The following is a 56,345-nucleotide window of genomic DNA, read 5'->3' on the forward strand; positions in this document are numbered from 1 at the left end:
GTCTTTTGCTTCCGGCTGTGCAGCCTTGGCGGTTCTTGTCTTCGTGGCCGTCGGTGCCGGTGCTTCAGCCTTTTCGGCTTCAGTCGCGGCAGGCTCGCGGGCCATGTCTTCCAGCGTGCGGTGCAGACGCTGGCTGGCGTCCATAGCGTTCTGCATCATGCCGAACATCGCGGTCGCGAACTGAGTCTGCAACTCGATGCCGATCTGCGTCATTGCCGCCATGGCAGCCGCCGGATTGGCCATCATCGGGTTCAGCGTCAGCGAAGCCGGATCGAAACCGGGCCAGGACGAGCCGAACGCCGGCTTTGCCGTCGATGCCCCCTGCCCCGCGTGTTTCTCCTCCGGCGACGTCATCACCTTACTCCGCAGCTTCCAGCACGGCGCCTTCCGACGTCGAGCGGTATGTGTATTGATCGATGCGTGCTTCGATTTCCGGGCGGAAATGGCGGATGAGGCCCTGAACCGGCCAGGCGGCAGCGTCGCCGAGCGCACAAATCGTATGCCCTTCGATCTGTTTGGTCACCTGGAACAGCATGTCGATCTCGCGCTTCTGGGCATTGCCCTTGACCATGCGTTCGAGCACGCGCCACATCCAGCCGGTGCCTTCGCGGCACGGCGTGCACTGGCCGCAGCTCTCGTGCTTGAAGAAGGCCGAGATGCGGGCAATCGCCCTGATCACGTCGGTGGACTTATCCATGACGATGGCACCAGCCGTGCCGAAGGACGAACCGACGGCGCGCAGGCCATCGAAGTCCATCTGGCAATCGATGATGTCCTTGGCAGGAACGATCGGGCAGGATGCGCCGCCGGGAATGACCGCCAGCAGATTGTCCCAGCCGCCGCGAATACCGCCGGCATGCTTGTCGATCAGTTCGCGGAAGGTGATGCCCATTTCCTCTTCGACAGTGCACGGCTTGTTGACGTGACCGGAGATCATGAACAGCTTTGTGCCGACATTGTTCGGGCGACCGAGCGACGAGAACCAGGTGGCGCCACGACGCAGGATGGTCGGGGCAACCGCGATCGACTCGACGTTGTTGACCGTGGTCGGGCAACCATAAAGGCCCATGTTGGCCGGGAACGGCGGCTTGAGGCGCGGCTGGCCCTTCTTGCCTTCAAGACTTTCGAGCAGTGCTGTCTCTTCGCCGCAGATATAGGCACCCGCGCCGTGATGGACGTAGATGTCGTAATCCCAGCCGTTCTTGTTGTTCTTGCCGAGCAGACCGGCGTCGTAACATTCGTCGATCGCGGCCTGAAGGGCTTCGCGTTCGCGCATGTATTCGCCACGAACATAGATGTAAGCGGTGTGCGCGCCCATGGCGCAACCGGCGATCACGCAGCCCTCGATCAGCGTATGCGGATCGTTGCGCATGATTTCACGGTCCTTGCAGGTACCGGGCTCAGATTCGTCGGCATTGACGACGAGGTAATGCGGACGACCGTCCGATTCCTTCGGCATGAAGGACCATTTCAGGCCTGTCGGGAAGCCGGCGCCACCACGACCACGAAGGCCGGATGCCTTCATCTCGTTGATGATCCAGTCACGACCATTGTCGATGATCTGCTTGGTGCCATCCCAATGACCACGGCTCATGGCGCCCTTGAGCGACTTGTCTTTGAGGCCGTAGATGTTCGTAAAGATGCGATCCTGATCTTTAAGCATGATCACGCCTCCCCTTCAGGCTTGGCTTTGCGGGTACGCTTCGGCTTGTCTTCACCGGCAACGGCACCTTCGGGCGCCGGTGCGCCTTCGGCCTTGCTGCCGCGACGCTTGACGTCAGGCTTTTCGGCCGTCGTGGTGGACTCGCCCTTTTCGGCTTCCTTGGCGTTGGCTGCGGCTGCAGCCGGCGCGGTGACCGGGGTCTTCAGCGACTTGTCGGTTTCCGGTGCGGTATCCTTCGGATGACCGGCATCGGCGGGCGGCACAGATGCGCCGTCGGCGGCCGGTTCCGGCTTCGGATCGAGATTGGTGCGAACCGGCTTGATATCGTCGAGCAGCGTCAACGGGCCGCCTTCCGGCGCCGACAGATGACGGTTGATCTGCGGGCCAACCGGCACATCCGCGCCCTTGCCGGCTTCGAATTCGTCGATGATCTGTTCGAGGCGTTCCGGCGTCAGGTCCTCATAGGCATCCTTGAAGATGATGACCATGGGAGCATTGACGCAGGCGCCCTGACATTCGACCTCTTCCCAGGACAGCGTGCCCTCGGCATTGGTATGGAAGGGATCGTGATGGATCTTGTGCTGACAGACCTTGATCAGCTCATCCGAGCCACGCAGCATGCAAGGCGTGGTGCCGCAGACCTGGATATGGGCACGGGTGCCGACCGGCTTCAGCTGGAACTGGGTGTAGAAGGTCGCGACTTCCAGCACGCGGATATACGGCATGGTGAGCTTTTCGGCGACATATTCGATCGTCGCCTTGGTCACCCAGCCGTCCTGTTCCTGCGCACGCATCAGCAGCGGGATGACAGCCGACTGCTGGCGTCCCTCGGGATACTTGGCAATGGTCGCGGCTTCGAACACGGTGTTTTCCGCGTTGAAGGCAAAGGTTGCAGGCTGAAACTGGTCTTCGGCTAGTCGACGAACAGACATTCTACATCACGTCCTATTCAGAATATTGCAATCATGATCGGGAGCGAACGCATCAGCGATCCACCTCCCCGAACACGATATCGAGCGAACCGAGGATTGCCGTGACGTCGGCCAGCTGGTGGCCTGTCGACATGTAATCCATGGCCTGCAGATGCGCGAAACCGGGAGCGCGCAGCTTGCAGCGGTATGGCTTGTTGGAACCATCGGCGACGAGATAGACGCCGAATTCGCCCTTCGGCGCCTCGACGGCCGCATAAACTTCGCCCGGCGGTACGTGGAAACCTTCGGTGTAGAGCTTGAAGTGGTGGATGAGCGCTTCCATCGAACGCTTCATCTCGCCGCGCTTGGGCGGAACCACCTTGCCGTCCGTTGCCGAGATCGGGCCGGTCTTGGCATCACCCAGCAGGCGGGCAACGCACTGCTTCATGATCTTTACCGATTCGCGCATCTCGGCCATGCGGACGAGGTAACGGTCGAAACAGTCGCCGTTCTTGCCGATCGGAATATCGAAATCGAGGTCGGCGTAGCACTCGTAAGGCTGCGACTTGCGCAGGTCCCAGGCAGCGCCCGAACCACGCACCATCACGCCCGACATGCTCCAGTTCCACGCCTCTTCCAGCGAGATCACGCCGATATCGACGTTACGCTGCTTGAAGATGCGGTTGCCGGTAAGCAGGCCTTCGATATCGTCCAAAACCTTGATGAACGGATCGCACCACGCGCCGATATCTTCCACCAGCTGCTGCGGCAGATCCTGATGGACGCCACCGGGGCGGAAATAGGCTGCGTGCATACGGGCGCCACAGGCGCGCTCGTAAAAGATCATCAGCTTTTCGCGCTCTTCAAAACCCCAGACCGGCGGGGTCATGGCACCAACGTCCATGGCCTGGGTCGTGACGTTCATGATGTGCGAGAGGATACGGCCGATTTCCGAATAGAGAACACGGATCAGCTGGCCGCGGATCGGCACCTGAAGGCCGAGCAGCTTTTCGATCGCCAGGCAGTAGGCGTGCTCCTGGTTCATCGGCGCGACATAGTCGAGACGGTCCAGATAAGGCAGCGCCTGCAGATAGGTCTTCGATTCCATCAGCTTTTCGGTGCCGCGATGCAGCAGGCCGATATGCGGATCGACGCGTTCCACGATTTCGCCATCGAGCTCCAGCACAAGACGCAGAACGCCGTGCGCCGAAGGATGCTCCGGGCCAAAGTTGATCGTGAAATTGCGGACGTTATGTTCAGTCATTGTTGCGCTCCGCCCGTAACCATGGCGATGAATTCGGGACCGGTCATGTTCTGTGTCGTGTTCGAGAACGAATAGCTGGACGGCTTTTCATCCACGAAGATCTGCGATGCGAACGTGAAATCGGACGGGTTATCGAAAGACTGCAGCGAAACCGCATTATGCGCACCATCCTTGGAACGCCACATGACAGTCGTGCCGCAGGCACTGCAAAAACAGCGCTCACCCCATTCCGACGAAGAATAGACGCCGAGCGGCGCCCCATCCTGCACTTCTACGCTCTCGCATTCGACCGCGAGAAAAACGCCGCCGGTCCAGCGCCGGCACATGGAACAGTGGCACGCGCCAAATTCGCGCGTCGCGACCACAGCATCAAAACGGACAGCGCCGCAGAGGCACTGTCCCTGTTCCTTGAGCGCTTCGCCACTCATGACTGCGCCTTTTCATCTCCGGGCAGCACATAGTCGGTGCCTTCCCATGGCGATGTGAAGTCGAAATTGCGGAATTCCTGGCGAAGCTCGACCGGCTCATAGACAACCCGCTTGAGCTGGTCGTCGTAACGAACCTCGACGAAACCGGTAACCGGAAAGTCCTTGCGCAGCGGATGCCCCTGGAAACCGTAGTCGGTCACGAGGCGGCGCATGTCCGGATGGCCGGAGAACGGCACGCCGTAGAGATCCCAGATCTCGCGTTCGAACCAGTCGGCGCCCTTGTAGACGCCGGTGACCGAGGGAACCGAAACGTCTTCGGCGACTGCAAGCTTCACACGCAGGCGAAGGTTCCGCTTGGGCGACAGCAGGTGATAGACGACATCGAAACGCTCTGGGCGCTGCGGCCAGTCGACACCGGACACATCGATGAAGCTGACAAAACCGCCCTGCGGATCATCGCGCAGGAAAGTCATAAGCTCGACGATGCTGTCGCGGTCGGTCGTCAGGTTGAGTTCGCCATAGGCGATCTCGGACGCCGACACGAGGTTGCCGGTCGCTTCGCGGATGTAGGTGGAGAGTTGTTCGAGAACTTCGCTCATGACTTATCCCTCAGCGCTCGATCGTGCCGGTGCGGCGGATCTTCTTCTGCAGCAGGAGCACTCCGTAAAGCAGTGCTTCTGCCGTGGGGGGACAGCCCGGCACATAAATGTCTACCGGAACGACACGGTCACAACCGCGCACTACCGAATAGGAATAATGGTAATAACCACCACCATTGGCGCAAGATCCCATCGAAATGACGTAACGCGGCTCCGGCATCTGGTCATAGACCTTGCGGAGCGCCGGCGCCATCTTGTTGGTCAGCGTGCCGGCGACGATCATCACGTCAGACTGGCGCGGTGATGCGCGCGGAGCGACACCAAAGCGCTCCATGTCGTAACGCGGGCCGGACGCCTGCATGAGGCCTTCAACGGCGCAACAGGCCAGACCGAACTGCATCCACATCAGCGAGCCGGTGCGCGCCCAGGTGATCAGTTCGTCGGTCGAGGTAACGAGAAAGCCCTTGTCGGCCAGCTCGTTGTCGACGTCGGTGAAAAACGGATCGGTGGCGCCGACAGGTTTGCCGGTCGCCGGATCGAGAATGCCCTTCGGCTTTTGCGCGACGAGCGTGTTGCCGGTCATTCCCATTCCAGAGCTCCCTTCTTCCATTCGTAGATAAAGCCGATGGTGAGCACACCGAGGAACACCATCATGGACCAGAAGCCGAACCAGCCCATTTCACCGAAGGACACAGCCCAGGGAAACAGGAAGGCGACTTCGAGATCGAAGATGATGAACAGGATCGAGACCAGGTAGAACCGGATATCGAACTTCATACGGGCGTCATCGAAGGCATTGAAACCGCATTCGAAGGCGGAGAGCTTTTCCGGATCGGGAGCCTTGTAGGCCACGGCGAAGGGCGCGATCAGCAGCGCCAGACCGATCACCATGGAAATGCCGATGAAGATCGCGATCGGGAGATAGGAACTGAGGAGTTCAGTCATTGTATTCCATCCCTGCCTGACCGCAAGCGAAGGGCAAACGCCTAACACTTATGCACTGGCCAAGCGAACGTGCATTGCAACAAGGGCTGACTATCGCAGGATAGCCCCCGGCGCAAGAGGTTTGACCCCCAACCCCCACTCCAAAATGATGCGAAAGACGACGAAACGTCGCAGCATGCGAGGGAAAGCCATAAAGCGCCGGGAAAACGCGATTTCAGCCATCGGTGACAATGCACCTAAATTATTAACAGGAGCGAAAAACTCAAGGTTTTCGGGCGTTTCTTGCGTTTTGTCAGGTGATGAACGGCAAATGTTTGAATTTACTAAAAAAAATTTCATGCGACGATAGCGCGCAGCAAAACGCACTCAAAAATCAACTTCAGAGTCAGCGGCAACATAACGAATGCAATCAACAGGTTAGAGACCCAACAGGCTCGAAACCCCGCCTCTCACAGCCCAAATTTTGGGCAAACCATACCCGAATACCGCAGCCAACCGCGACAGCCCTCCCCTACGGCGATCACGCAATTGCGAATGCGCCTATACCGCAGCGCACTCTGCAGGCATGACACGATAGCCGATCCGAGAATCACACGGAGGGAGCAGGGCCGGACAACATACGCCTGCGACAACGCAATGGACTGGCTATTGAATGATTGGAGAAGACCTGAACGCGTCAGGCAAGGCCGAAAAGGTTTCGAAGAAAATGGCGCGAGTGACGGGGCTCGAACCCGCGACCTCCGGCGTGACAGGCCGGCACTCTAACCAACTGAGCTACACCCGCGCATATTTTCTTCGCCTTGCGGCAACTCTCGCATGAGGCGAGAGGTAGACTGAGAAGAGATAGTGGCGCGAGTGACGGGGCTCGAACCCGCGACCTCCGGCGTGACAGGCCGGCACTCTAACCAACTGAGCTACACCCGCACTTATCTCGAAACGAAGCGTTTCTTTTCAGAGAAGCTTCCCTTCATCCGGCGGCCTCAACCGTTCGGATGAGCGCTCACTAAGAGGTTCGCGGACGGGTGTCAACAAGTTTTGACGACAAAAGAATGACGAAATCAACTTTCCCCAGCAAGACAAGGATTTCCCCATATCTGTCGCAAATTTTTCAAAAAAATGGAAAAAGGCTCTTGCGGATTTCTCCGGTTCCGCATATCTCACGGCCACCGACGCGGCGGACATGATCCGGTTGACGCGAAGGGCGATTAGCTCAGTTGGTAGAGCGCCTCGTTTACACCGAGGATGTCGGGAGTTCGAGTCTCTCATCGCCCACCATTATTTCCCCTAATATCATGATTAAATAGGCACAAGATTTCCCAGGCTTTGGCTCGGCGATCTCCGCTCGCTATCAACTTGTGCTTTCGATCGCAGGTCCCTAGGCTTCCGGCTTTTAGGGGATCCAGATGTATCTTGAGGAAACATTGATCCGGGCATCTGGACCGCTCAGCATGTTGATCGGCATTGCTTTAGCGACATTTTTGTTCTGGCTGGAAGCGATGCATTCACGGCGCTCGTGCTGGCCAGCATTTCTGGCCATATACGTCTTCATCGTCACATACTTCATTGCTGCGGCGCGCTGCGTACAGACCTATCTGCGCTGGCGCGTCGATTCTTTTGATCTCAACGGCAACGGCATATTCGAACACACGGAGCCATTCGGCGCCTACGGCTATCTGCAACACCATCTGTTCGCCGATACCGGTCGGGCGATGGCTTTTATCACCGCGTCGGTGCTCGCACCCTTTTTTCTGCTGTTCAGCTACGTGCTTTACCGGGCCCTGCGCTTCGCGGTCGGCCTCATTGCAAAGCCCCAAGGCTGACAAAAAAGCCGGGCGCGCATCACGCACCCGGCCCTCCCCTTCACATCGCGTGAGAGTTCTTAGTTTGTGACCTTGATATCAACCGGCAGGAACAGCGTCTCGCCCGACGAATCATCCACACCGTCATTGTCGGTGACCATGAATGCCTTGCCGGACTTGTCGAAGCCAAAACCTTCCAGCTTGTCGAGGACGTAGCCGTTGGTGGCGGTTTTCAGGCTCGGAAGGAAATCGTGGACTTCTTCCTTGGTGACGACCGGCAGTTCGCCGCCGAGTTTTGCCGGTTTCAGGTCCTTGAGCGAGACGCGATAAAGCTTTTTCAGCTTTGCAGCGTCGCCAATCAGGTTGTCGCGCTCGATGATGTAGAGGAAGTCACCCTTGGCGGTGATTTCGGAAAGACCAACCCAGCCCTTTTCAGCCTTTTCGAGCGGGTAACGGACGGCGGTCCACTCCTTCGATTTCGGCTTGTAGGCGAGAAGCTTGGTCTGGCCCTTCGGGTCGTCCTTCCACTCGCGCTGCATGGCCATCCACAAGGTCAGGTCATCACCCGAACCGGTGGTGGTGATGCCTTCCAGGCCAAAGCGGGTTTCGCCGGCCAGCAGTTCGGACGGCAGACCGATTTCCGTCTTGATCTCGCCCTTGGCGTTGACGTTGTAGATGCCGTGGCCGACGAGTTTTGCGTTGTCGCCTTCCGAAGCAAACCAGAAGCCGCCCTTGCCGTCGAGGGCGATGCCCTCGATGTCGAGTTTCTGGGCCGGCTGTCCGTTGCGGGTGATGCGCACGACGTTGGTGATTTCGGCCGGCTTTTTGGTGGCGTCGATGGTGAAGATCGACGGCTGCATGGCGTAGACCGAATCAGACACCGCGTAGAACGTGCCATCCTTTTCCGCATCACCGACGAGACCGGACAAAGCGCCCCAGCCGATCACCTTGCCATCCAGATCCTTGGAGACGATCGTCGGGTAGGCCTTTTCGCCTTCAGCCAGTTCATAGATCATCACATGCGAGCGTGGGCCACCGTCTTCGCCGAGATCGGCTTCGTTGGCGGTTGCGAGCAGGTTGCGACCGGGAATTGCCACAGCGCCTTCCGGCGAGATGCCCGACGGCAGCAACTGCACGAGTTCAGGCGTGGCTCCGGTATCCTTGTAGACGGCGACCATCGAACCGCGCTCGGAGAGCACGAAGAAATACTGCTGATCGCCGAACTTGGCGGCTTCCATGCCTTCCGGCTCGATGCCCTTGTTCTTGGCGCGCTTTTCCGGGAAATGGCCGTGGCGGGCGATTTCGTGTTCCAGCGTCATGCCGGCATCGTAAAGAACCTTGCCGGAGCGGTCGAAGATGGTGAAGCCGCGCGAACCGCCCTTGTAATCGCCTTCATTGGCGATGACGAGACGATCGGTGCCGAGCCATTTCACGGCATCAGGCTCGCGCGGAACGGCGGCCAGCTTGCCCGAAAAATTGAGCGAACCATCGGTCTTGGCATCGACGCCTTCGAGATCGACCGTGCCGGCCGTGAAGTGGCTGGTGACCTTGGCGGTCTTACTGTCGATGATAATGACGTGGTTGTTTTCCTGCAGCGTCAGGGCAATCTCGCCATTGGCATTGATGTTGACGAATTCCGGCTCCGGATCTTCCGGTGCAACGGTCGCGAGGCCGGTCACGTCGACGCGCTTGATGCTATCGCAGGCCGGGACGCCATTCTTCAGGGAAACGATCAGCAGTTCGCCAGCCTGAAGCTGCGGCAGGGCGCCATCGTTCAGGTCTTCGTCACGCTGGTTTTCGATGGCGATGGCGGCAAAGGTGCCGTCAGGAGACACGACAACCGAATCGGGCTGGCCGCCGAGATCGCAGGTATTTTCGAGCTTCTTCGAGGCGATGTCGATGACGCCGAGCTTGCCGGCCGGTTTCGTCAAGTCTTTGGTGTTGTCGATGGTGATCAGCACCTTCGGGCCGGCAGCGGCCACCGAGTTCGGCTCGCCGTCGATCTTGACCGAACCGCCGGCCTTCGGTGCCTTGGCATCGGTGATATCGATGAAACCGATCGTGCCCCCCGGCGCATCGGAATAGATCAGCGTATTGCCGTCAGCGGTCGCGGTGATGATTTCCGACGATGTCGCCTTGTCCTCGCCCTTGGGCAGGTTCTGGGCGACAGGGAAAGACGCGATGCGGTTGAAGACCTGCTCGGCGCTGGCCGGCATGGCGACCGAGGTGAGCAGAACCGCCAGCAATGCGGCATGTTTCGAGAAAGACATGGACAACCCCTCTGTTAAACCAGAGTGGTTTTTCGGCCGGTGGCATGACAGCAGGATGACGGCTGAATGAGCATTCGGGGCGAACAACAAAAAAGGCCGGGAAAAGCCCGGCCTTCCACATCATCAGCCGGCAAGAGCGACCGAAATCACTTCTTCTTGGCGTTATAGGCCTTGATGGCTTCCGAAACTTCACCTTCGGCATGGGCAGCATTGTCGAAACCGTTCAGCTCGACAGCCTTGCGGCCGGCCGGCAGCTGCTTGTAGACGCGGAAAAAAGCCTCAAGACGTTCCTGCTCAATCTTCGGCAGGTCGGTAATTTCCTTGATGTTGTCGTAGGTGGGGTCGATCTTGCTGGTCGGTACGGCAACGATCTTGTCGTCGACTTCGCCGCCATCGATCATCTTCAGGACACCGATCGGGCGAACCTTGATGATGGCGCCTGGAACGATCGGCTCGCGGGTGTAGACTATTGCGTCGAGCGGATCGTTGTCGCCGCCGAGCGAGCTGGTGATCGAGCCGTAATTGCCCGGATAGATGACCGGCATCGACTGGTAGCGATCAACGATGACATGGCCGGTCTTGGCGTCGATTTCATACTTGGTGAAGCTGCCCTGCGGGATCTCGATGGCAACGTTGAATTCCTTGCCGTCATCCGTCTTCTGCGGAAAGTCGAGATAGGAGACGTATTCGGCAGCGGCGACGCCGGCGGTGACGAACAGAGCGGCGGCGGCAGTCAGAAGCGTTTTCATGGAGTTCCCTTTGATGCGATGAGGCGTTTCACCTAGGGACACGCCATGACAGCCACATGACAATTCGCTGTTGAATTCGACCGGCACCAAAAACAAAAAACCCCGGATACAATCCGGGGTTTCGAGACCAAGGCGGATAACCCGCCAAGTTCAACTTACTTGTTGTTGACGGCGTCCTTCAGGCCCTTGCCGGCCGAGAACTTCGGCACGTTGCGTGCCGGAATGTCAACTTCCGCACCCGTCGACGGGTTGCGGCCCTTGGAGGCTTCGCGGTGCGAAACGGAGAAGCTGCCGAAACCAGCGAGACGGATGTCGCCACCCTTCTGCAGTTCAGCCTGGACGGTGTCAAAAACAGCGTCGACAGCGGATGCGGCGTCGGTTTTCGACAGGCCAGCCTTTTCGGCAACGGCAGCAACCAATTCGGTCTTGTTCATGTTTCCACCCCTTTCAATGGTTTGAAACGTATCAAGTTCAGCTCCGGGGCGACAATGATTTTGAGCGTCCCCTGCGCACCCAAAAGCTCTGGAAACGCCTGAAAAACAAGGGGGGAGCAGTCTTTTTTCACAAAAAAGGCCGGCAAAAAGCCGGCCTTTTCGTCAAAAAATGTAACTCGCCGTCCAAAACCGGGAATAAATACCTAATGCGGCAAGAAAGCCCGGAAAATAAGGCGTTTCGGCGGCATGAGTGATTCTGCCGCCGAATATCCCGAAGGCCGCGAACGACCTTCGGAACAAACGTTTAGTGGGCGATGGTGGTGCCCGATTCTTCCGAACCTTCGACGGTGGCGATCACCGGCGTCTCGATGGAACCGTCCCACTCGATCGGCTCGGGCTGGCGAACCAGCGCGTGCTTGATCACTTCGCCCATGCGCGAAACCGGGATGATTTCCATGCCGTTCTTCACGTTGTCCGGAATATCCGCCAGATCCTTGGCGTTTTCTTCCGGGATCAGCACCTTCTTGATGCCGCCGCGAAGCGCTGCAAGCAGCTTTTCCTTCAGGCCGCCGATCGGAAGCACGCGACCACGCAGGGTGATTTCACCCGTCATGGCGACATCCTTGGACACCGGAATACCGGTCATGATCGACACGATCGCCGTTGCCATGCCGACGCCGGCCGACGGGCCGTCCTTCGGGGTGGCACCTTCCGGCACGTGGACGTGAATGTCCGACTTGTCGAAACGCGGCGGCTCGATGCCGAAATCGACGGCGCGCGAACGGACATAGGATGCCGCTGCCGAAATCGATTCCTTCATGACGTCCTTGAGGTTGCCCGTCACGGTCATGCGACCCTTGCCCGGCATCATCACGCCTTCGATCGTCAGCAGTTCGCCACCGACTTCCGTCCAGGCGAGACCGGTGACGACACCGACCTGATCCTCACCTTCGGCTTCGCCGTGGCGATAGCGCGGCACGCCGAGATAGTCCGAAATGTTTTCAGACGTCACGGCAACCGACTTGGTCTTGCCCTTGATGATCTCGGTCACGGCCTTGCGGGCGAGCTTCATCAGTTCGCGCTCGAAGGAACGAACGCCGGCTTCGCGGGTGTACTGCTGGCTGATGGCCATCAGGGCATCGTCCGAAACCGAGAATTCGTTCGGCTGCAGGGCGTGTTCCTTGATCGCCTTCGGCAAAAGGTGACGCTTGGCGATCTCGCGCTTTTCATCTTCCGTGTAACCGGCGATGCGGATGATCTCCATGCGGTCCATCAGCGGACCCGGAATGTTGAGCGTGTTTGCCGTGGTGATGAACATCACGTCGGACAGATCGTATTCGACTTCCAGGTAGTGGTCCATGAAGGTCGAGTTCTGGGCCGGATCGAGCACTTCGAGCAAAGCCGAAGACGGATCACCACGGAAATCCGAACCCATCTTGTCGATTTCATCGAGCAGGAAGAGCGGGTTGGATTTTTTCGCCTTCTTCATCGACTGGATGACCTTGCCGGGCATCGAACCGATATAGGTGCGGCGGTGACCGCGGATTTCGGCTTCGTCACGGACGCCGCCGAGCGCCATGCGCACATATTCGCGGCCGGTCGCCTTGGCGATCGACTGGGCGAGCGACGTTTTGCCGACGCCCGGAGGGCCGACGAGGCACAGGATCGGTCCCTTGATCTTGGTGGCACGCGCCTGAACAGCAAGATACTCGACGATACGTTCCTTGACCTTTTCGAGACCAAAATGATCCAGTTCGAGGATCTTTTCAGCCGCGTTGAGGTCGGTCTTGATCTTCGACTTCTTGCTCCACGGAATGGTCAGCAGCCAATCGAGATAGTTGCGCACGACGGTGGCTTCCGCCGACATCGGGCTCATCTGCCGCAGCTTTTTCAGCTCGCCATCGGCCTTTTCCTTGGCTTCCTTGGAAAGCTTGGTCTTGGCGATGCGCTCTTCCAGTTCGGCCATCTCGTCGCGGCCATCTTCGCCGTCGCCGAGTTCCTTCTGGATCGCCTTCATCTGTTCGTTGAGGTAGTACTCGCGCTGGGTCTTCTCCATCTGGCGTTTTACACGCGAGCGGATTCTTTTCTCGACCTGCAGAACCGAGATCTCGCCTTCCATGAAACCAAGAGCCTTTTCAAGGCGCGTCTTGATGCTCACCGTTTCCAGCATTTCCTGCTTTTCGGTGATCTTGATGGAAAGGTGCGAGGCAACCGTGTCGGCAAGCTTGGAATAATCCTCGATCTGGCTGGCAGCGCCAACCACTTCCGGAGAAATCTTCTTGTTCAGCTTGACGTAGTTTTCGAACTCGGAAACCACGGAGCGCGACAGCGCTTCGACCTCGACCGGGTCATCCTGCGGTTCGTCCAGCGTTTCGGCATGGGCTTCGTAGAATTCTTCGCGATCCGTATATTCGCTGATCTTGGCGCGGGCGCGGCCTTCGACCAGAACCTTGACGGTGCCGTCGGGCAGCTTCAACAGCTGCAGAACATTGGCCACGGTGCCAATCTTGTAGATCGCCGAGGATTCCGGATCGTCATCACCGGCATTGATCTGGGTGGCAAGCATGATCTGCTTGTCGGAGCCCATGACTTCCTCAAGCGCGCGGATGGATTTCTCACGTCCGACGAACAGGGGAACGATCATATGCGGGAAGACCACGATATCGCGCAGCGGCAGGACCGGATAGGTCGCAGGGCTCTGTGCGTCAGACGTCGTATTCGTCATGTCATTTCCTTTCTCGTCCCGTTTCCGGGAACATGCCTGCAAGCAAACCACCAGGCATTTTGGTCTTGCCCAAAGTGGTAACCTACTAGGCTTTTTTCAAGCCATCCAGCCCGGGCATGACAAAACTGCGACAGTATTAGAACTGTTGCATGCGATGCTTACGTCAGACTGGAAAGGGTCTGGTCAGTTTTTCGAACAGTTCGCAGGCGGGGCCGGATGGCGGTGCGTCCATTCGTTCGACCGCGACTGAGGGAGAACCTGTCGGCGGTCTCGTTTCCTGTCGCCTCCCCTATCCTGAACATGGACAGAAGAACGATCGACCGCAGCGCAAACTCCAGACAAAACGCGCGGGCCTAGAAACGGTTCGGCGGAGAGGCATGGCCTCTCCGCCGTATTTGTCGTCACGCCATCAGGCGGAAACGTTGGCCTTCTCGTCCTGACGATCAGCGTAGATGTAAAGCGGACGGGCACTGCCCTTCACCACATCATCCGAAATCACGACTTCACGAACGCCTTCAAGGGTCGGCAGTTCGAACATCGTGTCGAGCAGGATCTTTTCCATGATCGAACGAAGGCCGCGGGCACCGGTCTTGCGGATGATCGCGCGCTTGGCGATTTCGCGAAGAGCGTCCTCGTGGAAGGTCAGTTCGACATCTTCCATCTCGAACAGGCGCTGGTACTGCTTGACCAGAGCGTTCTTCGGCTCCGACAGGATCTGGATCAGCGCGTCTTCATCGAGATCCTCGAGCGTTGCCAGAACTGGCAGACGACCGATGAATTCCGGGATGAGGCCAAACTTGACCAGATCTTCCGGCTCCAGCTCGCGCAGTACTTCGCCGACGCGACGGTCGTCCGGTGCCTGAACGCTGGCGCCGAAACCGATCGAGGTCTTTTCGCCACGGGCCGAAATGATCTTGTCGAGACCGGCAAAAGCACCGCCGCAGATGAACAGGATGTTCGTCGTATCGACCTGCAGGAATTCCTGCTGCGGATGCTTGCGGCCACCCTGCGGCGGAACCGAGGCAACCGTGCCTTCCATGATCTTCAGCAGAGCCTGCTGCACGCCTTCACCCGATACGTCGCGCGTGATCGACGGGTTGTCGGACTTGCGCGAGATCTTGTCGACTTCGTCGATATAGACGATGCCGCGCTGGGCGCGCTCGACGTTGTAGTCGGCCGACTGAAGCAGCTTCAGGATGATGTTTTCAACGTCTTCACCGACGTAACCGGCTTCGGTCAGCGTCGTGGCGTCTGCCATGGTGAAGGGAACATCGATGATGCGGGCGAGCGTCTGGGCAAGATAGGTCTTGCCGCAGCCTGTTGGGCCGACGAGCATGATGTTCGACTTCGCCAGCTCGATCTCGTTGTTCTTCGAGGCATGCGCGAGACGCTTGTAATGGTTATGCACCGCCACAGAGAGAATCTTCTTCGCCTGTTTCTGGCCGATGACGTATTCGTCGAGAACCTCGATGATGTCCTGGGGCGTGGGAACGCCTTCACGGGACTTGTTCAGCGAGCTCTTGTTCTCTTCGCGAATGATGTCCATGCACAGTTCGACGCATTCATCGCAGATGAATACGGTCGGTCCTGCAATAAGCTTGCGGACCTCGTGCTGGCTCTTTCCGCAGAAGGAGCAGTACAGGGTATTCTTGGAGTCGCTGCCGTTGCCGCCGCTGACCTTGCTCATATCACTTTCCTTCCAGCACCGCCGCCCGAACCGTTTCAACACGCGGGCAGACACTTACATCGCCGGCCGGCTGGCCTCTTTTCACAGAGGCCAAGCCCGCTTGAACCTTCAAGGGGTACTCTACCGAGCCGGACGACAGTCCTGGACCGGTGGCAACGAAACCCCTTCCAGACCGAATGCTATGTCATAAGAATTCAACACAGCCTTAATATGGACTATTAGTTTGTTCCTGACCAGATTAAACCCCTTTTCGGTCACAACGGGGTGAGCCCTGGTCAGGAATTTGGCCGTTTAAGCGGCCGGAGTGCCTTCGATATCCTGACGCGAGGTCAGGATCTTGTCGACCACGCCCCATGCCTGCGCCTCTTCGGCATCCATGAAGTGGTCACGGTCGAGGGTCTTTTCAACTTCCTCGTAGGTGCGGCCGGTGTGCTTCACGTAGACCTCGTTGAGGCGCTTCTTCATCTTCAATATGTCACGAGCATGACGCTCGATATCGGATGCCTGCCCCTGGAAACCGCCCGACGGCTGGTGAACCATGATGCGGGAGTTCGGCATGGCGAAGCGCATGCCCTTTTCGCCGGCGCAGAGCAGCAGCGAGCCCATCGACGCGGCCTGACCGATGCACAGCGTCGAAACGGCCGGCTTGATGAACTGCATCGTGTCGTAGATCGACATGCCGGCAGTGACGACACCACCCGGCGAATTGATGTAGAGCGCGATTTCCTTCTTCGGGTTTTCAGCCTCGAGGAAAAGCAGCTGGGCGCAGACGAGCGACGCCATCTGATCTTCCACCGGACCGGTGACGAAGATGATGCGTTCCTTCAGGAGGCGCGAAAAGATGTCGTAGGAGCGCTCACCGCGGTTGGTCTGCTCGACGACCATAGGCACCAGGGCCATTGCGGTATCAACTGGATTTCTCATGTCCGTCCTTTGTCAAATGCCTTGCCGTAGGCAGCATGCGCCCCGGAATCATTGGAATGGTTAATCCCTACATAGAGTGTCAACGCCTGTCACTTCAAGACGGAGACCCCGATATCCTTAACCTGAAACCGTTGTTAGAGGCCGGTGCTAAACATTTTCCTACATGTGGAAAGGCATGAATGGCTGCGCGCTGGAGCCTGCACAGGTTTTCCGAACAATATGGTAAAGCAAAGATGAACCGGCTATCGGACAAGGTATAGCTTAAGTTTCCGGCATCATGCTCTTTAGCGCGAGGATCGCCTCAATGCGACCGCGGAACGGCCGCATGCAATCTCGGCGAACATCACCCCTTGCCCTCGCTTCCCCAAGACCCAAATCCATTTGAGAGATGGAGGGACGCCATGCGGATTTTCAACAGATTCATTGTTGCCACCTTGATGGCAACCAGCGCTGCAACTGGAGCGCTAGCGCAACAGGCATCCGATACGACCGCTCCCGAACGGGCGACCGGGACGACCACGGCCAAACGTGTCGAGGCGAAAAACTTCATGGTGGCGGCGGCCAATCCGCTGGCGGCGGAAGCCGGGCGCAATGTGATCGCCAAGGGTGGCAATGCTATCGACGCGATGGTGGCGGTGCAGACCGTGCTTGGATTGGTCGAGCCGCAGAGTTCCGGCCTCGGCGGCGGCGCGTTTCTCGTCTATTACGATGCTGCCTCGAAAAAGCTGACGACCTTTGACGGTCGCGAAAAAGCGCCGATGCAGGCGACGCCAAAACTGTTTCTCGATGAGCAGGGTCAGCCGCTGAAATTTATGGATGCCGTGGTGGGTGGCCGTTCCGTCGGCACGCCGGGAACGGTGCGGCTGCTGGAAGACGTTCACAAGCGTTACGGCAAGGCCGAATGGGCAGGACTGTTTGCCTCAGCCGAAAAACTGGCGACCAACGGCTTTGAAGTATCGCCCCGACTGGCCTCGCTGATCGCGACCGAAGGCGACAAGCTGAAGAAGTACGAGGGACCTCGCGATTACTTTTTCGACCGATCCGGCGCACCGCTGAAGGCTGGCACGGTTCTCAAAAACCCGGCCTATGCCGAAACGCTCTCCGCCATCGCCAAAGGCGGCGCGGACGCCTTCTACAAGGGGCCGATCGCCGAAGCCATCGTCAAGACGGTGCGCGAGGCCGCGGATAATCCGGGCGTTCTGTCGCTTGCCGACTTCGAGAACTATGGCATCAAGGAACGCGAGCCTGCCTGCCTCACCTACCGCGCGCTGGACGTCTGCGGCATGGGACCGCCCTCCTCCGGCGGCGTGGCGATCGGCCAGATGCTGGGCATGATGGAGAATTTCGACCTGAAAGGCTTTGGGCCGGACAACGTTCAGAGCTGGCGCATTCTCGGTGATGCACAGCGCCTCGCCTTTGCCGATCGCGAACGGTATGTCGCCGACACGGATTTCGTGCCGCTGCCGATCAAGGGGCTGATGGAAAAGACCTATCTTGGCGAACGCGCAAAACTGCTCGATGGCGACAAGGCGCTGGCAAAGGACGCGGTAAAGGCTGGCGAACCGGAATGGGATCATGCGCTGCTGTTCGGCCGTGATGCGGCATTGGAAATGCCATCCACCAGCCATTTCGTCATCGTCGATAAAGGGGGGAACGTCCTCTCGATGACAACGACGATCGAAAACGGCTTTGGCGCGCGACTGATGACCAACGGATTTCTGCTCAACAACGAGTTGACCGACTTTTCCTTCAAGACACATGACAACGGTCTTCCCGTCGCCAACCGCGTCGAGCCCGGCAAACGCCCGCGCTCGTCCATGGCACCGACTATCGTGATGAAGGATGGCAAGCCGCTGCTCGCCATCGGTTCGCCGGGTGGTAGCCAGATCATCGGTTATGTGGCGCAGGCACTGGTCGCCTATATCGACTGGGGCATGCCGGTGGAACAGATCGTGGCACAGCCGCACCTGATCAACCGCTTTGGCACCTACGACATCGAAGCCGGCACGACGGCGGAAAAATTCGCCGAACCGCTGAAGGCGCTGGGTTACGAGGTGAAGGCAGGCGAGATGAATTCCGGCCTGCATGCCATCGAGATCACCGGCAGCGGACTGGTGGGCAGCGCCGATCCGCGCCGAGAAGGCGTGGCCGTCGGGGAGTGACGCACACTCCCCGACATCGCCGCGAACAAATTACATCCAGCTGCGGCCGTCTCCGCCTTGTGCCTGGCAGCCATAAGGCGGCAAGACGTTGCCGAACGTGGCATGGAGCTTGTCGCAGCCCCATTTACGGATCGGCTGCGGCATCCGGCTGTTGAGCGCAATACCGACTTCATCATACGGGCTGTCGGCATTGCTGACATATGTGTGCCAGCGGAAACCGAAGAAACCGGCAAAAGCGATGACGATGATCAGGAGCATTCTCAGCAGACGCATGACGGGATCCATGTTGTTTTTCGTCAGGCCGGTGTAACCTGCCCTGACGGGAATCGACACCCGCGTCACACGCTTTCCCCATGGAAGAACGGTATGCGCGCTAAACCCTGATCACATAATCCTTGCGAGTCGTTTCAACCACTTCCCACGTTCCCTTGAAGCCAGATCTTAGCACCATGCTGTCGCCGGCACGCAGATGGACGGGTTCGCCGCCCTCTTCCGTGACAATCGAATGGCCGGCGAGAATGTGGAAATATTCCCACTCGTCGTAGAGGATCCGCCATTTGCCCGGCGTCGCTTCCCATACACCCGCATAAAGCCCGCCATCAGCTTCCTCTATGTTCCATGTTCTGAACACGGGATTGCCGGCGATCAGACGATCGGCTGCCGGAGCAACCTCCTCGGGTTCGACGGCAGACAGATCGAAGGTCGTGAATTTTGCGGATGCGGTCATGGCTGTTTCTCCTCGATTTCATCGGCAAGTTCTTGGGCGAGCTGCCCCGACGCAATATCGGCAATGCGCAACAGGCGTTCGCCGGAAAGACCGTTACGTGCGCTTGCCGACAGGCCGGACAGGGTCGCCATCACATAATCCGTTACCATCTCGGCCTGTTCCGGTGCGTGGCGGCTCACACCCGCATGCACCATGTCATGCGTTTGATCCAGCAGACGCCGTGCCTGCCGGCAGGCCTCGGCGTCTACACCGCCGCGCGCGCCTTCGATGACCATGCATCCGGTGCCATTGCCGGCACCATAATTGGTCGCAGCCTGCCGCAGCAAACGCCGCACGCCTTCGGCAAGCGAAACGCCCGCTGCAAACGGCCCTTCGAGATCAATGCCTTCCAGTTCTGCATAGCGCTGCAAAACCTGACCATAAAGCGCCGACTTGCTGCCGAAGGCGGAATAGAAGCTCGGCGGATTGATGCCGATCGCTTCTGTCAGGTCGGCAACGCTGAGCGCATCATATCCCCGCGCGCGAAACAGCGCCTGCGCCTTGGCCAGCGCGTCCTCCATGTCGAATGCACGCGGCCTTCCACGCGCTTTTAATATTTTTGTAGTGCGCATTACAAAATCCATTGACGAAGTCATACCTGCAAATTATGTAGTCATCATTACATTAATTCTCAACCCTGAACACGGAGCAGTGCAATGACTGATTTTAAAGGTAAGGCAGTTCTGGTGATCGGCGGCAGCCGTGGTATCGGCGCGGCGATCGTGCGGCGCTTTGCCGGTGACGGCGCCGATGTGACATTCACCTATGCCGGATCGAAGGAGGCAGCCGACACGCTTGCGTCCGAAATCGGGGCGAAGGCCGTGAAATCGGATGCGGGCAACCGCAACGACACGATCGCGACCGTCAAGGCTGCAGGCGCGCTCGACGTACTGGTGGTCAATGCCGGCACTCTGGTCATGGGCGACCCGCTGGAGACGAATCCGGACGCAGTCGACCGGATGATCGACATCAATGTGCGCGCGCCCTATCACGCCGCGGTGGAGGCCGCCCGGCAGATGAATGACGGCGGGCGCATCATCATCATCGGCTCTGTCAACGGTGATCGCATGCCCTTTGCCGGCGGTGCGGCTTACGCGCTGACCAAATCCGCAGTTCAAGGCATGGCACGCGGCCTCGCCCGTGATTTTGGACCGCGCAACATCACCGTCAACGTTATCCAGCCCGGCCCGATCGATACCGACATGAACCCGGCCGATGGTCCGATGAAGGACACGATGCACGGCTTCATGGCGCTGAAGCGTCACGGCCGGCCGGAGGAAATTGCTGGTCTGGCCGCCTATCTGGCCGGCCCGGAAGGCGGGTTCATGACCGGCGCGCTGCACACGATCGATGGCGGCATGGCTGCCTGACACGGACTGAAAACCTCTCGCCGCCGGACATCTCCGGCGGCGGGAAAAATACCCGAAAAATGGTTCTCACGGAAAATTTTGCCCCGAAGGGATGCAATTCCTGATCGGATCGGTATATTCCTCACCCATGGACACCCGATTGCGTGTGTCCGGTTCGCTGTCTCAACAGGGTTGATATGGTTCCGAACCGGACGTTCCCACTTCACGGTCGAGAGATCACCGCGCCCCGCCAAAAGCCGGGGTCGCTTCGTCACGCCATCATCGCAATCGCTGATCGTTTTTCGCCGTCCCGGTCCTTGGGCGGCGTTTTTTGTTTTCCCTTTCAACCACAGAAGGAACGGCCACCCGCAGGGGCAGGCCTCATATCATCATGATATTTGAATGGATGTCCGATCCGGCCGCATGGGCCGGACTCGCCACCCTGATCGTGCTCGAAATCGTTCTCGGCATCGACAACCTTGTCTTCATCGCGATCCTGGCAGACAAACTGCCGGAGCATCAGCGCGAAAAGGCACGCCTGATCGGCCTCAGCCTGGCGCTGGTCATGCGCCTTGCCCTGCTCGCTTCCGTCGCCTGGATCGTCACGCTGACGGCGCCGCTGTTTACCGTTCTCGGCATCGAGATTTCCGGCCGCGACCTCATCCTCCTGTTCGGCGGTGTATTCCTTCTGTTCAAGGGCACGATGGAACTGCACGAACGCCTCGAAGGCCATTCCGGCAACAAGGAAGGCAAGATCGAACATGCCGTTTTCTGGCAGGTTCTGGTGCAGATCGTCGTGCTCGACGCCGTGTTCTCGCTCGATAGCGTTATCACCGCCGTCGGCATGGTCCAGCATCTGTCCGTCATGATGATCGCCGTCATCGTCGCCGTAGGCGTCATGCTTTTGTGCTCGAGGCCGCTGATGGCCTTCGTGTCGAAACACCCGACCGTGGTCATCCTCTGCCTCGGTTTCCTGATGATGATCGGTTTCTCGCTGATTGTCGAAGGTCTCGGCTTCCACATCCCGAAGGCATATCTTTATGCTGCCATCGGTTTTTCCGTCCTCATCGAGGCGTTCAACCAGATTGCGCGTCGCAACCGCGAGCGGGTGCTGACTACCGGCGACCTGCGTGAACGTACCGCCAATGCCGTGCTTTCGCTGCTCGGCAGCCGCCGCAGTGAAGCTTCGCTGGGCGAGACCAATGATGTGATTGCCGAGCGTGCTTCGGAAGGCGAATTGTTTACGCCGGTCGAACACGAAATGATCGAAAGTGTGCTGACGCTGGCCGATCGCCCGGCAAAATCGGTGATGACACATCGTCTCGAGATCGACTGGCTGGATATTGAGGACAGCGATGAGGAACTTCGCCGCAAGGTGCTGGAATCGGGGCATTCCCGTTTCCCGATCGCCCGCGGCAGCCTTGACGAGTTTTTGGGCGTCGCTCTTGCCAAGGATCTTTTGCGCGACTTCATCGAGACGGGAAAAGTCGATTTCGACCGCTCGCTGCGCCAGCCGCTGGTCGTGCATGAAAGCGTCAATGCGCTGCGCCTGCTCGAACAGCTGCGTCAGTCGCCGCTGCAGGTGGCAATCGTGCTCGATGAATATGGCTCTGTCGAAGGCATGGTCACCGCAACTGACCTGCTGGAAGCCATCGCCGGCGATTTCGCCGATGACGACGAAGAGCAGTTGACTGTAGAGCGCGGCGAAGACGGCTCGCTTCTGGTCGATGGCTGGATCGATATCCGCCACGTCTCGAAACTGCTGGACATCGACCTCGTCGACGATGCCGACCGTTATTCGACGCTGGCCGGCCTGATGCTCTGGCGCCTCGGCCACATGCCCCAGCAGGGCGAAACGGTGTCCTTCGGCGACCTCACCTACGAGGTCGTGGCGCTCGACGGTCGCAACATCGACAAGGTGCGTATCCGCACAACGGCATCAATGGCGTCCGAGCCGGTCGAGATGCGCGCGTAAAACCTTATCAAGCTCGTCGGCGAAAGCTTTCATCGCCGACGAGCGCCCTGCCCTTCAGCATGTTTTCAACGGTGGAAAGCATTTTGGCAGCCGTGCAAGGCTTCGGCAGGCAGTGGGCAGTCGGCGGAATATCCGTCAGCTCTTCACCGCAACGAGCAGACGAAACGATGACGCCGATATGCGGCGCGCATTCGCTGATCATTTTTGCCAGATCGATACCGCTCAACGCACCTGGCATGTCGACATCAGTGACGACAAGATCGATATCCTCGTTCAACCCAAGTTGTCCGATGGCCTCCAGCACGCTGGCGGCCTCCAGCACATCATAACCTGCATCTTCGAGAGCGTCGGCCACCGCAAATCGGATGAGCGCTTCGTCCTCGACCACCAATACCGTGTGACGGATCGTGTTCATGTCCGGTCTCCCCTTGTTGAAGGTGACTAATGAACGCACAAGGATGGGAAATGATTGCGGCACAGCCTGTGCCATTTTGAAACATGGTTAACAGAGGACTAACGGCAAGGTTAGCGCTCTGGAAACCTTGTTAGCCCACAGGGCTCGGCTTTTCCGCGATGGAAAGCAGACTGCCTTGCCCGATGCCGTCTGCGATTATCAGGATGAGTGGTTCGAGACCGTCGCCAGATGCTTCACTCGTAGCGGGGCCAAATGCGGCAGATGACGCAATCGTCTGTAAAAAAGCCGCGAAAGCATGTTGACGCTGGGCCTTCGAACCATCAACTAGGGGCAAACCTCCGAGCATAGGTCGAAAATGGCATCGCGCGCATACAGCATCCCCAATCTCCTGACCTATGCGCGCATCATTGCCGTGCCGCTGATCGTTCTCTGTTTCTTCGTCGAGGGTAAACTCGAAAGTTCGGATTTCGCCCGCTGGGCCGGTTTCTGGATTTTTGTCGTCGCCTCGATCACCGATTATCTCGACGGTTATCTCGCCCGCATCTGGAACCAGACGTCCAATATCGGCCGCATGCTCGATCCGATCGCCGATAAGCTGCTGGTCGCTGCCGTGCTTCTACTTCTGGCTGCCGATCAGACGATTGCCGGCTGGTCGCTGTGGGCAGCGATCACCATCCTGTGCCGCGAGATCCTTGTTTCCGGCCTGCGCGAATATCTGGCAGCGCTGAAAGTGGCCGTGCCGGTGACGCAGATCGCCAAGTGGAAAACTACGATCCAGATGGTATCGATCGCCTTCCTTCTCGCCGGTCCTGCCGGCGAAGCGTACCTGCCCTACACGACCGAAATCGGTCTCACACTTCTCTGGGTGGCGGCAATCCTGACCTTCTACACCGGCTATGACTATTTTCGCGCCGGTCTCAAACATATCGTGGAAGAGTGATGGTCAAGCTCGTCTATTTCGCCTGGGTGCGCGAGCGCATTGACAAGCCGGAAGAAGAGCTTGAGCTGCCGGCGCATGTGGTGACGGCCGGCGATCTTCTCGCCTATCTGAAAACGTTGGGTGACGGTTACGCGGCGGCGCTGGAATATCCGGATGTGATCCGCGTTGCCATCAACCAGGAACATGTCGAGCATGACGAGCCGATTGCCGACGCGCGGGAAATCGGCATCTTTCCACCGATGACGGGTGGGTGAGGCGCGGTCCGGCAAAGCCGGAGAAATCGATCCAGTGAATCGATTTCAGCGCCGAACGCCCTGAGCCAAAGCGAAGGGCCGGGATACGGTGCGGCATACCCGACCCAAGGCCACGGAGACGATGATGACATCCCCTACCCCAACCATCCGTGTCCAATCCCACGACTTCGACCTGCAATCCGAAATCGACGCCCTGACGTCGGGCCGCACGGACATCGGCGCGGTCGTCTCCTTCGTCGGCCTCTGCCGTGGAGAACAGAACACACTCTCGGCGCTGGAACTGGAACATTATCCCGGTATGGCCGAGGCCGAGATGCTCCGCATCGCCGCGCTTGCCATCGAACGTTTTAACCTGATGGGCCTGACCGCCGTGCATCGTTACGGCAAGATCGCACCGGGCGAAAACATCGTGCTGGTCATCGCCGCATCGCCACATCGCCAGGCCGCGTTCGACGGCGCCAATTTTGTCATGGATTTTCTGAAGACGTCCGCGCCGTTCTGGAAAAAGGAACATGGCAAGGATGGCAAGGCACGCGACTGGGTGGCGGCAAAGGACGCCGATGACAGCGCACGGGACAAGTGGGCGTAAGCTTCAGGGCACCACTCTTTCCTTCCGGCTGAAGACCAGAACCACGACCAGAGCCGAAACCACCACAAGATCACGCCACAGGATCGGCCCGTAACCGCTCCACAGCGTTTCCGCCAGACCGATCAGCGCCGCACCGCAGGCCGCGCGCAACGGATGCGCATGTCCGCCGGCCGCCGCGATCAACACCACCTTCAACCCGAACAGCAGGCCCGCGCCAAAATCCATCGTGCCGTAATAGGCGGTGGACAGGATGCCACCGGCACAGGCGTAGAAAGCCGCCGCCACATAAGCAAGAACGAAGGCACGACCGGCATCGACACCCAATAATTCGGCCGCATGTGCATCATCCGACACCGCCCGCCAGATACGGCCGGCGCGGTGTTTCACCAGCACCAAATGACCGAGCGCGATCAGCAGCAGCAGGATGGCGGCATTGATCAGCTGGATCAGCGTCAATGTTATCGTCGCCGTTGCGCCGAGAGGCAATGACAGCGGTTGATTGAGAAACGGCGACAGCCACAGTTCGCGACTGCCGGCGACAAGGCGTGCCGCCTCCATCAAGACCAGCACGATACCGAGCGAAGCGACGATCAGCGCATTCGGGGCGATGTGCTTGAGCGGCAGCTGCACATGCCGGCCGACCAACGCCGCGATAGCCAGCCCGCCCACCAGCGCCAGAAAGGCGCCAAGCGAAAGCGCAGCGGGCAGAACCAGCCAGAGACGGTTCCAGCCAAAATGCGTGCCGAGCAGAAGGAGATGGCCGGAAAAAGCGAAGAGCGCACCATAGGTCAGATCGGCACGGTGGGTAACAGCAAAAGCGATCGCATAACCGAAGGCCAGCGCCGCATAAAGCGAGGCTAGCGGCACGGCATTGGCAATCTGCTGCAACAGGTAGACCATGGCTCCTCCTGTCCATCAGTATAACTGGTAAAACCGCTTTTACCAGTTATACTGCCGATATGGACTTTACATGGACACAACACCGTTTTGCCGGCGGGGCGCTGGCGCTCGACGTCGCCAACAGCGTCATCCTGCGCTTCGACCCGGAACGCAGCGTCGATCGCTTTGCCGATCCCGCCCAGCTCGCGGCATTTCCGGCGGCGGCGCATGCGTTTTCCGCTGAGTGCGCCATGTTCGGAGCGCTGGAGCCGGTAGAGAAGGATGGCCAAGCGCCATTCTTGCGACTGCGCGAGGTCATCGACTCATATTTTCGCGCCAAGACAGAAGGCCGGCAGACGGATGCAATGCTGGCTGATCTTCTCGAAAACATAGCCGGCACATTGCGCGGCCCCAAACCGAAATCCCTCGAGGCCGCAACCGCCCATTCGGCCCTTCGCCTTCTCGACACCACGACCATCGATCGGCTGAAAATCTGTGGCCATTGCGGCTGGCTGTTCATCGACCGCAGCAAGAACCGCAGCCGCATGTGGTGCGACATGGCGGTCTGCGGCAACCGCACCAAGGCAAAACGTTTTTACGAGCGCCACAGGCCGGGAGACCTCTGATGCGTCATACCTTCTCGTTCATGCGGTTCTGCGCGTTCATCTTGGCTTTTGCCGCGATCGGCGGATGCCAGCGGGAGACCGACGAAAAGCTGGTCGAACTGTCCGGGCGGATCTTTGTGTTCAACTACCGGGTTGCGACCGCGAGTTACCTTGTCACGTTGCGCAAGACGGGACGTATCCCCGAGGGCAGCATTGCCGAAGCCGTCTTCGAAAACCCGCACGGCGGCGATGCGCTGGCAATACGGGAAAAAATCTTTTCGATCGATGACAGGATCACCCTCGAAAGCCAGCATCTGCATTGCGTTATGAAAGACCACGCCTATGCGGTGACGATCCGCATTCTCGACGGTTCGGGAAAACTGCTGCAGCAGATCGACACCAGCATCACCTCCGATCTCGACCAGACGGTGCTGCCGTCGAAACCCTTGGTGATCGGCCCCGGTTACGCCCCCAACCCGGAGGTTTTCAAGGCTGACGGAACTGCCGATTTGCGCAACGCCGACGATTGCTCGAAATGAAAAAGCCGGCGCTCACGCACCGGCTTTTCCGTTTAGTTCAAAACCTGAAATCCGGCAATCAGCCGACGATTTCGGTTTCTGCGAACCAGTAGGCGATTTCCTGGGCGGCGGTTTCCGGAGCGTCCGAACCGTGAACCGAGTTTTCGCCGATCGACAGGGCGAACTGCTTGCGGATCGTGCCTTCGTCGGCGTTGGCCGGGTTGGTTGCGCCCATGATTTCGCGGTTCTTCAGGATGGCGCCTTCGCCTTCCAGAACCTGAACGATGGTCGGGCCAGACGTCATGCCTTCAACCAGTTCGCCGAAGAACGGGCGTTCCTTGTGAACGGCGTAAAAGCCTTCGGCTTCGCGGGTCGACATCCATACGCGCTTGGAGGCGATGATGCGCAGGCCGTTGTCTTCGAATACCTTGGTGATGGCGCCGGTCAGGTTGCGCTTGGTTGCGTCCGGCTTGATCATCGAGAAGGTGCGTTCAATCGCCATGTCTCTGGTCCTTGTGTGTTGCGGAAAAGTGGGCGGTGTTTACCCGCCCCAAGCGCCGGAAACAAGGGGGTTCGCGTCATTGTTCATCCGGTGGGCGCCAAATTCATGCGGCTGTCACACGCCGACCGAGCCCTTGATGAAGGTCAAGGCAGCGTTCGAACCAGCTCGAAACCGGATCACCCGGCTTGAAAACATCGGCACCGGCGGTGATACGCATCCATTGCAGCGCGCCGAACAGGATGTAATCGGCAAACAGCGGGCCTTCCCCGCCGATAAAGGGCTGGTATTTCAGCATCTGCCGCAGCGGCTCGAGTTTGGGCGCGAAGGCGGCGATGGCGATTTCGCGGCCGGTGCGCATTTCCTCCAGCGTGCGGCCAAGCAAGGCTTCTCGGCTGCTGCGGAAATAGCGCTGATCCTCGTCGGCCAGCATGTCGTGGATGTCTGAAACGGCAATCGCCGTGACCGCAGGATGGACAATGGATTGCGAGAAGCGCTCGATAAAACGAGAGAGCGCCTGGCCACCCTCGCCGCCAAACAGGGTCGCGCGATCAGGATAGGTCTGTTCGAGATAAAGAGCGATATCGAAACTGTCGCTCACCAGCTTTTCGCCATCACGCAGGATCGGCACGGTTTTTGAAAGTCCGTTTTCCAATGCCGGAATGGCGGTAAAGGCCGTCGGCTTTTCGATGAAATCCAGCCCCTTGTGGGCAAGCGCCATCACCACTTTCCAAGAGTGCGGCGAAAACGGTCGTTCATGGTCGCTGCCGCTCAGAGTGTAGAGAATGCGTGTCATGATCGTCCCCTCCTTTTATCTCGCAGCATGGGAGCGCAGACGACATGAAAAATCCAGTCAGGATTTTTCATGTCAACCATTCACACAATGGCTAAGGGGATTTTCCGGTTGCCCGTCCACGCACTGTTAACCCTCGATCCAAGTGGCAGTCACGTTTTTCAGGAGATGTTAAAACTCGTGTATTTTAATGAATTTCACACGCATGACACGAGAACCGAGAGACAGGCATGTCGGCAGAGGCAGCAAAGACGGCACCGAAGAACAGGATATTGCTCGCGGTGAGCCAGCAGATGGCACGTATGGACGTGGCCGGACTGCCGCGCAATTATGAACTGTTTCATGAGGCGATCACCGGCGGCGATGCAGCGCTGACCCGTGAAGTGATGGGTTTGACGACGGCTCCGACGCAGATCCTGCTCGATGAGATCGGCCTTCGTCACCGTCTTCCATCGTTCATGGGCCTTTCCGCACACGTCACCCGCAAGCAGGATATCGAGCTGATTGCGGGCCTGTCCGAAAAAGTCGCGCGTGGCGTTTCCCAGAAGCAGACCTTTGCCCGAGCGCTCGAATCCGTGGCGCGCAGCCTGCGCAGCGATGGACATGGCAAGATTTCCGACGTGCTTTCCGAGATCGAATATCTGACGAGTTCGATCAGCGAGGCGATGACCGCCGAGAGCGAATTGACGACGGCGCTGAAAACCAGCGCGGAAAAACTGGCCGCCAGCGAAAAGGCAACGTCTTCGGCCCGCGAAGCTTCCCTGCGCGACCGGCTGACATCGCTGCCGAACCACATCGCGCTGTCCGAGCGGATGGAAGGCCTTTATTCGGCAACGGCGGAAGGACGACGCACGGCCCTCTTCCTCGTGTCGCTCAATCGGTTGTTCGATATCACGCAGGTGCCGAACGAAACCGTTGGCAATCGTGTCCTGAAAAAATCGGCCTCGATTTTCCGCAACACCATCAAGAAGAACGATTTCGTCGCCCGCATCGGCCCGCGCGAATTTGCCTTCCTGTTCGATAATGTCGGCCAGGAAAGCGTCGGCGCCATTGCGGATCGGCTGAACAATTCGATCATCACCGGGCTGCAGCTTATTTCCGACGACAATAAACCGGCCGTGATGCCGATGGAATTGTCGATCGGGGTTGCGCTGACCGACGACGCCCATTCGCCGCAGGAATTGCGCAGCCGCGCCGCCGTGGCGCTGGACAGCGCGCTTGCCAATCCACGCCAGCCGGTGGTGATCGGCGGCGGCAAGGCTGTGGCACGCACGGCACGCGCTTAAAATCACTTTGTCATGACGTCTTGTCAGGCCCGGCGGTTTCAGCCAAAACCGCCGCCATGATCACGATATCGGACCTCTCCGCCCGCATTGCCGGCCGCCTTCTCCTCGACCACGCCAGCGTCTCGCTTCCGGCGGGCGCGAAAGTGGGCCTTATCGGCCGTAACGGCGCCGGTAAATCGACGCTCTTTCGCGTCGTCACCGGCGATCTGGTGGCGGAAAGCGGATCGGTGACGATCCCTAAAAATGCGCGTATCGGCCAGGTGGCGCAGGAAGCGCCGGGCACGGAAGATTCGCTCATCACCATCGTCATGGCCGCCGACAAGGAGCGCACAGCGCTTCTGGCCGAAGCCGAAACGGCGACCGATCCGAACCGCATTGCCGAAATCCAGATGCGGCTTGTCGATATTGATGCCCATTCGGCGGAAGCGCGCGCCGCCAGCATTCTGGCCGGTCTCGGCTTCAATGCCGAAGCGCAGTTGCGCCCCGCCTCCTCCTTTTCCGGCGGCTGGCGCATGCGCGTGGCACTTGCCGCAGTGCTATTCGCAGAACCGGACCTGCTGCTGCTCGACGAACCGACCAACTATCTCGATCTCGAAGGCACGATGTGGCTGGAGGACTATGTGCGGCGTTATCCGCACACGGTCATCGTGATTTCCCACGACCGCGACATGCTGAACAACGCGGTCAATTCGATCGTGCATCTTCACCAGCAGAAGCTGACCTTCTATCGCGGCAATTACGACCAGTTCGAGCGGCAGAAGGCGGAAGCCGACGAATTGCAGATGAAGGCCAAGGCAAAGAACGATGCCGCGCGCAAACACCTGCAAAGCTTCATTGATCGCTTCAAGGCCAAGGCCACGAAGGCCAAACAGGCACAGAGCCGCGTCAAGGCGCTGGAGCGCATGGGCACGGTGGCGGCAGTCATCGAGGATCATGTCCAGCCGATCAGTTTTCCGAAGCCGGAAAAGATCCCGGCCTCGCCGATCGTGGCGATCAGCAAGGGCTCGGTCGGCTACGAGCCGGGCAAGCCGATCCTGAAAAACATCAGCCTGCGCATCGACAATGACGACCGTATCGCCCTGCTCGGCTCCAACGGCAACGGCAAATCCACCTTCGCCAAGCTGATTTCCGGCCGCCTGCAGACGGAATCCGGCGAGATGAAGCTGCCGCCCTCCCTGTCGATCGGCTTTTTTGCCCAGCACCAGCTGGATGACCTGATCCCCAACGAGACGCCGGTCGACCATGTGCGCCGGCTGATGCCGCAGGCGCCGGAAGCGCAGGTGCGCGCCCGCGTCGCGCAGATGGGTCTGGCGACCGAAAAAATGGCGACCGCCGCCAAGGATCTCTCCGGTGGCGAAAAGGCCCGCCTGCTGATGGGCCTTGCCGCCTTCCACGCGCCGAACCTGCTTATCCTCGATGAGCCTACCAACCATCTCGACATCGACAGCCGCCGCGCCCTGATCGAGGCACTGAACGATTATGACGGTGCCGTCATCCTGATTTCCCACGACCGTCACCTGATCGAGGCAACCGTGGACCGGCTGTGGCTTGTCAACGAGGGGACGGTCAAATCGTTCGAGGGAGACCTTGAGGAATATCGCGACCTGATCATCGCCGCCGGCCGCAAGAAAGACGACAAGCCGCAGGCCGCCGACGAGCAGGTCAACAAGGCCGACCAACGCAAGGCGAATGCGGAAAAACGGGCTTCGCTGGCACCGCTCAAGAAAAAGATCAACGAAATCGAAGCCTTGACGGCTAAGCTTGAGAAGCTGATCTCAGGTCTTGATAAAGAACTTGCGGACCCGGCGCTCTATGAAAAGGCGCCCGCCAAGGCAGCTCAGAAGGCCAAGGAACGCGGCGAGGCGGCGGCAAAGCTTTCCAGCGCCGAAGAGGAATGGCTGATGCTTTCCTCCGAATATGAAGAGGCGATGGCGGGCTAAAGCGAACCAATCGCCACCCCCTGCCCTCGGGTCTGACCCGGGTTTTCCCACGGATCTGACGCCGCCCTGCAAATACCAGCCGGCGCAGGTGCTCGCGGCAAGCCCGGGCGACATGACGACCGGAAGGGTTGCCTCACTCCAACACCATGCCTAGGTAAGGCCTCATGCCAGAGGAGGCCTTTTATGGATCTGTATCTCGAAAACGACAACGACCCGAAGACGCTCGCCTTCGTTGCCGATCGCAACGAACAGTTTGACGAAACATTCAGGACGCCAGAATTCGAGAAGGATCGCGATGCGCTGAAAGCCATGATCGAGCGCGAGGACAGACTGATCGTGCCGACACGGCGCGGTAAGTGGCTGTTCGATTTCCACCGGTCCAAGGACAACCCGCTAGGCCTTTGGCGGCGTCTACCGGTTGGTCAGGAACCAAAGCCGGAAGCGGCGTGGGAAACGGTGCTCGATTTCGATGCCTTTTGCGCCCGGGAAGGCAAACGCTGGATTTATTCCGGCGCCGTCACCTCCCCTTATGAACCGACCCGCGTTCTGCTGATCCTGTCCGATGGCGGCTCGGATCAGGTGCGGCTTCTGGAATTCGATACGGAAACCAAGACTTTCGTCGAGGGCGGTTTCGACACGCCGGCAACCCGCGCGCATGCCAGCTGGATTGCACCTGACGAAATCGCCTATTTCGGTTCGATCGACGAAAATTCCGCCACACGCTCCGGCTGGCCCCGCATTGCCAAAGCGCTGAAACGCGGCACCGAGCCGAAAGACGCTCCCATACTTTTCGAAGCCGACAAGGACGACATTACCGGCACGGCCGGCTTCATCGATCCGGCGTTCTGGGGCGGCAAACCCGATGAGCGCAAGATCGAGATCTACTCGCGCATTGTCTATATCGGCCAGATCGCCATCGAGATCCGCGACATTGAAGGCAATCTTCGCCGCCTCGACCTGCCGACCGAAGTGGATGTCGACCTCAACCACAGCCACGCCGTCTGGCATGCCAAAACGGACGAACGCTATCCGACCGGCAGTCTGATCCTGCAGGAATTCTCGCCTTTCGAAGCCGAACCACTCGGCAAAGCCCGCGTGCTGTTTTCGCCGAAGGACGGGCAATCGGTTTCACAGTTTTCCGTACTGAAAAGCTGGGTGGTGTTCATGGTCAGCGATCGCATGCGGCCGAGACTGTTTCTGGTTGACCTCACAAAACCGGATGCCGAGCCACGAGAACTGGTTCTGCCGGAAGGCTTGCAGAGCATCAGCTATCGCCTGCTCGACGCCGACCTGACGCTGGGCGAGGAAATCCTGACCGTCATCGGACAGGGGTTTCTTCTGCCCTCGACGGCCTACAGGCTGGACCTGAGAAACCATGCCGTCGAGCCGGAAATGGTGCCGATCGGCTCCTCCCCCGCCTTCTTCGACGCAGACGGCATGCAGTCCGAGCTGCTGGAAGCGATCTCGGAGGATGGCACCAAAGTGCCCTATCACATCGTGCTTCCGAAAAACTGGACGAAGGGTGAACTGCCCATCCTGATGTATGCCTATGGCGGTTTCGAAGTGTCCCTGTCACCCGTCTATTCCGGCGCCTACGGGCAATGGCTTACCGAAGGGGGCGGTTTCGTGCAGGCCTATATCCGCGGCGGTGGCGAACTGGGGCCGGACTGGCACAAGGTCGCCAAGGGCAAGGGTCGCCACAAGGCATTCGAGGATTTTGTCGCGGTGGCGCGCGACCTCGTCGAACGCGGCTATTCGAAACCGTCACGCATCGCCTGCAACGGCGGCAGCAATGGCGGCCTGCTAACCTCGGTCATGCTAACCCTCTACCCGGATGATTTCGGCGCGGTCTGGACCTCGGTCCCGGTCATCGACATGTCTCGATTCCACCTTTTCCCCTCTGGCAAGGCCTGGATGGACGAATATGGCAATCCGGAAGTGCCTGAAGAACTGGAGGCGATGCTGACTTATTCGCCTTTGCATCAGGTAAAACCTGGCGACGAGATCAGCTATCCGCCGGTCTATATCGAAAGCTCCACCAATGACGACCGCGTGCACCCTTCGCATGCACGTCGTTTTGCCAATCGCCTCATCGAGGCAGGGCACAAACCGTATTTCCGTGAATTCGGATCGGGCGGCCATGGCGGCGCAGGAGACAGTACGGAGATGGCTGAAAGACAGGCTCTCGGCCACAGCTTTTTGCGCGAGACGATCATGAAGGGGTGAGGCAGGTATCTGCGATCAAACAGCGCTCGTTATAACGTCGTTGAATTTTCCTCCCGCAGAGCGATCGGGGTTACGTCTTCAAACTGAAGACAGACAAAAAGAAACCACAGGTGGCTTTTGCAGTTGCAAAACACCTCCTATGGTTTAGTTTTATGTCGAGGCCTTATCTTCTTCGGGGGGACGATGATGACCGACGATGAAAAAGATTTCGAGCTGATCGAGCGCAGGCTGCGCGAGCGTATCGAGAGCAATCTGAAAGGCTCTCTTTTCAAGGCATACGCCGTGGCTGGTGCTGCGGTTGCAGCCGTTTTGGGCCTGACGGGCTACAATCTGCTGTCGCATATCGAAGACCGTGCCAATAAGGGGTTTGATACGGTCATTGCGGATTCCAAAGGCAAGCTGGAGACCTATGTCGCAGGAACACGCGCCGACCTCGAGACTTTGACCGGTAAACTGAAACTGGATCTCAGCAAGTCAGACCTGATGTCGGATGCGGTCAACACCAGCCTGGTGAAACTGCAAAATCAGACAGAGACCGTCAAACCCATCCTTGCGAAATTGCAAATCAGCCTGGAAAGCGCCGAGACCAACCTCGCAACATTGTCCACCAAGTCAGCGGAATTGAGCAAGGTTGTGGAAAACAACCGCATTCAATTGCGCAATTCGGTTGGCGACGACGAACGCGAGGCCGGATTTCCGGAGCAGTTGAAAGCGCTCAACACCCGGGTGGAAGAGCTCGCAAACGCGGTCGCACGGCTTGCAGAGGCAGGCAATCAGTCCACAGCCAATTCGGCGGTCATCGCTTCGGCAAGCCGCGTTGCGGCACACTCCGAAGCGACAAGTTCTGCAATCAATAACAATCTCACACGCACTGTTTTGTTCTTTCAGTATAATCAGATAGAAAAAGACACCGCCAACGATATTGCCGAAAAGCTCAGAACAAGCGGCATCATAGTGCCGGACATCGACAACGAGCCCATGAACAACACACGTTTTCGGGTCGTTCGTTTCTACAATCCGGAAGATGAGGCCGAAGCGCGACGGATAGCCAATCTTTCAAATCAGCTGATCACCGAAGCCGGATTGCCAAATGGTGATGTGAAGGTCGAAGACTATACGTTTTGGAAAGGCCCGAAGCTGAAGCCTGGCAATATAGAACTTTGGCTCGGTGAGCCGAAGCAATCCTGATTTTCCACTCGCACGCGCCGGGCAATAGCCTCAATGCAAATGCGAAGCCTTCACGCCTTTTTCACCCAGCGGCCTTCCTGCTGCTGCCAGTAGGTCAGCGCGTGACCGGCGCCCTTCAGCTGTTTCCACTGAGCACGAGCGCCCTCAAGCTGTTCGGTATCATAACCATCGAACATGAAGACGACGCGTTCATAACCATCTAGCGGCGGCGGCTCCGCGCCGTCGACGATGAAGCGCACAGAGGCGCCATTCGCATTGCCGTCTTCCGCCGTGATCAGCACCGGCTGCGCCTCTGCCAATTCGCCCGCATCGGTACCATGCGGCAGAAAACTGTCATCGCGAAATGTCCACAAATGCGCGTCGAGAAAATCCCGACGCGCCTCGGCTCTGGTCTGCACCACCACTTTCCAGCCGCGCTCGACGCTCTTTTCCAGAAGAGACGGCAGTGCCTCTTCCAGCTTCGAATCGGTCAGGTGGTAGAACAGGACATCAGTCATGGAATCAGGCTTCGAAATTTGTGCGCACGAGCTGGTCTAGCAGACGCACACCGTAACCCGAACCCCAGGACTGGTTGATTTCGCTGGATGGCGAACCCATGGCGGTGCCGGCGATATCGAGGTGCGCCCACGGCGTATCTCCAACAAAGCGTGCCAGGAACTGGGCGGCGGTGATCGAACCGGCATGGCGGCCACCGCTGTTTTTCATGTCGGCGAAACGCGAGTCGATGATCTTGTCGTAATCCTTCGACAGCGGCATGCGCCACAGCTTTTCCTGGGTTTCGTCACCGGCCGCCAGAAGCTGGCCCGCAAGCTCGTCATTGTTGGAAAACAGACCGGCATGCAGATTGCCGAGAGCCACCAGAATGGCGCCGGTCAGCGTCGCCAGATTGATCATGAAGCGCGGCTTGTAGGTTTCCTTAACATACCAGAGCGCATCGCAGAGAACGAGGCGACCTTCAGCGTCGGTGTTGATGATCTCGATGGTCTGGCCAGACATCGAGGTGACGATATCACCCGGACGCTGGGCGTTGCCATCCGGCATATTTTCGACAAGGCCGATAATGCCGATCGCGTTGACCTTGGCCTTGCGGGCAGCAAGGGTGTGCATCAGGCCGGTGACGGCAGCAGCACCGCCCATGTCACCCTTCATGTCTTCCATGCTGGCGCCCGGCTTGATCGAGATGCCACCGGTATCGAAGGTGACGCCCTTGCCGATGAAGGCGACCGGCTGTTCCTTGGATTTTCCGCCTTTCCAGTGCATGACGGCGATGCGCGGCGGCTTGACCGAGCCTTGAGCAACACCGAGCAGCGCACCCATGCCGAGCTTCTTCATTTCCTTCTCGGTGAGGATTTCCACTTCGACGCCGAGCTTTTCCAGGTCCTTCGCCTTGCCGGCAAATTCGACGGGGCCAAGCACGTTGGGCGGCAGGTTGACGAGTTCACGGGCAAGATTGACGCCATCGGCCACGGCCTGCGCGGCCACAAAGGCAGACTTGGCGGCAGCCGGATCGGCCGTGACGATAGTCACGTTCACGGTCTTGATCGCCTTTTCGTCCTCATCCTTTTTCGTGGTCTTGTAGTTGTCGAAGCTATAGGCGCGCAAAAGCATGCCGAGGGCCACAGCTGCGGCTCTTTCTCCCGTCACCTCGACGCCGGGGACATCGACAAAAACGGAAGCCCTGGAAGCCGTTTTGATGGTGGCAGCAGCCACACCACCGGCACGCAGCCAGTCGTGGTCGATGAGCGCCGCCTGCTTGCCCAGTCCGATGACCGTGATTCTATCAAAAGGCGAACCGTGCGGCGCAACGATATCGAGAACACTCATCGTCTTGCCGGTGAATTCGGCAACATTGGCAGCCCTGGTATAGACGCCGACAGGATCGGCATCAGAAATGCCTGCTGGCGACTGATCACCGGCCATTTTGAGAAGAATGGCTGATCCGCCTTCGGATTTAACGGCTTTGGCAAATGATATCTGATACTTGACGGACATATCTTCTCCGGAACGTAATATTGAAATGACAGGTCGCTTAACATGTCTAGGCGCCGACAAAGGTCGGATCATGGCCTTTTAGGCAAGCGATGCAAGATGGTCACGCAGCGAATTTACCGGGCCTATACAGACACCACCGTCTCAATGTTGTCATCAACCCCAACTAGCAGCTAATATGAGAAGAGGCGACCATATAACCATGACCGGGGACGCATGGAGCACGCACAGGCGAAGCGATTGGTGGCTGCCCTTTCCACGCCAACAGGGGCAGTCAACCCATGGATTGTCGGTGCCAGGGGCTGGTTCCTCGTTCTCTTGACGATCTGGTTCTGCTTGCTGGCCCTGTTCCATGCCGTTCCGCAGATCGACATAGCGATCGCCAACACCTTCTTTTATGAATTCTCGTGCCTGAACAGCGATCTGCCCGGACGGATATGCGGAGAATTTCCGCGTTCGGCAGACGCCCTGCTCCAACTTGGACGGCGCATTCTTTTTTACATGCCGGTCTTTTTTGCAGTCGTTGTTCTCATCGTGCTTGTCCGAAACCTGCAGCATCACGGCGCGACCTATTGCGCCAATCGTACAAAACAATGCTGGATTGCGCTGGTGACCCTGGTCACCGGACCTTATCTGCTGGTTAATCTCATCCTGAAATCTGTCTCCGGGCGGCCACGTCCCTATGAAACAGACATGTTCGGCGGCGACAAGCTGTTCGCCGCTGCCGGTTCTTTTGACGGATCCTGCTACAACAACTGCTCGTTCATATCAGGAGAAGCCGCCGGTGCAGGCTGGGTCGCGTGCCTGATCGTTTTCGTGCCGGCACAGTTCAGACCGCTTGTGGCGCCGCCCCTCATCATCGTCACCCTTATTTCACCGGCATTACGCGTGTCGTTTGGCGGACATTACTTTTCGGACGCGCTTCTGGGCTTCCTTTCGTCGGCCGTTGTGTATGCAGGTGTCACGGCTTATTTCGAAATGACACAGGCCGAAAAAAAACGTGCCCATTCGACAGTTTTGTGAACGGTTGGCTGTCGCCATGAGCGTCTTAATCTCGTAGAGCTTGGCGACGCTGACAGGCGTAACGAGTCATCATCAGGTCGGCATGAAGCTTATCGAGTTTTACATATTGCGGCGAACATTCCAGATGTTTCTGGCAACGCTGCTGCCGATCCTGGCGATCATCTGGACGATCCAGGTGCTGGGACGAATCAATCTTGTGACCGACACCGGTCAATCGATCGGCTCTTTCGCCACGCTCGCATCCTTCATCCTGCCGACCATCATTCCGGTCGTCATGCCGTTTGCGCTGGTGATCGGCATCACCCAGACGCTCAACGCGATGAACAACGATTCGGAACTGCCGGTGATCGACGCCGCCGGGTCGCCACGTTCCGTGCTCTACAAGCCCGTGCTGCTGCTCGCGACACTGACGGCGCTGTTCTCTTTCGTGATTACCAATTTCATCGAGCCGCCGGCTCGCGTCAAAGCACGCGAAATGGTCGCGGAAGCCTATGCCGACCTTCTTGGATCGGTGATCGAGGAAAAGACCTTCCGCAGCATCGAGAAGGGCCTCTACGTCCAGATATCGGAGCGCCACTCCGGCCGAATCCTGCTGGGCCTTTTCCTCGTCGATTATCGCGATCCCAATTTCGAGATGATCTATTATGCGCGGGAAGGCTCGATCGACGACGCCGGCACGACGCTGACGATGCGCAATGGTGAGGTTCACCGCAAGACGCCGGACGGTCGTGTCTCCGTAATCAAGTTCGTGTCCTACGCCTTCGACCTGTCATCGATGGCTGAATCGACCGGGCGAGCGCCGGTTTATGCCGGAGATCGCAATCTCGACTTCCTGCTGAAGCCCGATCCGACCGACAAACATTACATGGAATCACCCGGCAACTTCCATTCCGAGCTGCATCGTCGCCTGTCGGACTGGATTTATCCGCTCTCCTACGCGTTGATTGCCCTGGTCATCGTCGGCGGCGCACGCTCGCACCGCCGCGCCCGTCTGCACCCCATGGTGCTTGCGTTGATCATCGCCTTCGCCATGCGCTGGCTCGGTTTCTCGCTGACCAATCTGGCCAAGAACACCAATGCCAATATGTGGATGATCTATGCGCCGGCGGTGGTGCCGGGCCTCTTTGCCATCTACCTATTGCTGAGCCAGCGGCAGATGAAATTGCCCAACGCCTGGAATGACGCTGTCGCCAATGTCTATGGCAAGCTTTCGCGGCGAATTACGGCAATGCGCTCCAAGACGGGAGGCGCATGATGCTGTTTTCCACGCTCGGCCGTTATTTCTTCAAACGCTACCTGATCACCGCCATGTGGTTTTTCCTCGGCGTGTCAGCGATCATCTTCCTTGCCGATTTCAGCGAAACCAATCGCCGCATGTCGGCGCTGGCGAGCTACACGCTGTATGGCGCGCTCGGCATGACCGCGATGCGCGTGCCGTCGATCCTGCAGCAGACCATCCCGACGCTGTCGCTGTTCATCGGCATGACGACGCTGATCGCGCTTAATCGCCGTTCGGAACTGGTGGTCACACGTGCCGCCGGCCTGTCCGTCTGGCAGTTCGCCATGCCGTTCGTGGCCGGCGCGTTCCTGCTCGGTATCTTTACCGTCGGTGTGATCAGCCCCCTCTCCGCCTGGGGACTGAAACAGTCGACATCGCTCGAATCGACCTGGCGAGAAACGAGTGGCCAGGCCCGCGCATCAAACTTCCTGCCGTGGATCCGCCAGATCAGCGACGGCGACGATACGATCATTGGCGCCAAAAGCTTCCAGCAGGACACATTGACCATGGTCGACGTTGTTCTGTTCCACTTTGACAAGGACGCCCGTGTCATCTTGAGACAGGACGCCGCGACCGCTAAGTTGGAAAATGGTTACTGGCTTCTTAACAATGTGCTAGAGACCAGATCCGACGCGCCGCCTGCGCGTATCGAGACGGCACAGGTTCGAACCAATATTAAACAGGAATTTCTTCAGGAGAGCCTTGAGAAGCCCGAAAACGTTGCCTTTTTTGACCTTTCGGCCAAAATCGAGATCGCACGCTCCTTCGGAATTTCAACCAAGGGCCTCGAAACTCAATTTCACTCCCTGCTGTCCCTGCCTCTGCTTCTGGTGGCAATGACGCTAATCGCTTCTACCGTTTCCCTGAAATTTAGCCGTATAGCGCAGTCTCGCTCGGTGATTCTCGGTGGCATAGTTTGCGGCTTCGTGCTTTATGTCGTCACGGTACTCGTGAAGGCATTCGGTAGCAGCGGGGTGGTTCCTCCTTTCGTCGCTGTCTGGATTCCAGTAATCGTGGCCATGGCGTTGGGGGCAACAATTCTGCTTCATCAGGAGGATGGCTAGTGGCGGTAACAGACCGCGGGAATATCAGACGGCTTTGCATGGCCCTGCTGAAAGGCGTGGCCGTGTGCGCAATCGCCATTGCTCCCCCGACTATTTCACATGCGCAGACCCCTTCCCTCGCCCCTGAGGCTGCCGACGGCGCAAAGATGCTGCTGCGGTCGAACGAGCTCACCTATAACAAGGATGCTCAGAAGGTCACCGCCGTTGGCGGTGTGCAGATCTATTACAACCGCTACCGCATGGTGGCCCAGCGGGTCGAATACGATCAGGCTACCGGTCGCGTCATGGCCAATGGCGATATCGAACTGATCGATCCAGAGGGCAATCGCGTTTACGCTGATCAGCTTGATGTGACCGACGATTTCGGCCAGGGTTTCATCAATACGCTGCGCGTCGAGACCCCGGACAATACCCGCATGGCCGGCGAAAGCGCCGAACGCCTGCCGGGTGACCTGATGGTCCTGCACAACGGCGTCTATACCGCCTGTCTGCCCTGCGTCGCCAAGCCCGGCAAGGCACCGCTCTGGCAGGTCAAGGCGCAACGCGTCATCCAGAACGGCCAGAAGAAGACGATCAGGCTCGAAAACGCCCGTTTCGAACTGTTTGGCATGCCGATCGGCTTCCTGCCTTTCATCGAAGTTCCGGACCACACCGTCGAGCGCAAGTCGGGTTTTCTGTTCCCTCGCATGAGTATGGACGACAAGCTCGGCTTCGGTCTGACCGTACCTTATTACCATGTCTTCTCGCCGAGCATGGATGCGACACTCAGCCCGACTTATTATTCCAATCAGGGCCTGCTGCTGCAGGGTGAAGTGCGCAACCGCTTCGAAACGGGCTCACACATTCTGCGATTCGGCTGGATTGACCAGAAGGATTCCGGCGCATTCGATGCCGGCACTGCCGACCGCAACAATGACGAACGCCTGATGGTCGCAAGCGAAGGCAAGTTCGAGATCAACCCGCGCTGGACGTTCGGCTGGAAGGCCATGCTTCAGACCGATAACAACTTCTCCAACACCTACGATCTGGAAGGTGTCAACGAAGACGTTTATACCAACGAAGTGTATCTGCGCGGCCTCGGCGAGCGCAACTACTTCGACTTGAGCGCCTATTATTTCGACATTCAGGATTTGCCTGACAACTCGGATACCGAACGCAGACAAGCGATCGTCTATCCGTCGTTCGACTACCAGTATATTGCACCGGAACCGGTGGCTGGCGGCGAACTTTCGGTGCGGATGAACCTGACCAATATCTCGCGCCGCAACAGCGACTTTTACCTCGAACCCGGCAGCAACGTACCGCGTTTCCGCGGCCTGAACGGCAGCTATAGCCGTTTCACCACGGAAGTTGAGTGGAAGCGCACCTACAATATGGAAAGCGGCCTGCTGCTGACCCCATTGGCCGCATTGCGTGGCGACCTTGGTCGTCATACGGCTTCGTCGCCGGATTTGAATGGTGTCAATTACGCTGGCGACTTTGACGATTCCGGTGCGGCGTCGCGTTACATGGCTACACTCGGCCTCGAAGCCCGCTATCCGATCCTGATGACGACGGCGAACAGCAGCCATGTGATCGAGCCGATCGCGCAGTTGTTCGTTCGAAACGATGAACAGAAAGCCGGCGGCCTGCCGAACGAAGACGCGCAGAGCATGGTGTATGACGCCAGCAATCTGTTCGAGCGCGACAAGTTCTCCGGTTACGACCGCATCGAAGGCGGCACCCGTGCCAATGTCGGCGTGCGTTATACCGGTTCGTTCGACAACGGCATCGGCCTGCGCGGCATTTTCGGCCAGTCCTACCATCTGGCCGGCGAAAACTCCTATGCCAGCGCTGATCTGGTCAATGCCGGCGCCTATTCGGGCCTCGAAACCGATACGTCGGACTATGTCGCCATGGCCGCAGTCGACCTGCCGCAGGGCCTGACCTTGGCGGCGCAGGGCCGTTTCGACAACCGTGACTTCGATCTGCAGCGTACCGATGCATCGGTCAGCTACTCGCAGCCGCGTTTTTCGGCCAGCATGATCTATACCCAGATCGAGCCGCAGCCGGATTACGGCGCAGTGAACTCCGGTGAATATCTGCAGTCTGCAGCCAGCGTCCGCGTCAACGAGAACTGGTCGGTTGCCGGTACGGCAACCTGGGACCTCAAGGATGAGGAAGTGATCCGTCGCGCATTGGGCTTCACCTATGCGGACGAATGCACGATCTTCACAGTCGCCTATAGTGACGAGCCCAACAGCACGACAGCAAGTGACTGGGCCATCACGGCGCGCCTGACATTCAGGACGCTCGGCGACATTCAGATCGGATCGACGGATCTCGACGACACCAATTGATCGATGAACACACGATCGTGCGGCGAAGCGCCATTGTTTCGCCGCATGCGTTGTACAATCGGGTCGCTGTTGTGATATGGGGTCGCTCACGGGCTGGCGGCCCGCATAAGCGTGAAAGGGATGGCATATGATCGCTGGTCGAGCCTTGCGGACAACGATGACGGCATTCGCGGTGCTGGCGGCTTCGGTCGTCATCGAGCCGGCAATGACCACTGCGCAGGCGGCAAGCGAGATTGCAGCCGTCGTGAACAAGGTGCCGATCACCTCCAACGACGTGACGCGCCGTGCCGCTTTCTTGCGCCTTCAGCGCGCCAAGGGCGACACGAAAAAGATCGCTCGCGAACAGCTCATCGACGAAGTCCTGAAGCGTGAGGAAGTTGCCCGCGTCAAGATGTCGGTCAGCACCGATGACGTCGACCGGTCGTTCGCGCGATTTGCCGCCAGCAACAAGATGTCGCCGCAACAGATGGGCCAGGTTCTCAACCAGGCTGGCGTCGGCGTTGAACACTTCAAGTCTTTCATTGCGGTACAGATGAGCTGGCCGCGTGTGGTTAACGCCCGTTTCGCCGGTGGTCGCAGTGGCCGCATGTCGAATGAAGAACTGGTCAAGCGCATGGCCGAAGGCGGCCAGAAGCCGGTAACGACCGAATATGTTCTGCAGCAGATCATCTTCGTTGTGCCGGAAGCCAAGCGCAAGTCGATCCTCGGAAAGCGCATGGCTGAAGCCAAGGCGTCACGCTCGAAATTCCCGGGCTGCGAACAGGCCAAGACATTTGCAGCCACCATGCTCGACGTGTCGGTAAAGCCGCTTGGCCGCATCATGCTGCCGGAATTGCCCGCGGACTGGAAGCCGTTCGTTGAAAAGGCATCCGGTGGAACGACCGAGCCGCGCGCCACCGAAAAAGGTGTCGAATTCCTGGCGATCTGCAGCGAGCGACAGGTTTCCGATGACGTGGCCGCAGAAGTGGTCTTCCGTGCAGAAGACCTGATCAAGGCGGAAAAGACCGGAGAAGATCCGAACGACAAGAAATATGTCGAGGAACTTCGCAGCAAGGCCCAGATTTCCTACCCCTGATCATTTCCATCAGACGCAGGCCCAAGCAGAATGACAAAGATCGATCGCCCTCTCGCACTGACACAGGGCGATCCCGCCGGTATTGGCCCGGACATCGCGCTTGCGGCGTGGTCGCTGCGCAATCAACATGGCCTGCATCCTTTTCTCTATATCGGTGACCCCGTTGTGCTCACCACACGCGCACGTCTGCTTGGCGTAGATGTGCCAATCCGCGAAACGGATGCCGGATCAGCCGCCGGCATATTTCAGGACTCTCTTCCAGTTCTGCCGATCCTTGTTGGCTTTGACGTCGCTGCCGGCCAGCCCCAAGTGGCGAGCGCCGCCTCCACGATTTCCGCGATAGAAACAGCCGTGCGCCTAACCCTTTCCGGCGAAACGGCGGCCGTGGTGACCAACCCGATCGCAAAATCGGTTCTGTACGAATCCGGCTTCAAGTTTCCCGGCCATACTGAATTCCTGGCCGAACTGGCACAGTCCGCCACCGGTCGCGCCGTTTTGCCGGTGATGATGCTGGCAGGGCCGAAATTGCGCGCCATTCCGGTCACCATTCATATCCCGCTCAAGGACGTCCCTTCCGCGCTCACGCACGACCTGATCGTGGAAACCTGCCGCGTCACGCATGCTGATCTGAAAAACCGCTTCGGTATCGCCAGCCCACGCCTTGCCGTTGCCGGCCTTAACCCGCATGCGGGCGAAGACGGCACGATGGGCGTGGAGGACCGTGACATCATCACGTTGGCGATTTCTGCACTGCGCGCCGAAGGCATCAACGCTTTCGGCCCCCTGCCCGCCGACACGATGTTCCATGACGAGGCACGTGGCCGCTATGACGTGGCGATCTGCATGTATCATGATCAGGCGCTGATTCCGGCCAAGGCGCTCGGCTTCGACGATTCGGTCAATGTCACGCTCGGCCTGCCCTTCATTCGTACCTCGCCCGACCACGGCACCGCCTTCGGCCTTGCCGGCCAGGGCATCGCCCGTGAGACCAGCCTGGTCGCCGCTCTGAAACTTGCCAGCGAACTGGCCCAGCATTCCGGAAACGCATAACCATGGCCACACTCGACGGCCTGCCGCCCCTTCGTGACGTCATCCAGCGGTTCGACCTTGCCGCCAAGAAGTCACTTGGCCAGAATTTTCTGTTCGACCTCAACCTCACCCAGAAGATCGCCCGTTCGGCAGGTTCTCTGGAAGGTGTGACTGTATTCGAGGTCGGGCCCGGGCCCGGAGGCCTGACGCGCTCCATCCTGGCACTCGGCGCGAAAAAGGTGGTCGCCGTCGAGCGCGACAGCCGCTGCCTGCCGGCGCTGGCCGAGGTCGAAAACTATTATCCCGGCCGCCTCGAAGTAATCGAAGGCGATGCATTGCAAACCGATTTTGCGGCACTCGCCGCCGAAAAGGGCGAAGGCGGACCCGTAAAGATCATCGCCAACCTACCTTACAATGTCGGCACACAGTTGCTGGTGAATTGGCTAGTGCCGAACGATTGGCCGCCCTTCTGGCAATCGCTGACGCTGATGTTCCAGAAGGAAGTCGGCCAGCGTATCGTCGCACGCGAGAACGACAATCATTACGGCCGCCTCGGCGTACTGTCGGGCTGGCGTGCGGATTCACATATGGTGTTCGACGTGCCGGCCTCGGCCTTCTCACCGCCACCAAAAGTCACGTCCACCGTAGTTCATCTGACTCCGAAGGCGCAGCCTCTGCCTTGCGATCTCGCAAAGCTGGAGCGCGTCACGCTCGCCGCCTTCGGCCAACGCCGCAAAATGCTGCGCCAGAGCGTGAAGTCGCTCGGTGGAGAAGCGTTACTCGCGAAGGCGGACATCGACCCGCAGCGCCGTGCTGAAACGCTCTCTGTGGAAGAATTCGTAGTGCTGGCGAACAACCTCTGACGCAATCGCAGACAGGTCTCCGGCCTGCTTTTAAAAAAATCGGGCGATATTTTAAAAAATCCCGCTCGGATGTCACATCGGCCAGAGCCCGCTCGTCATGATGTCGTAACCCAACAGAAGGATACGAACCATGACCGCCAAACTCGATGTCTTTGCCGCCGCCCCCGCCTTGATGAAGAAGTGGATGGCCGTGTCGGTCGATGCCGCCGCGAGCCTTGAGCCGTCGCTCATCGAACTTGTAAAAATCCGCTCCTCGCAGATCAATGCCTGCGCCAACTGCATCAACATGCACACGCAGGAAGCCCGTGCCAAGGGCGAAACCGAGCAGCGCATCTACCTGCTTTCCGCATGGCGCGAAGCCCCCTGCTATTCCGATCGGGAACGCGCTGCGCTAGGCTGGACGGAAGCACTGACGCGGCTTTCGCAGGGCCACGGCCATGCCGACGCCTATGCGGCGCTCGCCGCCCAGTTCACGGAGGAGGAACAGGTAAAGCTGACGCTGATGATCAATGTCATCAATGGCTGGAACCGGCTGGCGATCGGTTTCGACCTGTGGATCGAACCTGCCGTTCAGGCTGCCTGATGGAAACGCCCGGCAACAACCGAGCAGAGCACGACGCCGCAGCGAGTTTCGATCCGCTGCGGCCCAGGCTGATCCGCGTCGCCTACCGCATGCTCGGCTCGGTCGCCGATGCGGAGGACATGGTGCAGGAGGCCTTTATCCGCTGGATGAGGGCCGATCGCGCCGCCGTGCTCGAACCGGAAGCATTTCTGCGCCGCACAGTCACGCGGCTCTGCCTCGACCATCTGAAATCCGCTCGCCACAGCCGCGAGACCTATCTCGGCCCCTGGCTGCCTGATCCCGTCGTGGAGGAGGAAGAGGAGCCCGAAGACGTGACATTACCTCTGATGCTCGCTCTGGAACGTCTCTCGCCGCTGGAGCGCGCCGCCTTTCTGCTGCACGACGTCTTTGGCCTCCCCTTCGAGGAAGTCGCGCTCACCATCGAGCGTGACGCCACGGCTTGCCGCCAACTGGCCACGCGAGCAAGAGCGCATGTGCGCGAAGCCCGCAGCCGCTTTCAGGTGGACAGGGTGCGCGGTCTGGAACTGGCACAAGCCTTCTTCACCGCCTCACGCACCGGTGACATGAAGACGCTGGGCGCAATGCTGGCGGCCGATGTCAGCCTGCATTCGGATGGCGGCGGCAAGCGTCATGCGGCATTGAGCCCGGTGATCGGTTTCGAGAACGTGTTCACGCTTCACCGCAATCTTTCAGCGCTATTCGAAAAACATGGTTCGACGCTGGTGCGGACGGTTCTCATCAACGGGCTGCCGGGTTTTGTGACGCGCGAGGCCGATGGAGAGTTGCAGACGACGGCGCTGGACATTACCGATGGCAAGGTCAGCGCCATCTATGTGGTGCGCAATCCCGACAAGCTTCGGCACCTGCACTAGGTCAAGGGCCGGTCACGATATGGCGGGCTCGAATGCAACGGCCATGTCCTGAAAACGGATGCAGCCATGTGCGCCATAACTTGCCTTCAGGAGCAACGTAACGCCTTCATCGTCCCTCTCGAAATCCACCGAGAAAACGATACCGGCCTCCATGATCTCTGCCAATTGCACAGACTGCAGGCCAAAGAGCATGAGCGTCACCGTCACATGCTTTTCCTGGATGAAATAGCCGGCGGCATCGGTTTCGGGTGTGATGCGGAAGGCCTTGAAGACCATGCGGCTAGCCGCGCCCTGACGAAGCTCCAACTCACTCAGTGTGGCATCGTGAAAGGATGGAATGCCTCCAAACCATTCACACAGCGCGGCACCACCTTCGAACTGGTCGATGGTCGTCTTCGGCATGCCGCACTCCCATCACAGGCGTTGAAAGGCCGAAAGCCGGTTAAAGAACCGGCTCTTCCGTCAAAAGCTCGGCGACAAAATCGAACAGACCGTGGCGGCGGTCGCGACGGACCCGTTCGGCGTTGACGATGCAGTTGACGTTGCGGAATGCCTCGTCGAGGTCGTCGTTGACGATGACGTAATCATATTCGCGCCAGTGCTCGATTTCGGAACGCGAGTTGAGAAGACGGGTGCGGATAACCTCTTCCGAATCCTCGGCACGGCGATGCAGGCGCGACTGCAGTTCCGTCATGGTCGGAGGCAGGACGAAGATCGACACGACATCGGCCGACATCTTTTCCTGCAGCTGGCGGGCACCCTGCCAGTCGATATCGAACAGCATGTCGCGGCCTTCGGACATGGCCGTTTCCACCGGCTCGCGCGGCGTGCCGTAGAAATTGCCGTGAACCTCGGCCCATTCCAGCAGGCTGTCGCTATCACGCAGGCGCTCGAATTCGCGCACGCTGATGAAATGGTAGTGTTTTCCGGCAATTTCGCTCGGGCGGCGCTGGCGCGTCGTCACGCTGACGGAGATTTCGAGGCTCGGATCGGATTCGAGCAGGTTACGGGCGATGGTCGACTTGCCTGCACCGGACGGCGAGGACAGGACGAGCATCAGGCCACGTCGGGCGATTTTCGAAAGATTGGACGGGGCCGGGCTCATATCATCACTCCAGATTCTGAACCTGTTCGCGGAACTGGTCGATGACGACCTTCAACTCGATGCCGGCAGCCGTGACAGCCGCCGAATTCGATTTCGAACAGATGGTATTCGATTCCCGGTTAAATTCCTGTGCAAGGAAATCCAGGCGACGGCCGACAGGGCCGCCCTTGTTCAATAGCTCGGTCGCCGCCACCACATGTGCATGCAGCCGATCGATCTCTTCACGCAAATCCGCCTTGGTGGCGAGGATCGCGGCTTCGGCATAAAGCCGGTCGCGATCGAGCGAGGACGCGCCTTCCATCAGCGTCGCCACCTGCTGCGCAAGCTTGCGGGCAATCTCGTCCGGGCTGCGCGACGGATCGGCTTCCACCGTCGTCGTCAACGTCGAAATGGTGTTGACGTGATCCTGCAGTACGGCACCGATAGAGGCGCCTTCGCTGACGCGCATGGCGGTCAGGGCGTTAAGCGCGATATCGAGACCGGCCATGATCTCCCGGTCGAGAGCATCAGATGCGTCAGCCCCCTCTTCCGCATCGCGGATATCGACGAGGCCGCGGATCGACATCAGCGTATCGAGGCGCAGAGGCGACGGATCGACGAGATCGCCAAGTTCCGCACGCATGCGCAAAATGGCGTCCAAGGCATCGCGGTTCAGCACCGCTTCCACTTTGGCCTCTGCGACAGTAACGGAAAGGTTGGCCTGAATATTGCCGCGGCTGAAACGGGCGGGCACAGCTGCACGCACCGGCACTTCCAGTCGCTCAAGGCCGGTTGGCAGGCGCAGACGCAGGTCCAGCCCCTTGCCGTTGACCGATCGCAACTCCCAGGCCCAGCGGGTGCGACCGCTGGTGCCTTCGCTGCGTGCGAAACCCGTCATAGACTGCAGGCTCATGCTACGCCTGACCTTTCATGAACAGCCGGCGAACCGGTGTTAGTTGTTTCTCGGCGCCCGTTCGGCGTCGGCACCGTCCGGCTGGCCGTCGACAAGCTCGTCGGCAGGCGTGCTGCTGGCACGCTCCGCACGGATCTGGCGCCAGCGACGCACATTGGCGTTGTGGTCGTCCAGCGTCTGGGCGAACACGTGGCCACCGGTACCATCGGCAACGAAGTAGAGATCGCGGGTGCGCCACGGATTGGCGACGGCCTCCAGTGCTGCACGGCCCGGATTGGCGATCGGCGTCGGCGGCAGACCCTTGATGTGGTAGGTGTTGTAGGGCGTTTCCTTGTCGATGTCCGAACGGTAGATCGGACGATCGGCCGGCCGGCCGGCACCGCCGAACAGGCCGTAAAGAATGGTCGGATCCGACTGCAGGCGCATGCCGCGGTTGAGGCGGTTGATGAACACGGAGGCTACGTGAGCGCGCTCGTCGTCCTTGCCGGTTTCCTTTTCCACGATAGAGGCGAGCGTCACAAATTCCTGCTTGGTCTTGACCGGCAGATCTGTATCACGCTTTTCCCAGATCTGGTCGATCAGGCGCTCCTGAGCGGCGCGCATCTGTGCCATGATCTCGGTGCGCTTGGTGCCGCGCGAGAACTTGTAGGTATCCGGGCGAAGCGAGCCTTCCGGCGGTTGCTCCTGCGGCAGTTCGCCTTCGAGGATCTGGTCCTCCATCAGGCGCTTCATCATCTGCTGGACGGTCAGGCCTTCCGGCATGGAAACGGAGTAAAGAATGGACTTGCCGGATTCCAGCACTTCCATGATTTCCTTCATCGAAGCGCCGGCCTTGATCTCATATTCGCCGGCCTTCAAGGTCTTGCCGCCCTCCAGATAGGTAGGCGTGACATAGCGGAAAACGCGAGCGTCCGAGATAATGCCATTGCGCTCGAGGCTGTCGGCAATCGCCGAAACGCCTGCACCATCACGCACGATGAAATGCGTGTTGGTTTCCAGCGGACCCGGATCGGAATAGGTGGTCATGACGTAATAGAAACCGCCGGCACCGACGAGGCAGGCAGCGACCGCCATGGTCATGACGAAATTGAGGAAGATCACCAACTGGCTACGTGCCTTTTTCGACCGCTTCGGCGGATCGGGCACACGCTCAGGCTTCAGCGCCTCGTTGGGCGACTTCGGGATGATCGGGCCTTTTCCAGTGCCGTACGCTCCGCGGTCGGAGGGCATTTCACTGTTATGGTTGGTGTCGCTCACCGGCACTTCCTTCTGAGACTCTAGACATTGCCGGGTGTGGCCCGGCAATGCGGCAAAAACAGGTTCAGAAGACAAGCCCAGAGCCAAGGACCCGTCTCGTTAACAGCCTTGTTATCAGGCTTCGTAACGCTTCAGCACGAGCGACGCATTGGTGCCACCGAAACCGAAGGAGTTGGACAGCGCCACATTGATGTCACGCTTGCGCGCCGTGTGCGGCACGAGGTCGATCTTCGTCTCGACATCGGGATTGTCGAGGTTGAGCGTCGGCGGCGCGATGTTGTCGCGGATCGCCAGTGCCGAGAAGATCGCTTCGATCGCACCGGCGGCACCGAGAAGATGACCGGTCGCCGATTTGGTCGACGACATGGAAATTTTCGAGGCGCTGTCGCCGACGAGGCGCTCGACGGCGCCGAGTTCGATCGTATCGGCCATGGTCGAAGTGCCGTGCGCGTTGATATAGTCGATATCCGAGGCACCGAGACCGGCACGCTTCAGCGCCATGGTCATGCAGCGGAAGGCACCATCGCCATCTTCCGACGGAGCGGTGATGTGGAAAGCATCGCCCGACATGCCGTAACCGACGACTTCGGCATAAATCTTCGCACCACGTGCCTTGGCGTGTTCCAGTTCTTCCAGAACGACGATACCGGCACCTTCGCCCATGACGAAGCCATCGCGGTCGCGGTCATAGGGACGCGAAGCCTTCTGCGGGTCGTCGTTATACTGGGTCGAGAGCGCCTTGCAGGCGGCGAAACCGGCCAGCGAGATGCGGCAGATCGGCGATTCGGCGCCCCCGGCCACCATCACATCGGCATCGCCGAAAGCGATCATGCGGGCGGCATCGCCGATCGCATGCGCGCCGGTCGAGCAGGCCGTGACGACGGCGTGGTTGGGACCGCGCAGCTTGTGCTTGATCGAAACCTGTCCGGAAACGAGGTTGATCAGGCGGCCCGGAATGAAGAAAGGAGAAATACGGCGCGGGCCCTTGTCGCGCAGCGTGTAGCCGGCTTCGACAATGCCATCGAGACCGCCGATGCCCGAACCGATCAGGACGCCGGTGGCGATCTGGTCTTCGTCGGTCTGCGGATGCCAACCGGCGTCAGCCAGTGCCATATCAGCGGCAGCGACACCGTAAACGATAAAGGGATCGACCTTGCGTTGGTCCTTCGGCTCCATCCAGTCATCGGCATTGTAGGTGCCGTTGGAACCGTCGCCGACTGGAATACGGCAGGCAATCTTTGCCGGCAGATCCTCGACTTCGAATTCGGTGACGAGGCGAGCCCCGTTCTGACCGGCGATAATGGCAGACCAGCTGGCCTCCGTTCCGCAACCAAGAGGAGATACCATGCCGGTACCGGTGATAACGACACGCCTCATCATACCAGCGCTCCACCCTTGTCTAATTTTGTTATTATGCATCGACCCGAGAGCCGTTCCGGCTTTGGGAAAATACGATGCATATACTCTGAAGTATTACAGCGTCCTTGGTGTGCTTTCGGCACACGGCGCTGTAGTGCTCAATACTGAAACGGCCCGAACATGCCGGGCCGCCATGGGAGATAACCGTCACCGGCCTCTCCCGAATATCGCGTTATCGAATTAGGCCTGGGCCTTCTCGATGAACTTCACGGCGTCGCCGACAGTGAGGATCGAGTCAGCAGCGTCGTCCGGAATTTCAACGCCGAACTCTTCTTCGAACGCCATGACCAGTTCGACGGTGTCGAGCGAGTCCGCACCCAGATCGTCGATGAAGCTTGCGCCTTCGACAACCTTGTCGGCATCGACGCCGAGATGATCAATAACAATTTTCTTTACGCGTTCTGCGATATCGCTCATGTCGGTTTCCTCGACCTTTATCTTAATCGGATGGCCATCAAGGCATCCGCACCCTGTTGAAACCCGAGGCCGCCGTTTCAAGGACAGCGCCGAGGGCAAACTCGTTTCCCGCCGCAAGCTAGGCCCCAAGCCCGTGCAAAAGCACGTGTTGGCCGCCTACAATCCGGGAGGACTGTTCACAGTCATCGCCCGATTAACACGGTTTCCGCCCGCCGCAAAGCCAGAATTTCAACGGGATGTTACCCATATACAGGCTATTTTGGCATTGGACGGTTGCCGATGCGAACCGGTTTAGATCATTGCCATGCCGCCGTTGACATGCAGCGTCTGGCCGGTGACGTAACCCGCCTCGTTGGAAGCAAGGTAAAGAACGGCAGCCGCAATGTCCGAGCCGGCGCCCATGCGCTTCATCGGAATGGCGCCCATGATGGCGTCCTTCTGCTTGTCGTTCAGCTTGCCGGTCATGGCGCTTTCGATGAAGCCCGGAGCCACGCAGTTGACCGTGACGTTGCGCGTGGCGATTTCCTGCGCCAGCGACTTGGAAAAGCCGATCATGCCGGCCTTGGAGGCGCAATAATTGGCCTGGCCCGGATTGCCGGTAACGCCGACTATCGAGGTGATGTTGATGATGCGGCCATGACGGCGGCGCATCATCGGATGCGTCAGTTCACGCGTCAGGCGGAAGACCGAGGTCAGGTTCACTTCCAGAACCGCATCCCAGTCCTCGTCGGACATGCGCACGAACAGGCCGTCCTTGGTGATGCCGGCATTGTTGACGAGGATGTCGACGCCGCCGAGAACCTCTTCGGCCTTCTCGCCAAGCGCCTTGACTTCGGCGCGGTCAGAAAGGTTGGCCGGGAAGATGTGGACGCGGTCACCGAGTTCGGCGGCAAGCGCTTCCAGCTTTTCAACGCGGGTGCCGTGCAGGCCGACGATGGCGCCCTGCGCATGCAGCATGCGGGCGATTTCCTCGCCGAGGCCACCTGTCGCGCCGGTCACGAGGGCCTTGCGGCCGGTCAGATCAAACATTGTTCGTTCCTTTTTTAGAGCGAATGGCGAATAGCGGTCAGAAAGAGGCGGCAGCGAGGCGACGGACGATCATTCGTCCTTCGCCCCTTCCAGTCCGCTATACCAATCAGCCGAGAATGGCGGCGATCGCCGCGTCGATATCGGCCGGTGTATTCACGGCAACGCCGGAAATATTCTTGTCGATGCGGCGGGCAAGACCCGTCAGCACTTTTCCCGAACCGACTTCATAGAGAGTGGTGACGCCGTTGGCGCCGAACCACTCGACCGTTTCGCGCCAGCGCACCTGACCGGTGACCTGGGTGACGAGCAGGTTGGCGATCTCTTCGGCATCGGTGACCGGCGCTGCGCGCACATTGGCGACGACCGGCACGACCGGGTTATGCTTCTCGACCTTATCGAGCGCATGGCGCATGGCGATTGCCGCTGGCGCCATCAGGTCACTGTGGAAGGGAGCGGAGACCGGCAGCATGATGGCGCGCTTGGCGCCCTTTTCCGTCGCCAGAGCCGCTGCCTTTTCGACTGCCGCCTTGGAACCGGAAATGACCAGCTGACCGCCGCCATTGTCGTTGGCGACCTGGCAGATGCCGGCATCGCGGGCACCAACGCAGATGGCTTCGACATCAGCATGCTCAAGACCGATGATCGCCGCCATGGCGCCCTCACCGACCGGCACGGCCGACTGCATGGCATCGCCACGGATGCGCAGAAGGCGGGCGGTGTCTGCGAGCGAGAAAGTACCAGCGGCACAGAGCGCCGAATATTCGCCGAGCGAGTGGCCGGCAACAAAACCGACATGGCTCTTCAGATCCAGGCCACGCGCTTCGAGAACACGCAGGGCTGCAATCGAAACGGCCATCAACGCCGGCTGCGCATTGGCGGTCAGCGTCAGCGTGTCTTCCGGGCCATTCCACATGATCTCGGAGAGTTTCTGGCCGAGTGCGTCATCAACTTCGTCGAAAACCGCACGGGCTTCCGGAAAGGCGTCGGCAAGGTCCTTGCCCATGCCGACGGCTTGGCTGCCCTGGCCGGGAAATGTGAATGCGATGGTCGCAGAAGTGCTCATTGGGGTCGTTTCCTTTCCCTGAATTTGCCTCTCCATTCACATTCCGGCCTTGCAAGTCAAGGGTTTCGGGGTTTTGACACCCCTTTACCCCCTGCAAACGAGCCAATCAGCCTGCGATGAGGCCGATCACCTCGTTGACGCAGAGCACGATGAACAGCAGCGCGGCAATACCGAGCAGACCGTTCGACAGCCAACCGCTGCGCCACTCTTTTGGCACGCGCGAGGAGTTCAACAGCCAGATCAGCGTCAACGCGAGGAACGGCATGAAGAAGGCGCCGAGCGCACCATAGATGACCACAAGCAGGAACGGACGGCCGAACCAGAGGAGAGCCATCGGCGGGATGGTGAGCCAGAACAGATAGAACCGGAAGGCCGGGCTTTTTTCGAGATCCTGCCGCGCACCGGTCTCGCCACGGGCATTGCGGACAAAGTCCGCAAACAGCAGCGATACGCCGTGCCAGACACCGAGAATGGACGATACGGATGTCGCGAAAAAGCCGAGCAGGAACATGACCGAGACGAAAGGACCAAAACGCTCGCGCAGAACCTCGTCGAGATCGAGCAGGCCGCGATCGCCGCTCGAAAGTGTGATCTGCGCCGTATAGAGCAGTTCCGCACCGATGATCAGCATGGCGATGACAAAGATGCCGGTGACGATATAGGCGACGCGGTTGTCGAGGCGCATGATGCCCATCCAGGCCGGCGTGCGCCAGCCCTTGGCATTCACCCAGTAACCGTAGGAGGCCATGGTGATGGTGCCGCCGACGCCGCCGATCAGGCCGAGCGTGTAGATGATCGAACCCTCCGGCAGGCTCGGCACGAGGCCTGTGAGCGCCTCACCGATATTCGGTACGACCATGATCGCCACACCAACGACGACCACAAACATGAAGCCAATCAGCAGTTTCATGGCGGTTTCGAACATCTGGTACTTATTCATAGCCACGAAGGCGGCACAGACGAGACCGGAAATCATCGCCCACGCCCAGAGCGGCAGAAACGGGAAGAGTGCGGCGAGCGGCAGCGCCGTTGCGCTCATGGCGGTTGCGCCATACACAAAGCCCCAGATCATGATATAGATGCCAAAGTACCAGCTCGTCCATTTGCCGAGCGACTTCCAGCCCTCGAGAATGGTCGAACCGGTGGCCAGATGATAGCGGGCTGATCCTTCCGCCAGCGCGATCTTGACGATGCAGCCGATAACGGCGGCCCAGAGAAGCGCATAACCGAAACGCGAGCCGGCAATCAGCGTGGCGACCAGATCACCGGCACCGACACCGGTGGCAGCGGCAACGATACCCGGCCCGATAAGTTTCCAGCGCCCGGTCTTCGGCGGGTCGCCGGCATCGGGAAAACCACGCTCATCCACTTGCATATCGGCCATACATTCCTCCGCAAATTTATTCTACACACGCTCGGTTTTCAAAGCTCAAGCGCGCCACTTCCGGATGAATTAGAACTTTTTCTACATTTTCGACCCCGACGACATAAAGTTTTCGCGATCTCGCCGCGAAACGGCTGCATTCCTCCCTTGCAAGGGCGCAAATCCCGCTTAAGTTTGGCCGCTTCAAAGACGGGACAATTTATCCATGAAATTCAACAGACTCGGCCGGACGGACATTTCCGTTTCGGAAATCTGCCTCGGCACCATGACCTGGGGCACGCAGAACACGGAAGCCGAAGCCCATGCACAGATGGATTATGCCGTCGAACAGGGCGTCAATTTCTTCGACACCGCCGAACTCTATCCCACGACGCCGGTGAGCATCGAAACCTATGGCCGCACCGAAGAACATATCGGCACATGGCTGAAGAAGACCGGCAGCCGCGAAAAAATCGTGCTCGCCACCAAGATTGCCGGCGGTGGTCGCCCGCACATCCGTGACGGCCGACCGATCGAGGCCGCCACCATTCGCGAGGCGGTCGATGCCAGCCTCAACCGCCTTCAGACCGATTACATCGATCTCTACCAGATCCACTGGCCGAACCGCCCGCACTACCATTTTCGCGGTGCATGGGATTTCAACGCCTTCGAACAGGACCGCGAAAAATCGGTGTCGGGCATCGCCGAAAAGCTGGAAACGCTTGACGAGCTGGTAAAGGCTGGAAAGATCCGTACGATCGGTCTGTCCAACGAAACCGCTTGGGGCACGATGCAATATCTGCGTCAGGCCGAGGAAAAGGGCTTTCCGCGGGTCGTCTCGATCCAGAACGAATACAATCTGCTGTATCGCTCCTTCGATCTCGACATGGCGGAAGTCTCGC

55 protein-coding genes, 3 tRNA genes and 1 pseudogene (2 of these 59 cut by a window edge) are annotated in these 56,345 nt (G+C 59.1%); 24 read left to right on the plus strand and 35 right to left on the minus strand.

The features are described 5' to 3' along the window. From GAO09_RS20095 to GAO09_RS20145, 11 genes and pseudogenes are all read right to left on the minus strand, one after another. A protein-coding gene (locus GAO09_RS20095) for a 5' DNA nuclease (RefSeq protein ID WP_153356524.1) crosses the window boundary here: on the minus strand, positions 1-354 show its 5' portion. 267 nt of this gene lie to the left of the window's left edge; the window shows 354 of its 621 coding nt (coding positions 1-354); the start codon lies at positions 352-354; its stop codon lies beyond the left edge, outside the window. A gap of 4 nt (positions 355-358) precedes the next feature. After that, the gene (nuoF, locus tag GAO09_RS20100) at positions 359-1,663 is read right to left on the minus strand and encodes an NADH-quinone oxidoreductase subunit NuoF (protein WP_153356527.1); all 1,305 of its coding nucleotides are present in this window, start codon (positions 1,661-1,663) and stop codon (positions 359-361) included. Between the two features lie 41 nt (positions 1,664-1,704). Then, positions 1,705-2,595 (minus strand): annotated as a pseudogene (gene nuoE / locus GAO09_RS20105) (NADH-quinone oxidoreductase subunit NuoE); the annotation flags it as partial. Between the two features lie 52 nt (positions 2,596-2,647). Next, complete coding sequence (locus GAO09_RS20110; RefSeq protein ID WP_153356533.1) at positions 2,648-3,838, minus strand: NADH-quinone oxidoreductase subunit D; 1,191 nt, start codon at positions 3,836-3,838, stop codon at positions 2,648-2,650. Further along, positions 3,835-4,266 carry a GFA family protein gene (locus GAO09_RS20115; RefSeq protein ID WP_153356537.1) on the minus strand — a complete coding sequence of 144 codons (432 nt, stop codon included), beginning with the start codon at positions 4,264-4,266 and terminating at the stop codon, positions 3,835-3,837. The genes GAO09_RS20110 and GAO09_RS20115 overlap by 4 nt, the downstream gene beginning before the upstream one ends. Beyond that, on the minus strand, positions 4,263-4,865 hold the full coding sequence (locus tag GAO09_RS20120; protein WP_153356540.1) for an NADH-quinone oxidoreductase subunit C: 603 nt from the start codon (positions 4,863-4,865) through the stop codon (positions 4,263-4,265). The genes GAO09_RS20115 and GAO09_RS20120 overlap by 4 nt, the downstream gene beginning before the upstream one ends. Positions 4,866-4,875: 10 nt before the next feature. Beyond that, the gene (locus GAO09_RS20125; protein WP_153356543.1) at positions 4,876-5,475 is read right to left on the minus strand and encodes a NuoB/complex I 20 kDa subunit family protein; all 600 of its coding nucleotides are present in this window, start codon (positions 5,473-5,475) and stop codon (positions 4,876-4,878) included. Then, entirely contained in the window at positions 5,445-5,810 is a 366-nt protein-coding gene (locus GAO09_RS20130) for an NADH-quinone oxidoreductase subunit A (RefSeq protein ID WP_153356548.1), read from the minus strand. Before GAO09_RS20130 ends, GAO09_RS20125 begins: the two co-directional genes overlap by 31 nt. 90 nt (positions 5,811-5,900) lie before the next feature. After that, positions 5,901-6,176 (minus strand): hypothetical protein, encoded by a 276-nt coding sequence (locus GAO09_RS20135; RefSeq protein WP_153356551.1) that lies wholly within the window; start codon positions 6,174-6,176, stop codon positions 5,901-5,903. A 341-nt stretch (positions 6,177-6,517) separates the two neighbouring features. After that, a tRNA-Asp gene (locus GAO09_RS20140) sits at positions 6,518-6,594 on the minus strand. A gap of 63 nt (positions 6,595-6,657) precedes the next feature. Next, a tRNA-Asp gene (locus tag GAO09_RS20145) sits at positions 6,658-6,734 on the minus strand. Positions 6,735-7,009: 275 nt separating this feature from the next. Here GAO09_RS20145 and GAO09_RS20150 point away from each other — a divergent pair. Together GAO09_RS20150 and GAO09_RS20155 are read left to right on the plus strand one after the other, a co-directional pair. Beyond that, a tRNA-Val gene (locus tag GAO09_RS20150) sits at positions 7,010-7,085 on the plus strand. Between the two features lie 128 nt (positions 7,086-7,213). Continuing rightward, the gene (locus GAO09_RS20155) at positions 7,214-7,630 is read left to right on the plus strand and encodes a hypothetical protein (protein WP_153356554.1); all 417 of its coding nucleotides are present in this window, start codon (positions 7,214-7,216) and stop codon (positions 7,628-7,630) included. 59 nt (positions 7,631-7,689) lie between these two features. On the opposite strand, the gene GAO09_RS20160 is transcribed toward GAO09_RS20155, so the two are convergent. From GAO09_RS20160 to clpP, 6 genes are all read right to left on the minus strand, one after another. Then, positions 7,690-9,879 carry an esterase-like activity of phytase family protein gene (locus tag GAO09_RS20160; protein WP_153356558.1) on the minus strand — a complete coding sequence of 730 codons (2,190 nt, stop codon included), beginning with the start codon at positions 9,877-9,879 and terminating at the stop codon, positions 7,690-7,692. Between the two features lie 146 nt (positions 9,880-10,025). Beyond that, positions 10,026-10,628 carry an inorganic diphosphatase gene (locus GAO09_RS20165; protein WP_153356561.1) on the minus strand — a complete coding sequence of 201 codons (603 nt, stop codon included), beginning with the start codon at positions 10,626-10,628 and terminating at the stop codon, positions 10,026-10,028. A gap of 155 nt (positions 10,629-10,783) precedes the next feature. Then, on the minus strand, positions 10,784-11,062 hold the full coding sequence (gene hupB, locus GAO09_RS20170; RefSeq protein ID WP_132273196.1) for a DNA-binding protein HupB: 279 nt from the start codon (positions 11,060-11,062) through the stop codon (positions 10,784-10,786). A gap of 304 nt (positions 11,063-11,366) precedes the next feature. Next, positions 11,367-13,787, minus strand: a complete 2,421-nt coding sequence (gene lon, locus GAO09_RS20175; protein WP_153356564.1) for an endopeptidase La — start codon at positions 13,785-13,787, stop codon at positions 11,367-11,369. 409 nt (positions 13,788-14,196) lie between these two features. After that, positions 14,197-15,474: an ATP-dependent Clp protease ATP-binding subunit ClpX gene (gene clpX, locus GAO09_RS20180; protein WP_153356566.1), complete on the minus strand. Its 1,278-nt coding sequence runs from the start codon at positions 15,472-15,474 to the stop codon at positions 14,197-14,199. A 291-nt stretch (positions 15,475-15,765) separates the two neighbouring features. Beyond that, positions 15,766-16,398, minus strand: a complete 633-nt coding sequence (gene clpP / locus GAO09_RS20185; RefSeq protein ID WP_153356568.1) for an ATP-dependent Clp endopeptidase proteolytic subunit ClpP — start codon at positions 16,396-16,398, stop codon at positions 15,766-15,768. Positions 16,399-16,835: 437 nt separating this feature from the next. Here clpP and ggt point away from each other — a divergent pair, with 437 nt between their 5' ends. Then, positions 16,836-18,560, plus strand: coding sequence for a gamma-glutamyltransferase (ggt, locus tag GAO09_RS20190; protein WP_410768629.1), 1,725 nt, complete (start codon positions 16,836-16,838; stop codon positions 18,558-18,560). Between the two features lie 30 nt (positions 18,561-18,590). Here the strand turns inward: ggt and GAO09_RS20195 are convergent, their stop codons facing one another. The 3 genes from GAO09_RS20195 to GAO09_RS20205 form a co-directional block, all read right to left on the minus strand. Continuing rightward, positions 18,591-18,845: a hypothetical protein gene (locus tag GAO09_RS20195; protein ID WP_153356739.1), complete on the minus strand. Its 255-nt coding sequence runs from the start codon at positions 18,843-18,845 to the stop codon at positions 18,591-18,593. An 88-nt stretch (positions 18,846-18,933) separates the two neighbouring features. Continuing rightward, positions 18,934-19,287 (minus strand): cupin domain-containing protein, encoded by a 354-nt coding sequence (locus GAO09_RS20200; RefSeq protein WP_153356573.1) that lies wholly within the window; start codon positions 19,285-19,287, stop codon positions 18,934-18,936. Beyond that, positions 19,284-19,898 carry a TetR/AcrR family transcriptional regulator gene (locus tag GAO09_RS20205; RefSeq protein ID WP_153356575.1) on the minus strand — a complete coding sequence of 205 codons (615 nt, stop codon included), beginning with the start codon at positions 19,896-19,898 and terminating at the stop codon, positions 19,284-19,286. The genes GAO09_RS20200 and GAO09_RS20205 overlap by 4 nt, the downstream gene beginning before the upstream one ends. A gap of 84 nt (positions 19,899-19,982) precedes the next feature. On the opposite strand from GAO09_RS20205, the gene bdcA reads away from it, so the two are divergent. Together bdcA and GAO09_RS20215 are read left to right on the plus strand one after the other, a co-directional pair. Beyond that, positions 19,983-20,696, plus strand: a complete 714-nt coding sequence (bdcA, locus tag GAO09_RS20210) for an SDR family oxidoreductase (protein ID WP_153356577.1) — start codon at positions 19,983-19,985, stop codon at positions 20,694-20,696. A gap of 370 nt (positions 20,697-21,066) precedes the next feature. Next, positions 21,067-22,650, plus strand: a complete 1,584-nt coding sequence (locus tag GAO09_RS20215; RefSeq protein ID WP_153356579.1) for a TerC family protein — start codon at positions 21,067-21,069, stop codon at positions 22,648-22,650. A 7-nt stretch (positions 22,651-22,657) separates the two neighbouring features. Here GAO09_RS20215 and GAO09_RS20220 read toward each other — a convergent pair whose 3' ends face one another. Beyond that, a complete protein-coding gene (locus GAO09_RS20220) occupies positions 22,658-23,065 on the minus strand; it encodes a response regulator (protein ID WP_153356581.1) in 408 nt (135 codons plus the stop codon). Positions 23,066-23,420: 355 nt separating this feature from the next. Between GAO09_RS20220 and pgsA the strand changes: the two genes are divergently transcribed. From pgsA to GAO09_RS20235, 3 genes are all read left to right on the plus strand, one after another. Continuing rightward, the gene (pgsA, locus tag GAO09_RS20225) at positions 23,421-24,005 is read left to right on the plus strand and encodes a CDP-diacylglycerol--glycerol-3-phosphate 3-phosphatidyltransferase (RefSeq protein WP_153356583.1); all 585 of its coding nucleotides are present in this window, start codon (positions 23,421-23,423) and stop codon (positions 24,003-24,005) included. Further along, complete coding sequence (gene moaD, locus GAO09_RS20230; protein WP_153356585.1) at positions 24,005-24,259, plus strand: molybdopterin converting factor subunit 1; 255 nt, start codon at positions 24,005-24,007, stop codon at positions 24,257-24,259. The genes pgsA and moaD overlap by 1 nt, the downstream gene beginning before the upstream one ends. Positions 24,260-24,383: 124 nt before the next feature. Next, entirely contained in the window at positions 24,384-24,848 is a 465-nt protein-coding gene (locus tag GAO09_RS20235) for a molybdenum cofactor biosynthesis protein MoaE (protein ID WP_153356587.1), read from the plus strand. Positions 24,849-24,851: 3 nt separating this feature from the next. Here the strand turns inward: GAO09_RS20235 and GAO09_RS20240 are convergent, their stop codons facing one another. Then, on the minus strand, positions 24,852-25,748 hold the full coding sequence (locus GAO09_RS20240) for a branched-chain amino acid ABC transporter permease (protein WP_153356589.1): 897 nt from the start codon (positions 25,746-25,748) through the stop codon (positions 24,852-24,854). A gap of 59 nt (positions 25,749-25,807) precedes the next feature. Here GAO09_RS20240 and GAO09_RS20245 point away from each other — a divergent pair, with 59 nt between their 5' ends. Both GAO09_RS20245 and GAO09_RS20250 read left to right on the plus strand, forming a co-directional pair. After that, entirely contained in the window at positions 25,808-26,353 is a 546-nt protein-coding gene (locus GAO09_RS20245) for a CGNR zinc finger domain-containing protein (RefSeq protein ID WP_153356591.1), read from the plus strand. A 20-nt stretch (positions 26,354-26,373) separates the two neighbouring features. Further along, complete coding sequence (locus GAO09_RS20250) at positions 26,374-26,871, plus strand: hypothetical protein (protein ID WP_153356742.1); 498 nt, start codon at positions 26,374-26,376, stop codon at positions 26,869-26,871. A 58-nt stretch (positions 26,872-26,929) separates the two neighbouring features. Here the strand turns inward: GAO09_RS20250 and ndk are convergent, their stop codons facing one another. Together ndk and GAO09_RS20260 are read right to left on the minus strand one after the other, a co-directional pair. Next, the gene (gene ndk, locus GAO09_RS20255; RefSeq protein ID WP_112728489.1) at positions 26,930-27,352 is read right to left on the minus strand and encodes a nucleoside-diphosphate kinase; all 423 of its coding nucleotides are present in this window, start codon (positions 27,350-27,352) and stop codon (positions 26,930-26,932) included. Between the two features lie 103 nt (positions 27,353-27,455). Then, positions 27,456-28,145, minus strand: coding sequence for a glutathione S-transferase family protein (locus GAO09_RS20260; protein ID WP_153356593.1), 690 nt, complete (start codon positions 28,143-28,145; stop codon positions 27,456-27,458). A 227-nt stretch (positions 28,146-28,372) separates the two neighbouring features. Here GAO09_RS20260 and GAO09_RS20265 point away from each other — a divergent pair, with 227 nt between their 5' ends. From GAO09_RS20265 to GAO09_RS20280, 4 genes are all read left to right on the plus strand, one after another. Further along, positions 28,373-29,428 carry a GGDEF domain-containing protein gene (locus GAO09_RS20265; protein ID WP_153356595.1) on the plus strand — a complete coding sequence of 352 codons (1,056 nt, stop codon included), beginning with the start codon at positions 28,373-28,375 and terminating at the stop codon, positions 29,426-29,428. A gap of 56 nt (positions 29,429-29,484) precedes the next feature. Continuing rightward, a complete protein-coding gene (locus GAO09_RS20270; RefSeq protein WP_153356597.1) occupies positions 29,485-31,368 on the plus strand; it encodes an ABC-F family ATP-binding cassette domain-containing protein in 1,884 nt (627 codons plus the stop codon). A gap of 183 nt (positions 31,369-31,551) precedes the next feature. Next, positions 31,552-33,594, plus strand: a complete 2,043-nt coding sequence (locus GAO09_RS20275; protein WP_153356600.1) for a prolyl oligopeptidase family serine peptidase — start codon at positions 31,552-31,554, stop codon at positions 33,592-33,594. Between the two features lie 183 nt (positions 33,595-33,777). After that, a complete protein-coding gene (locus tag GAO09_RS20280; protein ID WP_209018770.1) occupies positions 33,778-34,782 on the plus strand; it encodes a hypothetical protein in 1,005 nt (334 codons plus the stop codon). 50 nt (positions 34,783-34,832) lie between these two features. Here GAO09_RS20280 and GAO09_RS20285 read toward each other — a convergent pair whose 3' ends face one another. After that, entirely contained in the window at positions 34,833-35,279 is a 447-nt protein-coding gene (locus tag GAO09_RS20285; RefSeq protein ID WP_153356605.1) for a DNA polymerase III subunit chi, read from the minus strand. A gap of 4 nt (positions 35,280-35,283) precedes the next feature. Then, positions 35,284-36,774 (minus strand): leucyl aminopeptidase, encoded by a 1,491-nt coding sequence (locus tag GAO09_RS20290; protein WP_153356607.1) that lies wholly within the window; start codon positions 36,772-36,774, stop codon positions 35,284-35,286. Between the two features lie 240 nt (positions 36,775-37,014). Between GAO09_RS20290 and GAO09_RS20295 the strand changes: the two genes are divergently transcribed. The 9 genes from GAO09_RS20295 to GAO09_RS20335 all read left to right on the plus strand — a co-directional run bounded on the left by GAO09_RS20295 (position 37,015) and on the right by GAO09_RS20335 (position 46,898). Beyond that, positions 37,015-37,794 (plus strand): phosphatase PAP2 family protein, encoded by a 780-nt coding sequence (locus GAO09_RS20295; protein WP_209018771.1) that lies wholly within the window; start codon positions 37,015-37,017, stop codon positions 37,792-37,794. A gap of 82 nt (positions 37,795-37,876) precedes the next feature. After that, complete coding sequence (locus GAO09_RS20300) at positions 37,877-39,049, plus strand: LptF/LptG family permease (RefSeq protein WP_153356611.1); 1,173 nt, start codon at positions 37,877-37,879, stop codon at positions 39,047-39,049. Further along, entirely contained in the window at positions 39,049-40,137 is a 1,089-nt protein-coding gene (gene lptG, locus GAO09_RS20305) for an LPS export ABC transporter permease LptG (protein ID WP_153356745.1), read from the plus strand. The genes GAO09_RS20300 and lptG overlap by 1 nt, the downstream gene beginning before the upstream one ends. Continuing rightward, complete coding sequence (locus GAO09_RS20310) at positions 40,137-42,476, plus strand: LPS-assembly protein LptD (protein ID WP_410768534.1); 2,340 nt, start codon at positions 40,137-40,139, stop codon at positions 42,474-42,476. The genes lptG and GAO09_RS20310 overlap by 1 nt, the downstream gene beginning before the upstream one ends. A 127-nt stretch (positions 42,477-42,603) precedes the next feature. Further along, entirely contained in the window at positions 42,604-43,551 is a 948-nt protein-coding gene (locus GAO09_RS20315; protein WP_153356615.1) for a peptidylprolyl isomerase, read from the plus strand. Between the two features lie 30 nt (positions 43,552-43,581). Next, entirely contained in the window at positions 43,582-44,601 is a 1,020-nt protein-coding gene (pdxA, locus tag GAO09_RS20320) for a 4-hydroxythreonine-4-phosphate dehydrogenase PdxA (protein ID WP_153356617.1), read from the plus strand. 2 nt (positions 44,602-44,603) lie between these two features. After that, positions 44,604-45,443, plus strand: coding sequence for a 16S rRNA (adenine(1518)-N(6)/adenine(1519)-N(6))-dimethyltransferase RsmA (gene rsmA / locus GAO09_RS20325; RefSeq protein WP_153356619.1), 840 nt, complete (start codon positions 44,604-44,606; stop codon positions 45,441-45,443). A 130-nt stretch (positions 45,444-45,573) separates the two neighbouring features. Next, the gene (locus GAO09_RS30120; protein ID WP_153356622.1) at positions 45,574-46,026 is read left to right on the plus strand and encodes a carboxymuconolactone decarboxylase family protein; all 453 of its coding nucleotides are present in this window, start codon (positions 45,574-45,576) and stop codon (positions 46,024-46,026) included. Continuing rightward, complete coding sequence (locus GAO09_RS20335; protein ID WP_153356625.1) at positions 46,026-46,898, plus strand: sigma-70 family RNA polymerase sigma factor; 873 nt, start codon at positions 46,026-46,028, stop codon at positions 46,896-46,898. Before GAO09_RS30120 ends, GAO09_RS20335 begins: the two co-directional genes overlap by 1 nt. A 12-nt stretch (positions 46,899-46,910) precedes the next feature. Here the strand turns inward: GAO09_RS20335 and GAO09_RS20340 are convergent, their stop codons facing one another. From GAO09_RS20340 to GAO09_RS20380, 9 genes are all read right to left on the minus strand, one after another. Then, complete coding sequence (locus GAO09_RS20340; RefSeq protein WP_153356628.1) at positions 46,911-47,300, minus strand: hypothetical protein; 390 nt, start codon at positions 47,298-47,300, stop codon at positions 46,911-46,913. Positions 47,301-47,340: 40 nt separating this feature from the next. Next, positions 47,341-48,003, minus strand: a complete 663-nt coding sequence (gmk, locus tag GAO09_RS20345) for a guanylate kinase (RefSeq protein ID WP_153356631.1) — start codon at positions 48,001-48,003, stop codon at positions 47,341-47,343. A 4-nt stretch (positions 48,004-48,007) separates the two neighbouring features. After that, the gene (locus GAO09_RS20350) at positions 48,008-48,895 is read right to left on the minus strand and encodes a YicC/YloC family endoribonuclease (protein ID WP_153356634.1); all 888 of its coding nucleotides are present in this window, start codon (positions 48,893-48,895) and stop codon (positions 48,008-48,010) included. Between the two features lie 39 nt (positions 48,896-48,934). Then, positions 48,935-50,152, minus strand: a complete 1,218-nt coding sequence (gene mltG, locus GAO09_RS20355) for an endolytic transglycosylase MltG (protein WP_410768539.1) — start codon at positions 50,150-50,152, stop codon at positions 48,935-48,937. 114 nt (positions 50,153-50,266) lie between these two features. Then, positions 50,267-51,529, minus strand: coding sequence for a beta-ketoacyl-ACP synthase II (fabF, locus tag GAO09_RS20360; RefSeq protein WP_153356751.1), 1,263 nt, complete (start codon positions 51,527-51,529; stop codon positions 50,267-50,269). Positions 51,530-51,751: 222 nt separating this feature from the next. Further along, complete coding sequence (locus GAO09_RS20365; RefSeq protein ID WP_003502080.1) at positions 51,752-51,988, minus strand: acyl carrier protein; 237 nt, start codon at positions 51,986-51,988, stop codon at positions 51,752-51,754. Positions 51,989-52,279: 291 nt separating this feature from the next. Then, the gene (fabG, locus tag GAO09_RS20370) at positions 52,280-53,017 is read right to left on the minus strand and encodes a 3-oxoacyl-[acyl-carrier-protein] reductase (protein WP_112728507.1); all 738 of its coding nucleotides are present in this window, start codon (positions 53,015-53,017) and stop codon (positions 52,280-52,282) included. Between the two features lie 106 nt (positions 53,018-53,123). Beyond that, positions 53,124-54,080 carry an ACP S-malonyltransferase gene (gene fabD, locus GAO09_RS20375; protein WP_153356638.1) on the minus strand — a complete coding sequence of 319 codons (957 nt, stop codon included), beginning with the start codon at positions 54,078-54,080 and terminating at the stop codon, positions 53,124-53,126. A gap of 106 nt (positions 54,081-54,186) precedes the next feature. Continuing rightward, positions 54,187-55,464, minus strand: a complete 1,278-nt coding sequence (locus GAO09_RS20380) for an Nramp family divalent metal transporter (RefSeq protein ID WP_209018773.1) — start codon at positions 55,462-55,464, stop codon at positions 54,187-54,189. Between the two features lie 205 nt (positions 55,465-55,669). On the opposite strand from GAO09_RS20380, the gene GAO09_RS20385 reads away from it, so the two are divergent. Further along, positions 55,670-56,345, plus strand: the 5' portion of a protein-coding gene (locus GAO09_RS20385) for an aldo/keto reductase (protein WP_153356641.1). 368 nt of this gene lie beyond the right edge of the window; the window shows 676 of its 1,044 coding nt (coding positions 1-676); the start codon lies at positions 55,670-55,672; its stop codon lies off the right edge, out of view.

This window comes from Endobacterium cereale (assembly GCF_009617585.1).
Lineage (GTDB): Bacteria > Pseudomonadota > Alphaproteobacteria > Rhizobiales > Rhizobiaceae > Neorhizobium > Neorhizobium cereale.

Coding starts and splice junctions, on each gene's coding strand:
- GAO09_RS20350 (WP_153356634.1), bottom strand. CDS start 48,895: ATGAGCCTGCAGTCTATGACGGGTTTCGCACGCAGCGAAGGCACCAGC.
- GAO09_RS20245 (WP_153356591.1), top strand. CDS start 25,808: ATGGACTTTACATGGACACAACACCGTTTTGCCGGCGGGGCGCTGGCG.
- GAO09_RS20195 (WP_153356739.1), bottom strand. CDS start 18,845: ATGGATCCCGTCATGCGTCTGCTGAGAATGCTCCTGATCATCGTCATC.
- lptG (WP_153356745.1), top strand. CDS start 39,049: ATGCTGTTTTCCACGCTCGGCCGTTATTTCTTCAAACGCTACCTGATC.
- GAO09_RS20280 (WP_209018770.1), top strand. CDS start 33,778: ATGATGACCGACGATGAAAAAGATTTCGAGCTGATCGAGCGCAGGCTG.
- ndk (WP_112728489.1), bottom strand. CDS start 27,352: ATGGCGATTGAACGCACCTTCTCGATGATCAAGCCGGACGCAACCAAG.
- GAO09_RS20240 (WP_153356589.1), bottom strand. CDS start 25,748: ATGGTCTACCTGTTGCAGCAGATTGCCAATGCCGTGCCGCTAGCCTCG.
- hupB (WP_132273196.1), bottom strand. CDS start 11,062: ATGAACAAGACCGAATTGGTTGCTGCCGTTGCCGAAAAGGCTGGCCTG.
- GAO09_RS20275 (WP_153356600.1), top strand. CDS start 31,552: ATGGATCTGTATCTCGAAAACGACAACGACCCGAAGACGCTCGCCTTC.
- GAO09_RS20315 (WP_153356615.1), top strand. CDS start 42,604: ATGATCGCTGGTCGAGCCTTGCGGACAACGATGACGGCATTCGCGGTG.
- nuoF (WP_153356527.1), bottom strand. CDS start 1,663: ATGCTTAAAGATCAGGATCGCATCTTTACGAACATCTACGGCCTCAAA.
- GAO09_RS20155 (WP_153356554.1), top strand. CDS start 7,214: ATGTATCTTGAGGAAACATTGATCCGGGCATCTGGACCGCTCAGCATG.
- GAO09_RS20285 (WP_153356605.1), bottom strand. CDS start 35,279: ATGACTGATGTCCTGTTCTACCACCTGACCGATTCGAAGCTGGAAGAG.
- GAO09_RS30120 (WP_153356622.1), top strand. CDS start 45,574: ATGACCGCCAAACTCGATGTCTTTGCCGCCGCCCCCGCCTTGATGAAG.
- bdcA (WP_153356577.1), top strand. CDS start 19,983: ATGACTGATTTTAAAGGTAAGGCAGTTCTGGTGATCGGCGGCAGCCGT.
- lon (WP_153356564.1), bottom strand. CDS start 13,787: ATGACGAATACGACGTCTGACGCACAGAGCCCTGCGACCTATCCGGTC.
- GAO09_RS20335 (WP_153356625.1), top strand. CDS start 46,026: ATGGAAACGCCCGGCAACAACCGAGCAGAGCACGACGCCGCAGCGAGT.
- GAO09_RS20130 (WP_153356548.1), bottom strand. CDS start 5,810: ATGACTGAACTCCTCAGTTCCTATCTCCCGATCGCGATCTTCATCGGC.
- GAO09_RS20120 (WP_153356540.1), bottom strand. CDS start 4,865: ATGAGCGAAGTTCTCGAACAACTCTCCACCTACATCCGCGAAGCGACC.
- GAO09_RS20270 (WP_153356597.1), top strand. CDS start 29,485: ATGATCACGATATCGGACCTCTCCGCCCGCATTGCCGGCCGCCTTCTC.
- pdxA (WP_153356617.1), top strand. CDS start 43,582: ATGACAAAGATCGATCGCCCTCTCGCACTGACACAGGGCGATCCCGCC.
- pgsA (WP_153356583.1), top strand. CDS start 23,421: ATGGCATCGCGCGCATACAGCATCCCCAATCTCCTGACCTATGCGCGC.
- GAO09_RS20380 (WP_209018773.1), bottom strand. CDS start 55,464: ATGGCCGATATGCAAGTGGATGAGCGTGGTTTTCCCGATGCCGGCGAC.
- GAO09_RS20215 (WP_153356579.1), top strand. CDS start 21,067: ATGATATTTGAATGGATGTCCGATCCGGCCGCATGGGCCGGACTCGCC.
- fabG (WP_112728507.1), bottom strand. CDS start 53,017: ATGTTTGATCTGACCGGCCGCAAGGCCCTCGTGACCGGCGCGACAGGT.
- GAO09_RS20260 (WP_153356593.1), bottom strand. CDS start 28,145: ATGACACGCATTCTCTACACTCTGAGCGGCAGCGACCATGAACGACCG.
- GAO09_RS20300 (WP_153356611.1), top strand. CDS start 37,877: ATGAAGCTTATCGAGTTTTACATATTGCGGCGAACATTCCAGATGTTT.
- rsmA (WP_153356619.1), top strand. CDS start 44,604: ATGGCCACACTCGACGGCCTGCCGCCCCTTCGTGACGTCATCCAGCGG.
- GAO09_RS20110 (WP_153356533.1), bottom strand. CDS start 3,838: ATGACTGAACATAACGTCCGCAATTTCACGATCAACTTTGGCCCGGAG.
- GAO09_RS20290 (WP_153356607.1), bottom strand. CDS start 36,774: ATGTCCGTCAAGTATCAGATATCATTTGCCAAAGCCGTTAAATCCGAA.
- ggt (WP_410768629.1), top strand. CDS start 16,836: ATGGCAACCAGCGCTGCAACTGGAGCGCTAGCGCAACAGGCATCCGAT.
- GAO09_RS20265 (WP_153356595.1), top strand. CDS start 28,373: ATGTCGGCAGAGGCAGCAAAGACGGCACCGAAGAACAGGATATTGCTC.
- clpX (WP_153356566.1), bottom strand. CDS start 15,474: ATGAGCAAGGTCAGCGGCGGCAACGGCAGCGACTCCAAGAATACCCTG.
- fabD (WP_153356638.1), bottom strand. CDS start 54,080: ATGAGCACTTCTGCGACCATCGCATTCACATTTCCCGGCCAGGGCAGC.
- clpP (WP_153356568.1), bottom strand. CDS start 16,398: ATGAGAAATCCAGTTGATACCGCAATGGCCCTGGTGCCTATGGTCGTC.
- GAO09_RS20205 (WP_153356575.1), bottom strand. CDS start 19,898: ATGCGCACTACAAAAATATTAAAAGCGCGTGGAAGGCCGCGTGCATTC.
- GAO09_RS20165 (WP_153356561.1), bottom strand. CDS start 10,628: ATGAAAACGCTTCTGACTGCCGCCGCCGCTCTGTTCGTCACCGCCGGC.
- GAO09_RS20235 (WP_153356587.1), top strand. CDS start 24,384: ATGACATCCCCTACCCCAACCATCCGTGTCCAATCCCACGACTTCGAC.
- GAO09_RS20125 (WP_153356543.1), bottom strand. CDS start 5,475: ATGGAAGAAGGGAGCTCTGGAATGGGAATGACCGGCAACACGCTCGTC.
- GAO09_RS20365 (WP_003502080.1), bottom strand. CDS start 51,988: ATGAGCGATATCGCAGAACGCGTAAAGAAAATTGTTATTGATCATCTC.
- GAO09_RS20340 (WP_153356628.1), bottom strand. CDS start 47,300: ATGCCGAAGACGACCATCGACCAGTTCGAAGGTGGTGCCGCGCTGTGT.
- GAO09_RS20200 (WP_153356573.1), bottom strand. CDS start 19,287: ATGACCGCATCCGCAAAATTCACGACCTTCGATCTGTCTGCCGTCGAA.
- GAO09_RS20115 (WP_153356537.1), bottom strand. CDS start 4,266: ATGAGTGGCGAAGCGCTCAAGGAACAGGGACAGTGCCTCTGCGGCGCT.
- moaD (WP_153356585.1), top strand. CDS start 24,005: ATGGTCAAGCTCGTCTATTTCGCCTGGGTGCGCGAGCGCATTGACAAG.
- gmk (WP_153356631.1), bottom strand. CDS start 48,003: ATGAGCCCGGCCCCGTCCAATCTTTCGAAAATCGCCCGACGTGGCCTG.
- GAO09_RS20160 (WP_153356558.1), bottom strand. CDS start 9,879: ATGTCTTTCTCGAAACATGCCGCATTGCTGGCGGTTCTGCTCACCTCG.
- fabF (WP_153356751.1), bottom strand. CDS start 51,529: ATGAGGCGTGTCGTTATCACCGGTACCGGCATGGTATCTCCTCTTGGT.
- GAO09_RS20220 (WP_153356581.1), bottom strand. CDS start 23,065: ATGAACACGATCCGTCACACGGTATTGGTGGTCGAGGACGAAGCGCTC.
- GAO09_RS20250 (WP_153356742.1), top strand. CDS start 26,374: ATGCGGTTCTGCGCGTTCATCTTGGCTTTTGCCGCGATCGGCGGATGC.